Below are 55,754 nucleotides of genomic sequence, written 5' to 3' on the forward strand. Positions count from 1 at the left end.
CCAAAAACCAAGCTGCACCCATCATGATGAAGATGGGCCCTGTGAATCCGATCGCGGTCATGTCGGCCAAGGGAATTTTGGGCAATGCGGTGAACCACAAAACAAGGCCCAGCGTGTGCACTGCGCCGCGCCAAAACTGCCCACTCATGTTGACCGGCATATAAGACCGCCAGCCGTCTTTGTAAACCCAAGGCAAGATCACCAACAGGCCAAACAGGTAGCGTAAAAACTGCGACTGGTACACGTCCAGGTGCAAGGTCAATTCGCGGGCAATGGTGTTGAGCATCGAGAACAGCAGGCCGCCCAACACCATCCAAACCATGCCGCGCACGGCGACAGGCCAAGCCGCAAATGTGCGCTTGCCAAGGTGTTGGGTCAGCAAGTACCGACGCCACACAGAAATGGGTTTGCGCGGTGTCATGCAGCCGCGCAACAAAAGTTGCTGATCACCCGCGGATCTTAGGGGCCAACGCGCCGACAACTGGTCGCTTGCGTTACGGGGGTGCGCAAGCTTGCGTCAGCCTGCTGTCTGCATCACTGCGCTGCAGTTGGCGACGCTGCTGCAGCGGGTGCAACGGGTGCAGCCGGTGCAACTGCAGGCGCTGCCGGTGCAGCGGGTGCAGCAGGTACAACTGCAGGCGCTGCAGGCGCTGCAGGCGCTGCGGGTGCAGCGGGTGCAGCGGGTGCAGCGGGTGCAGCAGGTGCAACTGCAGGCGCTGCCGGTGCCGCCGGTGGTGCCGCAGGTGCCGCAGGTGCCGCAGGTGGTGCCGCAGGCGCTGCAGGTGCCGCAGCAGGTGGCGCTGCAGGTGGTGCCGCAGGTGCAGCCGCGTTGGCTGGAGGTGCCTCGGCGGGTGCTTTGCCGGTGACTTTGTCCATTTGCTGCAAGAGCCAGTTGCGTTCTTGGGCTTCGCGGGCTTTGTCTTCGGCAATTTTGGCCCGCAGCGCGCTGATCTTTTCTTGCAAGGCCCGTTGTTCGGCCACTTTGGCGTCTATCACTTGTTGCTCGGCCTGAAGGCGGGCATCTTCTATCGCTTGCAGTTTGGCGGCCTCTTGCGCGGCCACCTGTGCAAGGCGGTTTTTCTCTTGTTGAACACGCCCCGCTCTGGCGGTAGCGATCTCACGCACCCCCGTGTCCCACGGCAAATTGTGCAACTGGCGGAGCATGGCCTCGGTCTTTGAGATGGTTTGCACTTTGCCCTGAATCCGGGCCGTGTAAATGCCCTCACAACGGGTGGCAACGCCGCCTGGTGTGCAGGCGTGGCCAGTGGGGTTTTGCTTGCCCCAAGCTTTGGCTTGCGCCAAAAATGCTTGGCATTGCACAAAAGCGCGGTCGATCTTGGCGTCTTCTGCGCTGACTTGGGGGTCTGTGAAATCGAACCATTCGGGCCGAATCCTGTCGTGCTCAAACACAGTGCGCACGCACTCGGCCTTGGCCGGGGCCAGTTGGGTCAACATGCCCGCCCAAACAGCGCGGGTCAGTGCGTTGTCGGTCTCTACCTTGAAGTGGGCCTCTCCCTGCGTGGGACACGGGTTGACGATTTGGCCATTGACGCGTTTGAATTGGCCATGCCAGCGCACGGTCAAACTGTCCACGTCAAGCGGGGTCAGCGTGATGCGTGTCTCAAAAAAAGGGGCCCGCACCTCGCGTTCAAAGGGCGCTTGGCCTGGTACTTGAATTTGCAAATTGCACACTTGCTCGCCATTGAGCACGCGAGCGGCCACAGGCACGGTATGGGCCTGGCCCGCTTGCAAGACGTACTGACCCGCCCACGCCCAAGGCGTGCTCAACATGCACAACAGCAAGCCCCAGCATTTGGCTTTCATCACAAACAGATCTTTCCACAACAACTTGTTCAAGGGTGTATCGGCAGCAAGGCGGCAAACTTGACCGCGTGCGCGCGCCGCAAAGCCGGATCAACGCCCAGTGAACACGGGGGCACGGCGCTGGGCAAAGGCCATTCTGCCTTCGGCAAAGTCGGCACTTTGGCTGCTTTGCTGCTCGCGCTGGCGCAGCTGCGCCATGTCGGCCCGCCCTGCCTCGATGTCGTTGAGTGATTTTTTGGTGTCTTGCAGGGCCTGCGGGGCCAGTGCCAAGATGTCTTGCACCAAAGCTTGCAGCGCAGCAGCCCAGTCATCCAAGCCCACCAAAGCCTCGAACAAACCCATGGCATCGAGTTGCTGGGCCGTGAAGGGTCGGGCCGTCAAAAAAGCGCGCTTGGCACCCGCCAAACCAAAACGGCTGACATAGCGCTGCAGACCGCTGGGGTAGTAATGCAGGCCCAGCGCCGTGGCCGGCATGCGCCACTCGGTGCCCTGCAAGCCCAAGCGCAGGTCGCAGGCCAAGGCCAAATCGGTCGCGCCGCCGTAGACGCTGCCATTCAGAGCGCAAATGCTCACCGGGCGCACAGTGGCCAGGGCATCCGGTATGTCTTCAAAAAAACGGGCCCCATGTCCGGGTTCGTCAAAGCCGCCGATGTCGTAGCCCGCACAAAACACCGGTTGTACATGGCCGCTGGTGTTGGCGGTCAGCACCAGCACACGCACCGAGGCATCGCGGTTGACGCTGTCAAAGTGCGCCAACAAGGCCTTGAGGTCGGCGTTTTCCAGCCGATTGCGCTGCGCCGGTCGGTTCAAAGTGAGGGTGGCCACGCCGCCGTCGATGTGCAAGATGGGCAAAGAAGCCAACGGAAGGGAGGGTGACATGGCGTGCGTCCAAACGAAAAAAGGGTGTCCGAAGACACCCTGATTGTAGGAACTGGGCCCTTAGCCCAGATCAGCTCGAAAGCGCAAGGCTCAAGCCTTGGCTTTGGACTTGCTCAAAGCCGCTTTGACCGAAGCTTCGGCTTGGGCAGTGGCCGCCTTCATGCTGGTCTCAGCGCTGTCAGCGGCTTGCTTGACCACTTTTTTCAAGGTTTCAGCCGCGTTTTGGCTGGCTTCGATGGCGGTTTTGAGCACGGCCACAGCGGCTTCAGAACCGGCAGGTGCGTTTTTCAAGCTGCTCTCGAGCAAACTTTTGACAGCCTGCTCGGACTCGGTCATTTTGCTTTCAACGGCCTTGCTGAACTCAGTGCCGGTGTTTTTGGCGATGTCGGTCAGGTGACGGCCATAAGACAGTGACTTTTCAATCGCAGGCTGGACCAAAGCGGCTTGCACAGCCATGAAGTCTTGTGGGGTCTTGGCACCCATGATGGCCTGCATGTTGGAAAAGGACTCGCTCACAGCGGCTTTGCCAGCGGCCATGTTCAGTTCGATCACGCGCTCGAAGCTGGCGAAGACGGACTGCGACAGGCCTGCAGCAGCAGTCATGTTGGCTTTTTGGGTGGCTGCAAATTGTTCAGCATTGAAGTTCATGGTTTTTCCTTTAAGAGAGGTTTTGTTGCAATGCAGCAATTTGAACAGCACAGGACAAGCCTGACAAGGCAAATCGAGCACTTTAGAGTCGGCTCTCCAATTGGGCTGGCTTACGCAAATACCCTGGCGCTTTTCGAGCTCGGCCCCAATTTGCCAACAAGGCCATTCAAAGCGCGCCAGCCTGCAGCACTGAGGCATTGCAAAGCCTGGGGTGGCCACACAACGCGCTTTGCTGCGCCCCGATGCTCAGCGCATGGGGCTCGCCTCTCAAGGCCCGGTCAGAGGTTTGGCTTTTTTGCTTTTTATGCAGGTAATCCGCCTGTTCATCGGCCCGGCAAATGGGTTAGTCTTTGTTGGATTTTGTTTCCCAACCCCCAGCCGAGACACCCATGAGCAAGCCACTTTCTCCTGCCGAAGAAGCCCTGCGCGAAGCGGCCCGCGATTACCACCGCTTTCCGACGCGCGGCAAGGTTTCGGTCAACCCGACCAAGCCCCTGTCCAACCAACGCGATCTGTCTTTGGCCTACTCGCCCGGTGTGGCTTACCCGTGCTTGGACATTGAGGCAGACCCCTCCAAAGCGCATGAATACACCTCACGCGGCAACTTGGTGGCGGTGATCACCAACGGCACCGCCGTGCTGGGCTTGGGCGACATTGGCCCGTTGGCGGCCAAGCCTGTGATGGAGGGCAAGGGTTGCCTGTTCAAGAAGTTCGCGGGCATCGACGTGTTTGACATCGAGCTGGCCGAGCGCGACCCCGACAAGCTGGTCGAGATCATCGCCGCCATGGAGCCTACGCTGGGCGGCATCAACCTCGAAGACATCAAGGCGCCCGAATGCTTCTACATCGAAAAGAAGCTGCGCGAGCGCATGAACATCCCGGTCTTTCACGACGACCAGCACGGCACCGCCATCATCGGCTCGGCCGCCATGCTCAACGGCCTGGAGCTGGTGGGCAAGGACATTGGCAGCATCAAGCTGGCCGTCTCTGGCGCAGGCGCTGCGGCCATCGCCTGCCTGGATGTGATGGTGGGCTTGGGCGTGAAGTCCGACAACATTTTTGTCTGCGACTCCAAGGGCGTGATCTACCAGGGCCGCCCCGGTGGCTACGACGAGTCCAAAACGCGCTATGCGCAACACACGGACGCCCGCACGCTGGCCGACGCGGTCAACGGGGCAGACGTGTTTTTGGGCTGCTCGGCCCCCGGCGTGATGACGGTGGACATGCTCAAGACCATGGCCCGTGACCCGGTCATCTTGGCCTTGGCCAACCCTGAGCCCGAAATTCGCCCCGAACTGGCCAAAGCCGCCCGCCCGGACTGCATCATCGCCACCGGCCGCTCGGACTACCCGAACCAAGTCAACAACGTGCTGTGCTTTCCCTACATTTTTCGGGGGGCCCTGGACTGCGGTGCCACCAAAATCACCGAGGCCATGAAGCTGGCCTGCGTGCGCCAAATTGCCGATCTGGCCAAGGCCGACATCAGCGAAGAAGTGGCCAGCGCCTATGCGGGCAAAGAGCTGTCTTTTGGCCGCGACTACCTGATCCCCACACCCTTTGACTCGCGTTTGATCTTGCGCATCGCACCCGCCGTGGCGCAAGCCGCTGCCGAGTCGGGTGTGGCCACGCGCCCCATCACCGACATGGACGCCTACCGCCAGCAGCTGCAAAGCTTTGTGTCGCAAACCGGCCTGCTGATGCGCCCCATTTTCAATGCCGCCAAAGCCTTGCCGCCAAGCGCCAAACGCGTGGCTTATGCTGACGGCGAAGACGAGCGCGCCCTGCGCGCCGCGCAAATGGCGATCGACGACAAACTGGCCCACCCGGTGTTGATCGGCCGCCCCGGCGTGATCACCGCCCGCATCGAAAAAGCCGGGCTGCGCATGCGCTTGGGGGTCGACGTGGACAACGTCAACCCTGAGGACGATGGCCGCTTTCGTCAGTATTGGGAGCATTACCACCAACTCATGAAACGCAACGGTGCCACCCCCGCCGTGGCCAAGGCGGCGGTGCGCCGCTCCAACACCATCATTGGCGCGCTGATGCTGTCGCTGGGCGATGCCGATGGCCTGATTTGCGGCCTCACAGGCAACTACATGACCCACCTGGAGCGCATCGACAGCATTCTGGGCAAACGCACGGGCGTGACCCATTACGCCGCCTTGAACGCGCTCATGAGCGACTTGGGGCCGCTGTTCATCACCGACACCTATGCCAACGAAGACCCGAGCGCCGAGCAACTGGCCGAGATCGCGGCCATGGCGGTCAAAGAAATCCAGCGCTTTGGCATCGTGCCCAAGGTGGCCTTCCTCTCGCATTCGAGCTACGGCTCGTCCAAACGCGCATCGGCCCGCAAAATGCGCTTGGCGCGTGACCTGTTTGTGGCGCAGCACCCCGACATCGAGTGCGACGGCGAGCTGCATGGCGACGCGGCCTTGCAGCCTGAAATCCGCAACGTGTACCTGGAAGACAGCACACTCAGTGGCTCGGCCAATTTGCTGGTCTGCCCCAACCTGGACGCGGCCAATATTTTGTACAACGTCATGAAAACCACCAGCAGCGGTGGCGTGACGGTGGGGCCGATCTTGATGGGTGCCGCGGGCACAGCCCACATCTTGACCCCAGCGGCCACCGTGCGCCGGGTGCTCAACATGACCGCACTGGCCGCTGCAGGGCTGCGCGCTTGAAAAAGCACAGCCCCACAGCGCAGCCAAACCCGTGCAGCAAAGCCGGTGTGCAGGACCTGGCCAAGCTTGACGCCCCATTTTGGAGCCTTTAGCTTGCCGATCGTGCACCAAAACAGACGGTTTCTAGGGGAAGAACCTGACAAGCCCCCGTCAGAGCTTGCTGGATAATGGCACCGAATTTGCTTAGCAAGATTCACCCTTTACCAGTCATTGGAGCCCCTCATGAACAAGCGTTTTTTACTCAAGGCCACGGCCGCATTGGCGGCTGTCGCCTCTTTTGGCCTGGCTCAAGCCCAAACCACGGCCATCAAATTCCAACTCGACTGGCGCTTTGAGGGCCCCTCGGCTTTCTTTTTGCTGCCTGCGGCCAAAGGCTACTTTAAAGACGCCAAGCTCGACGTGACTGTGGACTCGGGCAACGGCTCGGGTGGTGCGGTGACCCGCGTGGCCTCAGGCACTTACGACCTGGGCTTTGCCGATCTGGCCGCCTTGATGGAATTTCACGCCAACAACCCCGACGCGCCCAACAAGCCCGTGGCCATCATGATGGTCTACAACAACACCCCCGCCTCGGTCATGGCGCTGAAAAAGTCGGGCATCAAAACCCCTGCCGATTTGGCAGGCAAAAAAATGGGCGCACCCGTATTTGACGCCGGTCGCCGTGCATTTCCCATCTTCCAAAAAGTCAACAACATCGGCACTGTCAACTGGACCGCGATGGACCCACCCCTGCGTGAAACCATGCTGGTGCGCGGCGACGTGGATGCCATCACTGGCTTCACCTTCACCTCGCTGCTCAACATCGAAGCGCGTGGCGTGAAGGCCGAAGATGTGGTGGTCATGCAGTACCCCGACTTTGGCGTCAAGCTGTATGGCAACGTGATCATTGCCTCGCCCAAAATCTTGAAAGAAAACCCCGCTGCCGTGAAAGCCTTCCTGAGCGCCTTTGCCAAAGGGGCCAAAGACGTGATCGCCGACCCGGCCAAAGCCATTGACTCGGTCAAGGCGCGCGACGGCATCATCAACACCGCACTCGAAACCCGCCGCCTGCAGCTGGCCATTGACACCGTGATCAACAGCCCCTCGGCCCGCGCCGAAGGCTTTGGCCAAATCAATGCACCTCGCCTGTCCCTGATGGCCTCTGAAGTGTCCGACGCCTTCAACACCAAAACCCGCGTCAAATCTGAAGACATCTGGAACGGCTCTTTCTTGCCCACCGCCAAAGAGTTGGACATCTTGCCCAAAGGCAAAATGTAATGGCGCACCTGCCCCTGGGCTTGTGCCCTGGGGCTTGAGGCCCACCGCAACCCGTTTTGGGTCGGTGGGCTTTTATCGGGCGTAGCGTGTATACACTTATGAACACCATTTGCGAGCTTTCACCATGACCTCCGAATCATTCGTTGATTTTCAAAACGTCTGGCTGGCCTACAACGATGAGTTGTTGGCGCAAAACCATTTCGCTGTCGAAGACATCAACCTGCAAGTCAAGCAAGGCGAGTTCATCGCCATCGTTGGGCCGACTGGCTGCGGCAAGTCGACCTTCATGAAGCTGACCACGGGCCTGAAGATGCCCAGCAAAGGCCGCATCCTGGTCGATGGTCAGCCGGTCACAGGGCCCCTCAAAATCAGCGGCATGGCGTTTCAGGCGTCTTCGCTCTTGCCTTGGCGCACCACGCTGGACAACGTGCTGCTGCCGCTTGAAATCGTGGAACCCTACCGCTCCAACTTCAAGCAAAAAAAGGCCGAGTACGCCGAACGCGCCCGCAAACTGCTGAACACCGTGGGCTTAGGGGGTTACGAAGACAAATTCCCTTGGCAACTGTCGGGCGGCATGCAGCAACGCGCCAGCATCTGCCGCGCCTTGATCCACGAGCCCAAAATGCTGCTGCTCGACGAGCCCTTTGGCGCGCTCGATGCCTTCACGCGTGAAGAGCTGTGGTGCATCTTGCGCGACCTGTGGACCGAGCAAAAGTTCAACGTGATTTTGGTCACACACGACCTGCGCGAATCGGTATTTTTGGCCGACACGGTGTACGTGATGAGCAAGAGCCCGGGCCGCTTTGTGGTCAAGCGCGAGATCGACCTGCCGCGCCCGCGTGACCTGGAGATCACCTACACCCCTGAATTCACCAACATCGTGCACGAGCTGCGCGGCCACATCGGTGCCATGCGCAAGACCGGTGCAGCCATCAACCAATGAGCGGGAGCACCTTATGAACAAAAAAACCCTCGAAAGCTGGTCACCCTGGATCTTGCTGGTGCTGAGCATCCTGATTTGGGAAGGGCTGTGCCGCGCCTTCAACGTGTCGGAATTCGTCTTCCCCAGCCCCTCGCGCATCGCACAACAAACCATCGAATACCGCGACGTGATCGCCGGTCACGCGTGGCGCACTTATTGGGTGACCATGGTGGGCTTTGGCATTGCCATTGTGGTGGGCGTGCTGCTGGGTTTTGTGATTGGCAGCTCACGCCTGGCCTATGCCGCCGTGTACCCGCTCATGACCGCTTTCAACGCGCTGCCCAAAGCGGCCTTTGTGCCCATCTTGGTGGTGTGGTTTGGCATCGGCATCGGCCCGGCCATCCTCACGGCTTTCCTCATCAGCTTCTTCCCCATCATGGTGAACATCGCCACCGGTCTGGCCACACTGGAGCCCGAGCTCGAAGACGTGCTGCGCGTGCTGGGCGCCAAGCGCTGGGATGTGTTGGTCAAAGTCGGTCTGCCGCGCTCCATGCCTTACTTTTACGGCTCGCTCAAAGTGGCCATCACCTTGGCCTTTGTGGGCACCACGGTGTCCGAGATGACGGCCTCGAACGAGGGCATTGGCTACCTGCTGATCTCGGCGGGCTCGGCCATGCAAATGGGCTTGGCGTTTTCTGGCTTGGTGGTGGTGGGTGCCATGGCCATGGCCATGTACGAGCTGTTCAGCGCCATCGAAAAGCGCACCACCGGCTGGGCCCACCGCAGCTCGCAAGGCGAGTAAAGCGCATGCTGTTTGGCGTGTGATGCAGTCGGTCCATCCAAGCAAGTGACTGCAATGACTTGGCTGGCCCGCCTCGATTTGAACTACACGCGCGAAGCCGAACGCAGCGTGGCGCGCTACCTGCACAGCGGCCCGCTGCGCATTTTGCAAAGCCTCTACCCCGAAGGCGATGCGGTCTGCCACAACGTGCTGGTGCACCCGCCCAGCGGCTTGGTGGGAGGCGACACGCTGGACATGCACATCACCGTGGGCGAAGGGGCGCATGGCCTGGTGACCACCCCCGGGGCCACGCGCTTTTACCGGTCTGAAGCAGGTCTGGCCACACAACAGGTACAGGCGCGGGTTGAATCTGGCGCTCGCCTGGAATGGCTGCCTTTGGAAGCCATTGCCTACAACCAATGCGATGCCCTCAACCGCGCCGTGTTTGAGCTGGCCCCCGGCGCAGAAATGATGGCCTGGGACATCACGGCATTTGGACTGCCTGCGGCCGATTTGCCTTATGTGCAAGGCAGGTTTCGCCAACACCTGGAAATCCCCGGCGTGTGGCTGGAGCGCGGCAGCCTGAACGCTGAGGACACCCGATTGATGGACAGCCCCTTGGGCCTGGCAGGTCAGCGCTGCATGGCCACGCTGGTGTTTGCCGCAGGCAGCGCCATGGCCGATGAGCGCATCGAACGGGCTTTGGCTTGCGCCCGCGAACTGCTCGAAGCCTCTGAACTGCGCCTGAGCGCAGGCGCCACCTCACCGCATAAACAAGTCATCGTGCTGCGCGCGCTGGCACCGGTGACCGAACCCGCCATGCAGTTGCTGCGGCAAGTGTGGGCGGCTTGGCGGCAAGAGATGTGGGGATTGCTGGGCACTTACCCACGGCTGTGGCGCATCTGATGTCTTGATCGCCGCGCTTGGCTCGCGATGGCGGGTTTGCTCGCGATGGCGGGTTTGTGGCGTGGTGATGGCGGGCGTGCACCAAGGCATGGATCGCCGCGCTTCGCTCGCGATGACGGGTTTGTGGTGTGGCGATGGCGGGTTTGGCTCGCGATGGCGGGTTTGGCTCGCGGTGACGGGTTTGTGGCACTCGGACGGCTTGCGGCGCGTCTGCTCGCTCAAGCGTCGACCCGCCCAGGATGCACAAAGGCGGCAGACCCTCCGCTGGAGAACGTTTAAATCCCCGCATGTCACGGTTGATGTGCAAATTAAAATGTCACATGTAATTGACACTGGTTTAGCATGTCGTCTTGGAGCCCGGAAAACCGCCCATACAGGCGGCCCGGATGGCTCTGATGAGGAGAGGGTCTTGAACATCTACATCTGTCTGTTCCTTTTGTTGGGCTTGGTATTTGGCCTCTCGACTTTTTCTTACCGGCACCTCTTCAGCGAAGGCCCCCACCAGGTCGATGCGGCTGAGGCGGGTGCGGCTTGGGGTGCTCGCGTGTTGTGGGCCATGGTCTGCACTTTCTTGTGGCCCATCATGGTCCTCACCGGTCTGAACTCAGCCCGGATACTGGCCAAGCGCAAGCGCCAGGCTGTGTCGCCCCAGCACTGAGCCTGCATGCTGGTCTGCCGCCGTGATGCAGCTGCATGGGTTTGATGCCGGATGCCGGATGCCTGTTGCCAGATGGTCAGTGTTCGGTCGGCGGCAACAGCTGCGGACCTCAGCGTTTGGCCGCTTCCAGCGTGTTGCGCGTTTGCATCGCCACTCGGCGGGCGGCTTGCTCAAAATCGTCTCCGCTGGAGGCGTAGAGCACGGCGCGAGAAGAGTTCACGATGACCGGGCCTGCGCTGCTGCCGTCGCTGTGGGCGCGCCAACCGGCTTGGATGGTGGCCACCGCGTCGCCGCCTTGTGCGCCCACACCAGGAATCAGCAAGGGCAGTGTGGGCGCGATTTCGCGCACACGCTCGATCTCTGCAGGGTAGGTTGCGCCCACCACCAAACCCAGTTGGCCGTTCAGGTTCCAGGGGCCTTGGGCCAGTTGGGCGATGTGTTCGTAGAGCAAAGGCTGGCCTGCAACAGAGGCCAGGCGTTGGTTTTGCAAGTCGTCGCCGCCGGGGTTGGAGGTGCGGCACAACAAGAACGCGCCTTTGCCGTGGAACTTCAAGTAAGGGGCCACCGAGTCCCAGCCCATGAAGGGCGAGAGGGTCACGGCGTCCGCGCCGTAGCGCTCAAAGGCTTCGATGGCGTATTGCTCGGCCGTGCTGCCGATGTCGCCGCGCTTGGCATCCAGGATGATGGGCACTTGGGGCGCGACGCGGCGCATGTGTTCCATCAGGCGTTCGAGTTGGCCTTCGGCACGGTGCGCGGCAAAGTAGGCGATTTGGGGCTTGAAGCTGCTGACCAAGTCGGCCGTGGCGTCCACGATGCGGGCACAAAAGTCGTAAATTTTGTTGGCATTGCCTTTGTAGGCGGCAGGAAACTTGCTGGGTTCAGGGTCCAGGCCCACACAAAGCAGGGAGCCGTTTTGGCGCTCAGCGGCGCGCAGCATGTCAAGAAATGTCATGGGGGACATTTTACGGCCCTATAAGATACGGCCCATGCACAAACTCTCCCCGCTTCAATGGACCTTGCTGGTCTTGCTCACCGTGGTCTGGGGCTTCAATTGGCCGGTCATGAAAATGGGGGTCACAGACTTTGCGCCGATCACGTTTCGGTCTTTGAGCCTGTGGCTGGGCGCACCGATTTTGGGGCTGGCTTTGGTGGTCATGAAGGTGCCGTTTCGCATTCCCCGTGCGCATTGGCGCGAGTTGCTGGTGTTGGCGGTGTTCAACATGTTCATTTGGCAAACGATGATCATCATCGCGGTGCAGTCGCTGTCCAGCGGGCGGGCGGCGATTTTGGGCTACACCATGCCGATTTTTTCGGCCCTGCTGGGCGCTTGGCTGTTTGGCAACCAATTGGCCAAACGCTCGTGGCTGGGGGTGGCAGCGGCCAGTCTGGGGGTGGTGCTGCTGTTGTGGCACGAGTTGTCGAACTTGAGCGGTCGACCCCATGCCGTCTTGTTGGCCTTGGGCGCAGCCAGCACTTGGGCCTTGGGCACGCACATGCTGCGCCGCACGCAGATGCCCGTGCCCACTTTGGCCATTTCTTTTTGGATGACCGTGATGACCACGGGGGTCATGGGTTTGTTGGCGCTCGTGTTCGAACGCACGCTTTGGGTGGCCCCATCGCCGTCCAACTGGTTTGCGATTGTTTACAACGGGGTGCTGGTCTTTGGTTTTGCCCACGCCGCCTGGTTTTTCTTGGCACGCAGCTTGCCGCCTGTGGCCTCAACCTTGAGTGTGATGCTGATCCCGGTGTTGGGCGTGTTCAGTGGTGCGGTGTGGTTGAACGAGGTGTTGCATTGGCAAGATTGGGCCGCTGTGGGTTTGATGGTGCTGTCGATCGCCGCCGTGCTGTGGCCCAGCAAAAACGCCAGCGCTTGACTTGTGGCCCCCAAGCCCTTTGAGCACACTGCAAGCGCCCCGCCATCTGTCACTCAGCCCCTGTCAGCCGTTTTTTGCTGCCCCGCTCACCAAGCCGGTTGCAATGCCATAAAGCCTTTGGGTGCTTGGCTGGCATGCTCAAAGGTCACAACCTCGTAGGCATCGGTTTGGGCCAGCAGTGCACGCAGCAATTGGTTGTTCATGGCATGGCCCGAGCGAAAGGCGCTGTAGGCGGCCAACAAAGGTTTGCCCAGAATGTACAGGTCGCCCATGGCGTCCAGGATCTTGTGTTTGACGAACTCATCGTCGTAACGCAAGCCCTCGGCATTGAGTACTTTGTAGTCGTCCATGACGATGGCGTTGTCCAAACCGCCGCCCAAGGCCAAACCGTTGGCCCTCATCATTTCGACATCTTTGGTAAAGCCAAAGGTACGGGCTCGGGCGATGTCGCGCGCATACACGCCTTCGGACATGTCAAACACCACTTGCTGCCCGGTTGAGTCAACGGCGGGGTGGCGAAAGTCGATTTCGAAACTGAGTTTGTAGCCATGGAAAGGCTCGAGCTTGGCCCATTTGATGTTTTTGCCCTCCCCTTCGCTGACCTGCACCGTTTTGAGCACCCGCAAAAAACGCTTGGGTGCGTTTTGTTCGACGATGCCCGCGCTTTGCAACAAAAACACAAACGAGGAGGCCGAGCCATCCAAGATGGGCACCTCTTCAGCGGTGATGTCCACGTAGAGGTTGTCGACGCCCAAACCGGCGCAGGCTGACATCAGGTGCTCGACGGTGAACACCTTGGCTTGGCCGATCGAGATGGTCGAGGCCAAGCGCGTGTCGGTGACGGATTCGGCGCGCACGGGGATGTCCACTGGCTCGGGCAAGTCCACACGGCGAAAGACGATGCCGGTGTCGGGCGCGGCCGGGCGCAAGGTCAACTCGACGCGTTGGCCGCTGTGCAAACCAACGCCTACGGCTTTGGTCAATGTTTTGAGGGTGCGTTGTGCAAGCATGGCGCTATTTTATGGCTCAGTCCCCCGACATGTTGCCAAGCCGCAAGCAAATCATGCGCTCAGCCCGCCCATCTGCGCCCAATCGGCTTGGCATCTGCAACAAAGCCAGACGCCCTGGCGTCTGGCTTTGTCTTGGACTGGGGTTTCTTGGCCCGGCTCAGTCTGCTTGCTTGCGCAAGAAAGCCGGGATTTCGATGTCGTCCATGCCTGCATTGGCCATGCCATCCACACGGGCAGCTGCATGGGTGCGGCTGCTGCGCCACACGGCTGGGGTGTTCATGGCACTGCCAGCCGTGGGCATGCCGCCCATCGGGGACGTGACAGCGTCTTGGCCGCCCATCATAAAAGGCACGTTGTCGGTACCGGTGCGCAACACCTTGAGTTCAGGACGCGCAGCACCGGCTTTGGACAAGCCCGTTGCCACCACGGTCACGCGGATTTGGTCGCCCAAGCTTTCGTCGTAGGCGGTGCCATAAATCACGTGAGCCTCTTCCGAAGCGCTGTCACGGATGGTGTTCATGGCTTGCTTGGACTCCGAAAGTTTCAAAGAGCCTTTGGCAGCGCTGATGAGCACCAGCACGCCGCGCGCGCCTTTGAGGTCAACGCCCTCGAGCAGTGGGCAGGCCACGGCTTGCTCGGCGGCGATGCGGGCGCGGTCGGGCCCGTTGGCGACCGCCGTGCCCATCATGGCCTTGCCAGGCTCTCCCATCACGGTGCGCACGTCTTCAAAGTCGACGTTCACATGGCCGGGCACATTGATGATTTCGGCGATGCCGCCCACGGCGTTTTTCAGCACGTCGTTGGCGTGCGAGAAGGCCTCGTCTTGGGTCATGTCTTCACCACCCGGCAATTCGAGCAGCTTTTCATTCAGCACCACGATCAAGGAGTCCACATTGGCCTCCAGCTCGCGCATGCCTTCGTCGGCATTGGACATGCGGCGTTTGCCTTCAAAGTCAAATGGCTTGGTGACCACCCCGACGGTGAGGATGCCCATGTCTTTGGCGATTTTCGCAATCACGGGCGCAGCACCTGTGCCGGTGCCGCCGCCCATGCCAGCGGTAATGAACAACATGTGCGCACCCTCAATGGCTGCGCGTATGTCGGCCTCTGCGGCCAGTGCCGCCTCTCGGCCCTTGTCGGGCTTGCTGCCAGCGCCCAAGCCGGTCTGCCCCAGTTGCACAAAGCGGTGGGCCGCACTGCGGGCCAAGGCTTGCGCGTCGGTGTTGGCGCAAATGAACTCAACGCCTTGAACTTGGCGCTCGATCATGTGCTCTACAGCGTTGCCGCCGCCGCCGCCCACACCGATCACTTTGATCTGGGTGCCTTGGTTGAATTCTTCGGTTTGGATCATTTCGATGGTCATGCTGAGCTCCTCAATGGATGAAAAAATGGGGTGTTTGAAAACGTGAAATCCGGGGCTGCGCGAGCCGTCAACATCGCAGCGGTACGGTCAAGGGCGGGCTGCCACGGGCCAGCAATCTGTGTTTCCAGCGCATCAGAAGTTACCCACAATGAAGTCTTTGAAGCGGCCGAATGCGTTGTTCATGGCGCTCTTTTTTTGCGTCACCTTGTAGCCCCTGAGGCGCGCCATGCGGGCCTCTTCGAGCAAGCCCATCACGGTGGCGGCACGCGGTTGGCTGACCATGTCGGCCAAGGCGCCCGAATACTTGGGCAAACCTCGGCGCACGGGTTTGAGGAAGATGTCTTCGCCCAACTCGACCATGCCTGGCATGACCGCACTGCCACCCGTGAGCACGATGCCCGAGGACAGCACCTCTTCGTAGCCCGACTCGCGGATGACTTGGTGCACCAGCGAAAAAATCTCTTCAATGCGAGGCTCGATGACACCCGCCAGCGCTTGGCGGCTGAGCATGCGGGGACCCCGGTCGCCCAGCCCTGGCACCTCCACTTGGGCATTGGGGTCGGCCAGCAGCTGCTTGGCAAAACCGCTTTCGACTTTGATGTCCTCGGCGTCTTTGGTCGGCGTGCGCAAGGCCATGGCGATGTCGCTGGTGATCAGGTCACCGGCAATGGGAATCACCGCCGTGTGGCGAATCGAACCGTTGGCAAAAATCGCCACATCGGTGGTGCCAGCGCCAATGTCCACACACACCACGCCCAGCTCGCGTTCATCTTCAGACAGCACAGCCAAGCTGGACGACTGCGGGTTGAGCAGCAGTTGGTCCACCTCCAGACCGCAGCGGCGCACGCACTTGATGATGTTTTCAGCTGCACTTTGCGCACCGGTCACGATGTGCACCTTGGCCTCTAAGCGCATGCCGCTCATGCCAATGGGCTCTTTGACCTCTTGCCCGTCGATCACAAACTCTTGCGGTGCCACCAGCAGCAGACGCTGGTCGCTGGAGATGTTGATGGCCCGTGCCGTCTCCATCACCCGGGCCAAATCGGCTTGACTGACCTCTTTGTCTTTGATGGCCACCATGCCACTGGAGTTGATGCCCCGAATGTGGCTGCCGGTGATGCCGCAGTTGACGCGGGTGATTTTGCAATCGGCCATCAGCTCCGCCTCTTTCAAAGCTTGCTGAATGCTTTGCACCGTGGCGTCGATGTTGACCACCACACCCCGCTTGAGTCCATGGCCCGGTGCAATGCCCAGCCCAGCGATCTTGAGCTGACCGTCAGGCATGACCTCGGCCACCACCGCCATCACCTTGGAGGTGCCGATGTCCAAGCCAATGACCAGGTCTTTGTATTCTTTAGCCATGTCTTTCACCGTGTCCGTTTGATGTGTTCATCTTGCTCAATCCAAAGTTTTTTTCAGGGGGTCAGTCTCCAAGGTCGTCACACCTTGCAAACGCAAGGCGTAGCCGTCTTTGTGCCGTAAATCTGCGCTGATCAAAGACACAGGGCTTCGCCCATAACTGGCGGTCACCTGTGCCAATGTGGCGATGAAGACATCGACCCTTTGCTGCAGCTGCTCTTTGCTTCCGCGTCCCAACTCGATCACTGCGGCTTGCTTGGTTTCGAGACGCCAACTGCCGCGCGGTGTCCATTCGAGCAACTCAATGTCCATCTCCAGGGCTTGAAATCGTGGCAACAAAGTCGCGTACATGTTGGCCACGGTCAAGGACTCGCCCTCGGGCCCCATCAAGCGAGGCAAGCGCTCGGCATCTGCGTCTTCCAAATTCGCCTCAAACACCTGGCCTTGCAGGTTGACCATGGTGTTGGCCCCAGCTTCGCCCCACACGGCCAAGGGGTGGTGTTCTGACAAAACCGTGCGCAAACGGTTGGGAAATTCACGGTGCACCACAGCCGCCCTGACCCAGGGCACCGCCTCAAAGGCTTGGCGTGTTTGGGTCAAGTCGAGAGTGAAAAAGTTGCCTTCTAATTTCGGCACCACTTGCGTGCGAAAAACAAAGGCATTGTTGCGCGCAACCTCGCCTTGGACGGTGATGGCTTGCAGCGAGAACGCGGGGTGGCGCAACAACCACCACGCCAAGCCCACCAGGCCGAGCAACACGAACACCAGCAGCAAAGCTGCAGCGGCCATGTTCATCAAGCGAAGGTCGGCTGGCAAAGGCATGCTTTGGGGGTGGGTCATGCTTGGACCTCAGGGTAGTCAAGGCCCGCACCAGCCAGCAAATGGCAGCACAAGGCCTGGTACGTCAGGCCCTCGGCCGCTGCCGACATGGGCACCAGCGAGTGCCCCGTCATGCCAGGTGAGGTGTTGATTTCAAGCAAATAAGGCTGACGTGTGCGGCCATCGATCATCACATCGATGCGGCCCCAACCCCGGCAACCGAGCACTTGGTAGGCCTTGCGCACCAGGCTCTGGATGGCAGCCTCTTCGCCTTTGGGCAAAGCGCAGGGCACCAGGTACTGGGTCACGTCGGTGAAGTATTTGTTTTGGTAGTCGTAATGGCCATCGGGGGCCACGATGCGGATCACCGGCAGTGCGCGGGCCGCGTCGCCTGCGCCCAAGACAGGGCAGGTCACCTCGTCACCCACGATGCATTGCTCGCACAAGATGTCGTGGTCGCAAGCGGCAGCTGCCCGCAAAGCGGCGTGCACATCCTCGACCCGCTGCACTTTGTTCACACCGATCGAAGAGCCTTCGCGCGCGGGCTTCACGATCAGAGGCAAGCCCAGGCTTGCAACCAATTCGTCGGCCGACAAATGCTCAATCTGGTCTGGGTGCACCAGCACATGGCGCGGCACCGGCAAACCCTCGGCCTGCCAAACGCGCTTGGTCATGACCTTGTCCATGGCGATGCTCGAAGCCATGACGCCTGAGCCTGTGTAAGGAATGCCCATCAATTCCAGCGCGCCTTGTACCGTGCCGTCTTCGCCAAAGCGACCATGCAGCGCAATAAAGCAGCACTTGAAGCCTGCCGTTTTCAGCTCGCTCAGATCGCGCTGGGCAGGGTCAAAAGCATGCGCGTCCACGCCGCTTGCCTGCAAAGCCTTGAGCACGCCTTGGCCTGACATGAGGGAGATCTCGCGCTCGGCAGAACGCCCCCCCATGAGCACGGCCACTTTGCCGATGTGCTCAAGCACCGTGGTCGGGGTCATGCGTTCACCTCTTTGACTTGCCCTGCCAAAGCCACCACCTGCGCCGGTGTGGCACCGATCGAGCCTGCCCCCATGCAAATGAGCACATCACCGTCTTGGGCGTTGCCCATGACGGCCTGCGGCATGTCCACCATTTGGTCGACAAAAATCGGCTCCAACTTGCCCGCCACGCGCAGTGCCCGCGCCAGCGAGCGGCCATCGGCTGCCACGATGGGGGCTTCGCCAGCGGCGTACACCTCGGCCAGCAAGACGCTGTCGCAGCCTTGTCCGATGACCTTGACGAAGTCTTCGAAACAATCGCGGGTGCGGCTGTAGCGGTGCGGCTGAAAGGCCAGCACCAAGCGCCGACCTGGAAAGGCCCCCCGGGCCGCAGCCAAGGTGGCGGCCATCTCCACCGGGTGGTGGCCATAGTCGTCAATCACCGTGAAGCGGCCATGGCCATCGGCAGTGGCCACATCGCCATAGCGCTGAAAGCGCCGCCCCACGCCTTTGAAGCCCGCCAGCGCGCGCTGCACAGCGGCATCGTCGACACCCAACTCAACCGCCACCGAAATCGCGGCCAAGGCATTGAGCACGTTGTGCTCGCCGGGCAGGTTGAGCACGATGGGCAAGTCGGGCAGGGTCACACCATTGCGCCTTTGCACCGTGAAATGCATCTGACCGTTGTGCGCTTGCACAGCCACTGCCCGCAGCTGCGCCCCTGGGTTCAAACCATAGGTGGTCACCGGGCGGGCGATGTCGTCAAGGATGGACTGGACCCCCGGGTCATCACTGCAAACAATCGCCGTGCCATAAAAGGGCATGCGGTGTAAAAACTCCACAAAGGCGGCTTTCAGCTTGGCCAGATCGTGGCCATAGGTCTCCATGTGGTCGGCATCGATGTTGGTGACCACCGCCATGACGGGCAAGAGGTTCAAAAAGGAGGCATCTGACTCGTCAGCCTCGACCACGATGTAATCGCCTGTGCCCAGCTTGGCGTTGGCACCGGCGCTGTTCAAACGGCCACCAATCACAAAAGTGGGGTCCAGCCCCGCCTCGGCCAACACGCTGGCCACCAAACTGGTGGTGGTCGTTTTGCCGTGTGTGCCCGCAATCGCCACACCTTGTTTCATGCGCATGAGTTCGGCCAGCATGACGGCTCGCGGCACGATTGGGATGTGGCGCGCACGCGCCGCCAGCACCTCGGGGTTGTCGGCTTTCACGGCGGTCGATGTGACCACCGCGTCGGCGTCTTTCACGTGCGCAGCGCTGTGCCCCACATGCGTGGTGATGCCCAAACCGGCCAAGCGCCTGAGCGTGGCGCTGTCCGACAGGTCTGAGCCTGAAATTTGGTAGCCCAAATTGCACAAGACCTCCGCGATGCCGCTCATGCCAGAGCCGCCCACACCGATGAAGTGAATTTTTCGGATGGCGTGTTTCATGCTGCCAACTCCTCACAAGCCATCACCATCTCCCGGGTCGCATTGGTTTTTTTCTGAGCGTGGGCTTTTTGCGCCACTTCCAGCAAGCTGTCGCGGTCCAAAGCCATCAGGCGCTCGGCCAGGCTTTGCGGCGAAAACTCGGCCTGAGGCACCAGCCAAGCGCCACCAGCGGCCACCAAAAATTGGGCATTGCTGGTTTGGTGGTCGTCCACCGCAAACGGAAACGGCACCAGCACTGCGGCCACGCCCACTGCCGACAACTCGGTCACCGTGCTGGCCCCGGCGCGGCAGATCACCACATCGGCTTGCGCAAATGCGCTGGCGGTGTCTTCGATGAACGGCGTCATCTCGGCCTGCACGCCTGCGGCCGCGTAGTTGGCGCGCACGGCATCGATCTGCTTGGCCCCACTTTGGTGGATCACGCTCGGGCGCAAGGCCTCGGGCATCAAAGCCAAGGCTTGCGGCACGATATCGTTCAGCGCTTTGGCCCCCAAACTGCCGCCCACCACCAGCACGTGCAGCGGGCCCGATCGTCCCGCAAAGCGTTCTGCGGGCGCAGCCTTCTCGGTGAAGGCCCGGCGCAGCGGATTGCCCACCCAGTGGCCGGTTTTGAAGACCCCCGGGAAAGCGGTGAACACGCGGTCGGCCAACCCCGCCAATACCCGGTTGCTCAAACCAGCCACCGAATTTTGTTCGTGCAAAACCAATGGCTTGCCCCACAGGCTGGCCATCATGCCGCCGGGGAAGGTGATGTAGCCACCCATGCCCAACACCACATCAGGCCGCACGCGGCGCAGCACCTGCAGGCTTTGCCAAAATGCGCGCAACAAGCGCAGCGGCAACAGCACCAAGGTCTGCAGGCCTTTGCCCCGCACCCCACCAAACGACACCGACTCAAAAGCCAAACCGCGCGCAGGCACCAAGTCGGCCTCCATGCTGCCTGGCGCACCCAACCAATGCACTTGCCAGCCCGCTTCGCGCAGCGCCTCGGCCACAGCCAAACCCGGAAAAATATGCCCGCCTGTGCCACCCGCCATGATCAACGCCGTCTTTGCTTTGTGGCTCATGGCCTGCCTCCACGCATCATTCGTTTGTTTTCTGCGTCAATGCGCAGCACGATGGCGATGGCAATCAGGTTCATCATGATGGCCGAGCCGCCATAGCTCATCAGTGGCAAAGTCAGCCCCTTGGTGGGCAAAGCCCCCAGGTTGACGCCCATGTTGATGAAGGACTGAAAACCAATCCAGATGCCCACACCTTGCGCGACCAAGCCCGAAAACACTTTTTCCAAAGCGATGGCCTGACGACCAATCACCATGATGCGGCGACTGAGCCACAGGAACAAACAGATCACCAAGCTCACGCCCACCAAGCCAAATTCTTCGCCGATCACGGCCAACAAAAAGTCGGTGTGGGCCTCCGGTAACCAGTGCAGTTTTTCAACGCTGCCGCCCAAGCCTACGCCCCACACCTCGCCTCGGCCGATCGCAATCAGCGAGTGTGTCAACTGGTAGCCTTTACCCAAGGCATGTTCTGCACTGAAGGGGTCGAGGTAAGCAAAAATGCGCTCCCTGCGCCAAGGTGACTCGGCGATCATGAGCACAAAGGCCAAGATCAAAACCCCCAAAATCATGAAGAGCATGCGGGCGTTGACACCGCCCAAAAACAAGATGCCCAAGGCGATCGTGGCGATCACGATGAAGGCCCCCATGTCCGGCTCGGCCAGCAACAACACACCGGCCAAACCCACTGCAACGCCCATGGGCAAGACAGCCCTGAAGAATTTTTCCTTCACATCCATCTTGCGCACCATGTAATCGGCGGCGTAAATGATGGTGGCCAACTTGGCCAATTCGGATGGCTGAAACGTCACCACGCCCAAAGAAATCCATCGGCGTGCACCATTCACGCCCTTGCCAATGAATGGGAGCAACACCACCACCAGAAAAATCAAGGCCAACACAAACAGCGGACGCGCCAGTTTTTCCCAGGTGTCCATGCGCACCTGAAATGCCAACAAGGCCACGACCAAGCCAATCGCCATGGAGATGACGTGGCGCAGCAAAAAGTGGGTCTGGGAATAACGGGCAAACCGGGGGTTGTCGGGCATGGCGATGGAGGCCGAATAGACCATGACCATGCCCCACAACAACAAGGCCGCGACCACCCACACCAGGGCTTGGTCCACGCCTTGGATGCGGGCTGCTTGGCCGCGCGCCTGTGCGCTCAGACCATAGTCACCCAAATTGACAGGCAAACGCTGGCCCGTCGCTGATGCCCGGTCTGTGTGAACGCCCAGCAGCAAGCCGCTGCAACGGGCCCAGCCCAATTGAAGGCGTTGCTGGAAATTCAGGCTGTTGCTCACAAGCCCCCCGTCATGGACACGCCAGCGGCCTGTGCCAACTCGGCCACGGCTTGACAAAACACCTCGGCACGGTGACCGTAATGCTCAAACATGTCAAAACTTGCGCAGGCAGGCGACAGCAAGACCGCATCGCCACTTTGGGCCACTGCTGCTGCTTGCTGCACGGCTGCGTGCATGTCGGCAACGTGCACCAAGGGCACACCCGTGTCGTGCAGCGCTTGGCCAATGCGCGAGGCATCGCGGCCCAGCAAGACTGCGCAGCGCGCATAGCGCGAGACCGGATCGGCCAGAGGCGCGAAATCTTGCCCTTTGCCGTCCCCTCCCAAAATCACCACCACGCGCCTTTCAGCGCCCAAACCCTGCAGCGCGGCCACCGTGGCGCCCACGTTGGTGCCCTTGCTGTCGTCAAAAAATTCCACCCCGTTGATCACAGCCACGGCCTGCATGCGGTGCGCTTCGCCTCGGTACTCGCGCAGGCCATACAACATGGGCCCCAGCGCACAACCTGCGCTGTGGGCCAATGCCAAGGCGGCCAGGGCATTGGCCGCGTTGTGCCGACCCCGAATGCGCAAGGCATCAGCCGGCATCAACCGTTGAATGTGCAAGTCTTCGACCGCCTCGTGGCGTCGGCGTCGGGTTTCATCGGCCTCTAAGGCCCGCACCAACCAGGTCATGCCGTGCGTCACTTCGATGCCAAAGTCACCCGGTCGCTGGGGCATGTCAGCGCCAAACAGCGTGCAGGCACGTTGCACAGGTTTTTGCAGTTTCACGCGCACAGGTGCAGGCCGCATGGCCATGACCTGTGGGTCGTCGCGGTTGAGCACCATCAGCGCTTGTGTGCCAAAAATTCGGGCTTTCGCTGCGGCATAGGCGGCCATGCTGCCGTGCCAGTCCAAGTGGTCTTGCGAGAGGTTGAGCAGCGCTGCCGCTGTGGGCTCAAAGCCCGCACAGCTGTCCAGCTGAAAACTCGACAACTCCAACACCCACACTTGCGGCAAGGCCTGCGCCATGGGGTGCATGGGCAGCGGCACGTCAGGCTGCCGCGCTGCTGGCGCTGGGGCGTCCTCGTGCAAGCTCAGGGGCAGCGCTTCGCAAGCGTCCATTTGCTCGCTGGTTTGTGTCGTGTGGTGGGCCACTTGGCGCGGCGCAATGGCGTCAGCGCTTGAGGGCTGATCCAATGCCTGATCGGCTGCAGCTTGTTCAGCCTGCCTTTTGAGCTGGGCCTCGGCCTCGAGCAGGGCCTGTGTCAAGGTGTCGAGCAAAGTGGGGCCAATGTTGCCAGCCACCTGCACAGTTTTGCCCGCACGCGCGACCAACTGCCCTGTGAGCGCCGTTACCGTGGTCTTGCCGTTGGTGCCGGTGATCGCCAAGACCTGCGGCGCGTAGCCAAACCGGGTTTTCAAATCGTGCAGGCCTGCGGCAAACAAACTCAGCTCGCCGCCTTGCCACAGGCCCATGGCAGAGGCCGCATCGACCACTGGGGCCACCACTGGCGGGGCCAGGCCCGGGCTGCGGAACACCGCACGCACCGATGTGCCCTCGACCAAACTGGCGACAAAAGCACCCGGCACAAATCGCACCGATGGGCACTCTTGCTGCAAGCTGGCCCATTGGGGAGGCATGTCTCGGGTGTCGGCCACGCTCACGATGGCCCCGGCACGCAGGCACCAACGGGCCATCGCAAGGCCCGATGCACCCAGGCCGAGAATCAGAACATGTTGACCCTGCAGCTGCATGGCTTACCTCAGCTTCAAGGTCGACAGGCCGACCAAGCACAGCAGCATGGTGATGATCCAGAAACGCACAACCACTTGCGTTTCCTTCCAGCCGCTCTTTTCAAAATGGTGGTGCAAAGGCGCCATTTTCAAAATGCGACGGCCTTCGCCGTATTTTCTTTTGGTGTATTTGAAATAGCCCACTTGGGCCATGACCGACAAGGCCTCGACGACAAAAATGCCGCCCATGATGGCAAGCACGATTTCTTGGCGCACGATGACCGCGATGGTGCCCAAGGCAGCGCCCAGCGCCAGCGCGCCCACATCCCCCATGAAGACTTGCGCCGGGTGTGTGTTGAACCACAAGAATGCCAAGCCTGCGCCCGCCATGGCGGCACAAAAAATCAACAACTCACCCGAGCCCGGGATGTGCGGAAAAATCAAGTACTTGGAAAATACCGAACTGCCCGTGACGTAGGCAAACACACCCAAGGCGGAACCGACCATGACCACTGGCATGATGGCCAAACCGTCCAAGCCGTCGGTCAGGTTGACGGCGTTGCTCGACCCGACGATGACCAAGTAGGTCAGCACGACAAAGCCGAGTACCCCCAAGGGATAGGTGATCTCTTTGAAGAAAGGCACTTGCAAGCCGGCCTTGAGCGGCAGCTCCACATCAAAGCCAGACATGACCCACTGCACAAACAGGTCGAGCACCCGCTTGTTGGACACTTCGGAAATGCTGAACACCAAACACAGTGCCGCCAGCAAACCAAGCACCGATTGCCAAAAATACTTTTCACGTGAACGCATGCCCTCGGGGTCTTTGTGCACCACCTTGCGCCAGTCGTCCACCCAGCCAATGGCCCCAAAGCCCAGGGTGACCACCAACACGATCCAGACAAAGCGGTTAGACAAGTCAAACCAGAGCAAAGTGGACAGGGCGATCGACAACAAAATCAGCACGCCGCCCATGGTGGGCGTTCCGCTTTTGGCCAAATGCGAGGCCATGCCGTAGCCCCGGATGGGCTGCCCGATCTTCAAAGCAGTCAGGCGGCGGATAACCCATGGCCCTGCCGCCAAGCCAATCAACAGCGCGGTCATCGCCGCCATCACCGCACGGAAGGTGAGGTATTGGAAAACACGCAGAAAGCCCCACTCAGGTGACAAACTTTGCAACCATTGGGCCAGACTAAGCAGCATGTGAATCCTCTTTTTTATGGGCAGGTGTGCTGTTGTCCTTGTCGCCCCGTGACAGCAGGGCTTGGACCACGCGCTCCATCTGCATGGCGCGTGAACCTTTGACAAGCACACTTTGGAACGTGTCCACCTGCGCCATCACCGCTTGACACAACGCGTCCATGGTGTCGAATTGCTGGGCCGCACCAAAGGCCTGCGCGCTGTGCACAGACAGGTGACCCCAAGTGAACAGCGCCTGTATGCCGCGCTCGGCCGCGTAAGCCCCCACCTCGGCATGGAACTTGGGGCCTTGCTCACCCACCTCACCCATATCGCCCAGCACCAGCAACCGCGGTGCTGGCAACTCTGCCAACACGTCGATGGCGGCGCGCACCGAGTCGGGGTTGGCGTTGTAGGTGTCGTCCACCAAGGTGATTGGGTTGCTGGCTGCGGCTGCATCGGCGCTGCTGATGCTGGGCAGCAGCCGCGCACGCGAGCGGCCTTGCACCGGCTCAAAAGCCATCAATCCCTGGACCACAGCGGCCAGGGGAACTCCTGCGGCCAGCGCACAAGCGCTGGCGGCCAAGGCGTTTTTAACGTTGTGACGCCCGGCAATGTGCAGGCGCACTGGTGCGGTGCCTTCTGTGGCTTTGAGGGTGAACTGCCAAGCCCCCGACTGCCAGACCAGCACAGCAGCGCGCACATCGGTGGGCGAGCCACCTTGGGCATCGAGCGACAAGGAAAATGTGCGATGTGCACGGCCAGCGCTCAAAGTTTGCCAAATGGGGGTGTAGACATCGTCCGCCGGAAATACCGCCACACCGTGCGCTGGCAGGGCTTGCAGCACCGCACCGTTTTCGTGTGCAACCGCCTCGACCGTGCCCATGAATTCCTGGTGCTCACGCTGCGCGTTGTTGACCAGCGCCACGCTGGGTTTTGCCAACCCAGCCAAGTAGGCGATTTCCCCAGGGTGGTTCATGCCCAACTCGACCACGGCCAGGCGGTGGTGGGCGCGCAAATTGAACAAGGTCAGGGGCAGACCAATGTCGTTGTTGAAATTGCCCTGTGTAGACAAGGCAGCCTTGCCCACATGCGCGCGCAAAATGGACGCGATCATTTGCGTCACAGTCGTTTTGCCGTTGCTGCCCGTCACCGCAATCAAGGGCAAACTGAACTGCGCGCGCCAGCTCGCCGCCAGCTCGCCCAATGCGATGCGCGCATCGGGCACCACCAAAGCAGGCAATGCGTGCGCTGCGGCTGCGGCTTCACCTGCGGCCTCGCAGACCACGGCCACTGCACCTTGTGCTTTGGCCTGAGCGATGAAGGCGTTGCCGTCAAACCGCTCGCCGCGCAGCGCCACAAACAAGTCACCCGCTTGCACGCTGCGGCTGTCGGTGTGCACCCGCTTGGCCACCAAGCCGTGCACATGCACGCCGCGTGCGTGGCCCAAACCCTTCAAGGCCCATGACAAATTCAAATTCATGCCCGAGTCGGTGCTCATGCCAGCTCCCCTGGGTGCAGCGCAGCGCGTTGCTGCAAAGCGCTGTGGGCGTGCAGCACGTCTGAGAAGGGGTGGTGCACACCCATGATTTCTTGCGTCGTCTCATGGCCTTTGCCTGCCAGCAGCACCACGTCTTGCGCTGCTGCTTGCTGCACGGTCTCGGCGATGGCCTGGGCGCGGCCCAATAAAACGCGGACCGATTGCGGGCGCAGCAGGCCCAAGCACATGGCCGCCACAATCGCATCGGGCGATTCGGTGCGCGGGTTGTCGCTGGTCAACACAAGCTGGTCTGCCGCCGCTTCGGCAGCGGCAGCCATCAAGGGGCGCTTGCTGGCATCGCGGTCACCGCCGCAACCCAGCATGCACCACAAGCGCCCGCCGCGCTGAACCGCCAAGGCACGCAGCGCCGCCAAGGCCTGCGCTACAGCATCTGGCGTGTGCGCATAGTCGACCACGACCAAAGGCAAATGTTGTGCCACCGAGGCGTCTGGCCCACTGTCTCCGTCTGCGCCTACGCGCTGCATGCGCCCGGGCACAGCCGTCAAGTGCTCGCAGGCTTGCACGGCTTGGGCCAAATCAAATCCCAAAGCCCGCAAACTGCCCAACACAGCCAACAGGTTGTCGATGTTGTAGTCGCCTATCAGCTGGGTGCGCAGGGTTTGCATTTGGCCACCTTCGAGCACCTCGATGGCCAAGCCGTGCTTGCTGGGCAAGGCACGCGCTTGCAAACGGGCGCAACCGCGCCGCGAGCAGGTCCAAATATCGAGCGTGCCGCCTTGCAGCTGCCCGGCCAGACTTGCGCCTTGCGCATCGTCGATGTTGATCACCGCTGCTTGCAAACCTGGCCAACTGAACAAGCTGGCTTTGGCCAACCAATAGCGGGCCATGTCACCGTGGTAGTCCAAATGATCTTGGGTGAAGTTGGTGAACACCGCCACACGGATGCGTGTACCCGCCAAACGCTGCTCAGCCAGCCCGATGGACGAAGCCTCTAGGGCGCAGTACGCCACGCCTGCGTCCCGCAAAGCCCGAAACTGCCGCTGCAGCAACACCGGGTCGGGGGTGGTCATGCCCGTGCTCTCGAGGTCTGGCCACTGGCCCACGCCCAAAGTGCCCACCAAACCGCACTTTTGCTGCAGCACAGGCGATGACAAGGCTTGCGCCAACCACCAAGCCGTGGAGGTTTTGCCGTTGGTGCCCGTCACGGCCAAGACCTTGAGGGCTTGGCTGGGCTGCGCGCAGTAGGCGTCCATCACCCAGCCCGTTTGGGCTTTCAGATCGCGCATGACGGCCAAGGCAGCGCGGTCCACATGCCCGTCCAAGGCGCTGACCCAAGGACCATGCCCAGCCTCTTCCATCAAACAAGCCGTTGCGCCTTGCGCCAAGGCTTGCGCCAAGTAACGGCGGCCATCGGTGGCCTGGCCCGGCCAAGCCATAAAACCATCGCCAGCGCGCACCAGCCGGCTGTCGGTGTGCACCGTGCCGGTCACGCGCGCACGCAACCAATCAGCGGCTTCTTGAGCGCTGTGCAAGCGCTGCATCAGAACGACTCCTCCACCGCTTGTGCCAAGATTTGGGGCTTGACCGCCATGTCGGGTTGCACGCCCATGACGCGCAAAGTTTGTTGCACCGTTTGGCTGAACACAGGTCCGGCCACGGCCCCACCGTAGTAAACGCCGTTGTTGGGTTCATCCACCATCACGGCCACCACGATCCGCGGCTGGTCAATGGGTGCGATGCCGACAAAGAAGCTGCGGTATTTGTCGCTGGCGTAGCCCTTGCCCTCTTGCTTGCGGGCCGTGCCTGACTTACCACCCACCGAGTAGCCCATGGTTTGTGCTTGTGGCCCGGTGCCGCCCGGCCCAGCGGCCAGTTGCAGCATGTGGCGAATGGCGCGGGCGCTGTCGGGGCTGATCACCCGGGTGCCTTGCACCTGTTGCACAGATTTGAGCAAGGTGGCCGGGACGATTTCGCCGTCCCGCGCAAACACCGTGTAGGCGCGCGCCACCTGAAACAAACTGCCCGATACGCCATAGCCGTAACTCATGGTCGCTTGCTCAACCGGACGCCATGATTTATAAGGTCGCAAACGACCACTGACCACACCGGGAAAAGGCAGGTCGGGCTTGTGCCCAAAGCCCAGTTCCGAAAACAACTCCCACATGTCGCGGGGCTGCATTTGCATGGCCATTTTCACGGTCCCCACGTTGCTGGACTTTTGAATCACCTGGTTGACCGTGAGCAGCCCATGCATCTTCACATCGCGGATGGTGGAGCCGCTGATGGTGATGCGACCGGGCGCGGTTTGAATCGAGGTCTCCGGTTTGACCAAGCCTTGCTCCAGGGCCAGTGCCACCGTGAACGGCTTCATGATCGAGCCCGGCTCGAAGCTGTCGGTCAGCGCTCGGTTGCGCAACTGCTCACCACTCAGGTTGACCCGTTTGTCTGGCACATAACTGGGGTAATTGGCCAGCGCCAAGATCTCGCCCGTTTGGACGTCAAGCACCACCACGCTGCCCGCTTTGGCTTTGTTGGCCTTGACCGCATCGCGCAAAGTTTGGTAGGCATAAAACTGCACTTTGCTGTCAATGCTCAGCTGCACATCTTGGCCATCCACGGGGTGCAAGGTCTCGCCCACCGCCTCGACCACGCGGCCCAACCGGTCTTTGATGACGCGGCGTGAACCCGCTTGGCCCGACAGCTGCTTTTGGAACACGAGCTCGACACCCTCTTGGCCTTTGTCTTCCACATTGGTAAAGCCCACAAGGTGCGCAACCGCCTCGCCCTCGGGGTAAATGCGCTTGTATTCCTTGATGTCATAAACGCCTTTGATGCCCAAGGCCAAGACTTCTTTGACCACCGGTTCGTCAAGTTGCCTGCGCAACCAAACAAAGGTCTTTTCTTCATTTTTGAGTCTTTGGCCCAACTCGGCTGGCGTCATTTTCAGCAAGCGGGCCAACTGCTGCAGCTTGACCGGATCGCGCTCCATGTCCTCCGGGTTGGCCCAAATGCTGGGCGCTGGCACGCTCGAGGCCAACAGCACGCCATGGCGGTCCACCACACGGCCACGGTTGGCAGGCAACGCCAAAGTTCGGGCAAACCGAACCTCGCCTTGTTGAATGAAAAAATCGTTGTGGATGACCTGCACATGTGCAGCCCGACCCATCAAAGTCAAAAAGCCCAAAGCCATCGCCGCCACAATCAGTTTGCTGCGCCATACCGGTGTTTTGCTGGCCAGCAAAGGGCTGGCGCTCAATTGAACGCTGCGACCGCGACTCATGGGGCATCTTTCGGAACTGGGGCTGCGGGGGCTGTTGGATGGGCACCCACAGACTCAGGGCGCTTGACATACTGGGTGATGGCGGGCGAGGCGGTGTGCATTTGCAACTGCTGCCTGGCGATTTTTTCCACCCGCAGCGGCGATGACTGTGAGCGCCGCTCCACTTCCAATCGGTCTTGTTGCACGGCCAAGCGCTGCGTTTCTTTGCGTGCGCTTTCCAATGCCATGAACAGACGCCGTGACTCGTAATGGCTGTGCACCAACCACAGGGCGCTGAGCACCGTGGCCATGAGCAAGAACAAACTGAGGCGGCTGATCATGCGGGCACCTCGGTGCGTTCGGCCATGCGCATGATGGCACTGCGCGAACGGGGGTTGGCGCGCACCTCTGCTTCACTCGGACGTCTGCGGCCATGGGTTTTCAGGCGCATCTTGACCGGCTCGGCAAAGGGCACCCGGCGGTCGACCACCTCTTTGGAGTGCTTGGCCATGAACTGCTTGACGATGCGGTCTTCCAAGGAGTGGAAGCTGATGACCACCAAACGAGCCCCCGGCCTCAAGACCCGCAAGCTGGCCTCTAGCGCTTGTTCGAGTTCTTCAAGCTCGGCGTTGATGAAAATCCGAAAAGCCTGAAATGTCCGCGTTGCAGGGTTCTGGCCCGGCTCGCGGGTTTTGACCGTGTCAGCCACGAGCTGGGCCAAATCGGTGGTGCTTGAAATTGGACCCCGTTCTTGTCGGCGAGCCACAAGCGCCTTTGCAATCTGAACAGCAAACCGTTCTTCGCCATAGTCACGTATCACCTCCGTGATTTGATCCACCTCTGCAGTGGCCAGCCAATCGGCCACACTGTGTCCGCGCGTGGTGTCCATGCGCATGTCGAGCGGGCCTTCAAAACGAAAAGAAAAACCCCTCACGGGGTTGTCGATTTGGGGGGAGCTGATGCCCAGATCCAACAGCACGCCATCCACGCTGCCAGGCGGCAGCTCACCCAAGCTCGAAAAGCCCTCATGGCGGATGCAAAACCGGGTGTCCGTCACGCGCTGCGCCTCGGCTATGGCTTCCAGGTCTTTGTCAAACGCCAACAAACGCCCTTGCGCCGACAGGCGCGACAAAATCAAGCGCGAATGGCCGCCACGGCCAAAAGTGGCGTCCACATAGGCCCCATCGGCCCCAGCCGAGGCTTGCAGCAATTCGTCCACGGCCTCGGTCAACAGCACGGTGCTGTGCGTCAAGGCGGCTGGGCTGATGGCGTGCTCGGTCATGGCATTCAAAAAGTGAAGTCTTTGAACACATCGGGCATGTCGCCCTGCATGGCCTGCGCTTCTTGGGCGTCGTAGGTGGTTTTGTCCCACAGCTCAAAGTGGTGGCCCATGCCCAGCAGCATGGTGTCTTTGGCGATGCCCGCGGCTTGGCGCAACTCGGGCGAGATCAGGACACGCCCGGTGCCGTCCATCTCCACATCCATGGCATTGCCCAAAAAGATGCGCTTCCACCACTGGGCAGACATGGGCAGTTCGGCAATGCGCTCGCGGAATTTCTCCCACTCGGGGCGGGGAAACACCATCAAACAGCCATGCGGGTGCTTGGTGAGGGTCAGTTGCCCCTGCGCGGTGGCGCTCAGGACGTCACGGTGCCGGGTCGGCACAGACAGCCGCCCCTTGGCATCCAGACTCAGCGATGAAGCCCCTTGGAACACGACGAAGACCCTTTGGTGTCAATCAGCACATCAGCGGCACAAATTCCCACTTAATTGCACTTTTTTGCACTGTAACAGGAAACCCGGACCTATTTCAAGTTCGAAGTGTTTTTTTTCAATGAAATCAAAGGCTTAGCGCATAATTTAAAGGTTAAAGAATGGACATTTTCTTTCAAAATTAAACACTTACATCGGTCATTGAAAGTAAGCTCTTAAGGATTTAAACAGTAAAATTTAACAAATTCAGCAGGCGCCAAAAGCGGCCGATTTTTGACAATTTATGGGCCCAGTCGAAAAAAAACCCCTCGAGAGGGGTTTTGTCAGGGCTTGCTCAGGCTTGCTCAGGGCGGCGTCCTCAGTCGCCAAACATTTTTTGCTTGAGCTCCCGTCGCTGCTGGGCTTCCAGAGACAAAGTGGCCGTGGGGCGGGCCAGTAATCGGCCTACACCGATGGCTTCGCCGGTTTCATCGCAAAAACCGTAATCACCCGCGTCGATGCGCTGAATGGATTGTTCGATTTTTTTCAGCAACTTGCGCTCACGGTCACGGGTGCGAAGCTCCAGCGCATGCTCTTCTTCAATCGTCGCCCTGTCGGCAGGATCGGGCACGACCACGGTGTCTTCGCGCAAGTGTTCAGTGGTCAAACCTGCACTGGCCAAAATTTCTTGCTTCAGGAGCGAGAGCTTGAGGCGGAAAAAAGCCAGCTGCGTGTCGTTCATGTAGGCATCGTCGGACATGGCGAGTATCTCTGCGTCCGACAACTCAGCGACCTTTTTGCTCTTCCAGTTGTTGGCCAACTTGGGGTCTTTTTTGAGCGGTGCAAAAACAAACGGTGCGGCTGCAGGCGCGGTATGCGGCATGAAACTCGACTTGGCAGCCGTCGAGGCCACTGCCGGCGGCAAAGAGGGGACGGTGATCTGGGCCAGACGAGCCGATGGCCGTGAGGCGCGCACCAGTTGCTCGGGCACAGGGCTGGTGCTGATGGGGCTTGGTTCAACAGGGGTTTTGACTGATTCCACTTGGGTCACGCTCATAGATTTCTCTGGGGATGCCTGGTCTGTCTTGGGGACAGGCGCTGCCTTGAAAGGTTGAGGAGCAGCTGTACGGGAAGAATGGGTGGCGGCACTGGGTTTGGGCGCGGCCACGGCTTGGGTTTTGGTCGGTTTTTTGGCCACCGGCTTGGCCGCGGGCTTGGCCACTGGCTTGGCCGCGGGCTTGGCCTTTGCAGGTGCGGCCAGGGGGGGCGATTTGGCCGCAGAGGGTTTCACCGTGCCCAATTTGGCCTTGGTTTTGCCATCGGTTTTGGCTTTTTGCCCCGATGGTGCGGCGCTGGGCTTGGGGGCCTTTGACTTTGTCTTTGTCGATGCTGTGCTGGGCATTGTCTTGGTCGCGATCTTCACGTCTTGTCTCCTGGCCGTGTCAAGGGCAGATCCATGTTAGTGGCGGGTCGGGCAGATCCGAAGGCCGGTGCGCTGGAGCCACCCGCCCTCAAACTGAACATGTGATTCACAAACCCTTGTGGTAGACCTTGCGGGCTTATCGGGCCCTCACCAAAAGGCAGGGCCGTCGGCGCGCGATTGTAGCGACTTGAAAGCTCAAAATTTGCCGGGCGTGCATTTAAGACAGATCCACCGCCCAACATCACGCCTGCCCGGTCCTGGGGCCGAGGTGTCAGACCAAACACTGATCCAGGCCTTGCAACAAAATGTCTTTGGGCAAATCGATGCCGATGAAGACCATTTTGCTCATTTTGACCTCACCTTCGGCCCAAACTGCCCCTAAGTCGCTGCCCATGAGCTGGTGCACGCCCTGGAAAATCACCTTGCGCTCGGTGCCGCGCATGTTCAGCACGCCCTTGTAGCGCAGCATGCGCGGGCCATAAATGTTGACGATGGCCCCTAAAAAATCTTCCAACTTGGCCGGATCAAAGGCTTTGTCCGACCGAAAGACAAAGCTTTTCACATCGTCGTCATGGTGATGGTGGTGGCCTGGCCCTTGGGCCGCTTCGTGCTGGTGCGAGGGGTGGTCACAGTGCTCGCCGTGTTCATGCTCATGCGCGTGCGCAGCTTGGTGCGAGGGGTGGTCGCAGTGCTCGCCGTGTTCATGCTCATGGTCATGCGCCTCTTCTTTCAGGAAGTCCGGGTCGATGTCCAGCTTGGCGTTCAGGTTGAAGCCCTTGAGGTCAAACACCTCAGACAAAGCCACTTCGCCGAAATGCACCACTTTTTGCGGCGCGCGCGGGTTCATGTGCTTGAGGCGGTGTTGCAAGGCGTCCAGCTCTGTGGGCGAGACCAAGTCGGCTTTGCTGATGAAGATTTGGTCGGCAAAGCCCACCTGACGCCGCGCTTCTTGGCGGTCGTTGAGCTGCTGCGCGGCGTGCTTGGCGTCCACCAAGGTCAAGATGGCATCGAGCAAGAAGCTCTCGGCGATCTCATCGTCCATGAAAAAAGTCTGCGCCACCGGGCCGGGGTCGGCCAGGCCGGTGGTCTCGATCACGATGCGATCAAAGTCCAGCAGGCCTTTGCGGCGCTTGGCCGCGAGCATTTGCAGCGTCACGCGCAGGTCTTCGCGGATGGTGCAGCAGATGCAGCCGTTGCTCATCTGGATGATTTGTTCCTTGGTCTCTGAGACCAAGATGTCGTTGTCGATGTTTTCCTCGCCAAACTCGTTCTCGATCACCGCGATTTTTTGGCCATGGGCCTCGGTCAGCACGCGCTTGAGCAAGGTGGTTTTGCCCGAGCCCAAAAAGCCCGTGAGGATGGTGGTGGGGATCAGGGACATGGCGCGCTTTCGTTCCAAGACTAGACAAGACATCAACAGGTGGGGAGTGTAGCCACGAATTCAAGCCTGGCAGCTGCCCCCGGCATGACCTCCAAGCGCGCTGGACCGTACAGCGAAAGCTTCATTTGCGCTTGGCACGGGGGTGCGCGGCGTCGTAGGTTTTGGCCAGGTGCTGAAAATCCAGCCGTGTGTAGACCTGCGTGCTGCGGATGTTGGCGTGGCCCAGCAGTTCTTGCACAGCGCGCAGGTCGCCACTGGACTGCAGCACATGGCTGGCAAACGAGTGGCGCAGCATGTGCGGGTGCACCGGCGTGGCCAGGCCCGCCAGCAAGCTGCGGCGCTTGAGGCGTTGCGCCACAGCGCGGGGCTTCAAGCGCGTGCCGTGCCGCCCGGGAAACAAGGCCAAGGCCACGCTGGACGCGCCAGGCACCGCCTGGCTCAGCATGCCGGTCAATTGCGGGCGCACGGCCAGCCAATGCGTCAAGGCCTCGGTGGCGGCGCGCCCCAATGGCACGGTGCGGCGCTTGCTGCCTTTGCCCTGCACCTGCACCTCGGCGTTGGCCAGGTCGATCCAGCCGCGCCCAGCGCGTGCCGCCTCGGTGCTGGCCAGCACGTCCAAGCCGGTCAATTCGGCGATGCGCAGGCCACAGCCGTACAGCAACTCGACCATGGCGGCGTCGCGCGCCTCCAGCCAGGGGTCGTCGCCCTGCTCCTCGTGTTCGGCCAGTTGCACCGCCTCGTCCACGCCCAGCGCCTTGGGCAAGGGTTTGGCCACGCGCGGCGCGCGCACATCGGCCAGCGGGTTTTGCGCGATCAGACCTTCGCGGCCCAGCCAGGTGTAAAAACCGCGCCAGCCCGACAAGATGAGGGCGATGCCACGACCGCTGCGCCCCGCACTGTGCATTTGCGCCACCCAGCGGCGCACTTGGCCACTGTGCACCTGCAGCAAGGGCACTTGGGTGGCCGCCGCCATCTCGGCCAAACGCTTCAAGTCGAGTTGGTACAGCGTGCAGGTGCGCTCGGCCAGGCGCTTTTCAAAGCGCACATGGTCCAGGTAACGGGACACCAGCGGGTCGGTTTTGAGGGCTTCAATTGGTGCGCTGTCGAGCGGGGGTTTGACTTGCGCAGGTGAGGACTTGCGCTTGGGTGGCGCTTGCTGCAGCAGGTCCTCGGGCTTTGCTGGCCATGGCAAAGACCCGTCCTCGACGCGCAATGGCAGTGGCTCTGGCTTGTCCATGCAGACCCTGGCCTAGGCGTCACGCAGCACCGACAAGGCCGCACCCGCCAACTCGGCCAAGCGCTCCAGCAAGTCGGTGCCCATCTGGCTGTTGAAGCGCTGCGCGTCGGGCGAGGCCAGCACCAACAAACCAAAGGCCGGCTGGCCCGGGGCTGCACGCAAGGCCAGCATGGCCAAAGAAGCGGCTTGCTTTGGCTCGCCCAACCACTGCACGGCTTCAAAACCCGCGTTGGGGCCCACATAAGGGCGGTCCAAAGAAGTGGCCAGCACCTGCACCGCCTCGGTCACGCCTTGCGCATACGCCGCTTGGGCGTGTGCGCTGTGCAGCGTCCACAGGCGCAGCGCAACTTGTGGCACTTGGAACAACTCGCGGATGTTGTCCACCGCCGAGTCGGCCAGTTGCGCATGGGGCGTGACCAACAACTCGCAAGACCAGCGGTGCAACTTGTCGGTCAGCACCAAGTTTTCGTTGCCATGGCGAAACATGTCCATGATGCGGTGCTCCAAGGCCTTGATTTTGTCGCGCAGCATTTGCGCCTGGCGCTCTTGCAGGCCCACCGTGCGGTGGCTTTGCGGGTGCGTCAGTTGCACCGTGGCCAACAGCGAGGCGTGGCGTTCAAAAAAATCGGGCGTGTTCACCAAATAGTCGGCAATGTCGTCTTCGGTGATCGGGCTCATGGGGTCGGGCGTGCGCATGGTTTGTTTCCAAAAAATCAAAGGGTTTCGGGCAAGTGAATCTGACCGTCAAAAACGGTGGTGGCCGGGCCGGTCATCAGCACGGGGCTGTCGGCCTCACCGGCCCACTCGATGCTCAGCACGCCGCCATGGGTGTGTACATCGACCCGGCTGTCCAGCCATGCCTGGCGAATGCCCGCGACCACGGCCGCGCAGGCGCCGGTGCCGCAGGCCAAAGTCTCGCCAGCTCCGCGCTCAAACACGCGCAGCTTGATGTGCTTGCGCGAGACGATTTGCATGAAGCCCGCGTTCACCCGATTGGGAAATGCCGGATGGTGCTCGATCAAGGGGCCTTGCGCCCGCACCGGAAAACTCTCGACATCGTCCACGCGCTGCACCGCGTGCGGGTTGCCCATGGACAGCACCGCTACCCGGGCGCTGCCCTGCTCGCCCAGCGGCAGGTCAAACACTGGCCAGCCATTGACCTGGTCACTGACCAAACCGGTGGGCACAAAAGGCACACGCACCCAGTCAAACACCGGCGGACCCATGTCCACCGTGACCCGGCCATCGGGGCGCAAGCGCAGCTCAATTTCGCCTTGCTGCACCTTCACCCGCACCGTGGTTTTGTCGGTCAGGCCTTTGTCGTGCACATAGCGCACAAAGCAGCGCGCCCCATTGCCGCAGTGCTCGACCTCGCCGCCATCGGCGTTGTGGATCACGTATTCAAAATCCAGCCCGGCAGCGGGTGAAGGGCGCACCGACAGGATTTGATCGGCCCCCACGCCAAAGTGGCGGTCGGCCAAAAAACGGTACTGCGCAGTGCTCAGGCCCAGCAGACCCTGGGTCTCGTCGAGCACGACAAAGTCGTTGCCAGCCCCTTGCATTTTGGTGAAGCGAATGTCCATGAGCGCGATTATCGCCCCAGGCCCCAACCGGCTGAACGCGTCAACCGGGTGACCGGGTCTGGCCCATCCGTCCCCCGATAATGCAGCATGGCACGCACCTCCCAACTCCTGCACCCCCAACGTGAACCCGCCCCGCTGCGCCCTGCCGCCACCGTGCTGCTGCTGCGCGATGGCCCGCAAGGCATCGAGGTGCTGATGACCCGCCGCGCCACCACGGCCAGCTTTGCACCGGGGGCTTATGTGTTTCCCGGTGGCGGCATCGATGCTGCCGATGCGCAAAGCCACGGCATGGCCACACGCAGACCCCGCCAAAGCGACTTGCACCTCACACAAGCCATTGCCGCGATCCGCGAAAGTTTTGAGGAGCTGGGGGTCTTGCTGGCACGCCACCCCGACCGGAGTTGGGCCGATGCCGACGACATCGCCGCCATCGACCGGCAAAGCCCGCCAGGCGCTTTCGCTCAGCAGTGCCAAGCCCGGGGATTGACGCTGGCAGCCGACCAGGTGTTTGTGCTGGCCCACTGGGTCACCGACCGCGACCTGCCACGCCGCTTTGATGTGCCGTTTTTGGTGGCCCGCATGCCCGAAGGGCAAACCCCGGTAGCCGACGAAACCGAGCAGTTTGAGCCGAGTTGGGTGCACCCGGCCGAGGCGCTGGCGCGGCATGCGGCCGGGCAATTTTTCATGGTCTTTCCCACCATACGCACCTTGGAGCGCCTGAAAGCCTTTGCCTCGGTGGAGGCTGTGCTGCAGGCCTGCGCCGTGAACGACGAGCCGCTGTGGACCAGCTGCCCGCGCGCGGGCTGGCTGGCGGGCCAGGAAGCCCGTTACATGGAGCACGAGCCGCCCTTTGGCGAATTGGCCCTGGTCACGCCCGACGGGCAGATCCACCACCACCTGGACTGGCAAACCGAACTGGCCGTGCCGCTGCTGCAAAACCTGCAGCGCCTGACCGCGCCCAACCCCGGCGTGATGACCGGCCCCGGCACCAACAGCTATTTGGTGGGCGACCCGAGCACCGGCTACATCGCCATCGACCCCGGCCCGGCCGACCCAGCCCACTTGCAGCGCCTGTGGCGGGCGGCGGGCGGGCAGATCAAAGCCATTGTCTGCACCCACTCGCACCCTGACCATTCCCCTGGCGCGGCCCCGCTGCAGGCCTTGTGCACGCACAAACCGCCCATTTTGGGTCTGGCCTCAGGCCCCAGCTCACGCGCCAACAGCCGTTTCACACCCGATCGGGCATTGGCCGATGGCGAAAAATTGGTGCTGCAAGGCGTGGGCAGCCAGGGCGACATCACCCACACCCTGCGCGTGCTGCACACCCCCGGCCACGCGGCCAACCACCTGTGCTTGGTGCTCGAAGAAGACGGTCTGTTGTTTTCGGGCGACCATGTGCTCAACGGCAGCACCACCGTGATCGACCCGCCCGACGGCCACATGGGCGATTACCTCGACTCGCTGGACAAACTGGCCGCTGCTTGCGTGTCGGGTGGCATTGAATTCATCTTGCCCGCGCACGGTTACGTGCTGGGCTTTGCCCACCAAGCCATCACACAGCTGAAAGCCCACCGCCTGCGGCGCGAGGCAAAAATCGCTGCCGCCATGCAGGCCTTGCCCCAAGGCAGCTTGCAAGAATGGGTGGAAAAAGCCTACGACGACGTGCCGCCCCGCCTATGGCCTGTGGCCGCGCGCTCCTTGCAAGCCCACGCAGACCACATCCGCGAACAAGGTCTGTTGAAAAACGATTGAGATGTTGAAAGATTTGATGATTTCCACCGATGAAGGCATTCGCCTGGCCAAACGCGTTGCCGCCGCGCAAAACTGCTCGCGCCGCGAAGCCGAAGCCCTGATCGTGGCCGGTGGGGTGCAAGTCGCAGGCCAGGTCGTCACCGACCCGGCCCGGCGCGTGAAAGACCTGCAAGCCGTGAGCGTCAACCGCCTGGTGTCGATGGCCGCCTTGGCCCCCATGACCTTGGTGCTGTTCAAGCCCTCCGACCGGGTGGCCAACTTGGCCTGGTTGCAAGACATGGCCGGCCTCAAAGCCGCGCAAGCCGGCCTGTGGGGACCGGAGCGCCTGGCCAAAATGAACATGCCCCTGCCCCTGGCCAAACCCGCCAGCGGTCTGTGCATTTTTTCAGACGATGTGGCCGTGCTGCGCCACCTGGAAGACCGCCGCAGCCCGATGGAACAAGAATGGATGGCCACGCTGGGCGGCGAAGTGCCAGGCAGCCTGGTCAAGGCCCTGAACGGCCCTGGCCTGCGCGCCAGCATCAACCGCCAAACCGAGCAGATGACGGTGCTGCGCATCGCGGGCAAGGACATCGACGGGCTGGATTTGGGCCGTTGGCTGGACAGCCAATGCCCCCTGCAAGACCTGCGCCGCCAGCGTGTGGGGCGTCTCAGTTTGGCACCTCTTGAGCTGGGTCAATGGCGGCAGCTGGAGGCTTACGAGCGGTTTTAATCTGTTTTTAATTCGCCAAAAGGCATAAAAAGCGAGTTTTACCCTTGAATAAGTCCGGTTTATCACCATCTGTCAAAAGAGTCTGAGAAAATGAAACCTCAGTCACACCTGCAGCATTTGCAGCCTTGACCCCACTGGATGGCCCACAAAGTCTGTCCATCAAAACGCAGAAAGGAGCCCACCATGCGTTTGAGCACCAAAAGCCGATTCGCCGTGACCGCCATGATCGACGTGGCCTTGCGCGAAGACCGTGGACCTGTCTCGTTGGCCGCCATCAGCGTGCGCCATCAAATTTCCTTGTCCTATCTTGAACAGCTGTTCAGCAAACTGCGCCAGCACGGTTTGGTTGAAAGCACACGTGGGCCCGGCGGCGGCTATTCTTTGTCGCGCAATGCTGAAAAAATCACCATGGCTGACATCGTCGGCGCCGTGGATGCCCCCAGCGAAGAAGAAGCTTCAGCCGAAGGCGGTTGGATGAACAGTGACCTGTGGGCGGGTCTCAACGAAAAAATGTTGACCCATCTGCAATCCATCACCCTGCGCCAATTGGTCGCCGAGCAGCGATCCAAGGGCGTGACCGTTGAGCCCGCTCCCCCACCAGCCGTCAAACGCGGGGTGTTTGCCAAGCCCAAAAGCCAATTGAAAATCACGGCCCCCAACTCCGTGTTTGCATTGGCTGGCAGCTTGATGCCGTCGCGCGGCTGATGGCCCTTTGAGCGTTTGCCAAAAAACCCGCTTCGGCGGGTTTTTTGTTGCCATTCCCCGGCTGTTGCTTGGCTCGCAACAACGGTGCGGGGTGATTTCGCGATGCCTTTGCGGGCTCCGCTCGCGGTGCCTGGCTGCGCTGATTTGGCGGTGACAGGCGGCGTCAAAGGCTGCGTTGGCAGGGGCGAAAAAAAGTGTGAAGCTCGCCGATAAGCCGGATTCTGTGCACAGCGGTTGCCCGCTGTGTGACCGCCATTACTCTGGGCCGGGGGTCGCCCACCCGGCTCGGTGCTACCTACCCGCCAACTCACCCCACGGAACCACAGGGAGAAGGAATGCGGCGAACCGCGCCCCTTCAGGAAGGCCTACTTGGTATTGCTGCGCGTAGAGATTGCCCGTTTCACCCGAACTCAATCGGCTCGTCTCTGTTGCTCTGATCCTCACCTCACGGTGGAGAGGCGTTGCCTCCTACGCTGTCCTGTGCAGTCCGGACGTTCCTCCAGTGCTTTCTTTCGAAAATCGCACCAGCGACGGTCTGGCGAGCTTCACAACCGGATTATCGCCTGCGCGCCCAGCACGGCAGGCAACAGATGGGCTCAAGCCCGCATTCAGCGCGCGTTCTTTGCCACACCAGACATCCATGCCGCGCAACTTGCAGCGCAATGCGGCCCAGCCACTTGCCAAGCCCTTGGAAACCACATGCAAGCGCACGCCATGCTCGACACCAGAGGCCACACGCCGCATGTGCGCACACAGCGCCTGTTGGGCAGCGACGCGCAGGTGTGGGATCACATCCGAGCGCAGCAAGCCGGGCGGCAGCATCGAGGACCGGCACGGGATCCCGGGTCTTCGCCATCGCCTGCGAAGGCTTGAGCCTGCGTCACAAAGGCGCATTGGCCGGGGCTTTGGCGTCCCAGATGTGGGCGCGCCAATGCCAGGCCATGGCCCCGGTCAAGAGCAGGCCCAAGGCCGAATACAGACCGGCTGTGGCGGCATAACCCCAGCGGTCAATCAGTGGCCCCGACAACATCAAACCCAGTGGCAAGCCCCAAATGGCCAACATGCGCATGCCCATGACACGGCCCCGGTAAGCGGGCCCTGTGGCGCGCAGCATCACGGCTGCCAAGGGCGTCATGCACAGGCTTTGCGCCAGGCCCGCCAGCCACAGCAAGGCCATGCCCACGCCCAACTGCGTGCTGAAGGCGAACAGCACATCCACCGCAAACCACACCGCTGCCGCCAGCACCATGGTTTGTGCAGCGCGAAACTCAAAGCGGTGAGAACTCAGCACCACCGAGCCCACCAAGCCCCCAAAGGCAAAGCTGGCACCCAGCCAGCCCAAGCCCGTCTGGTCGGTCAGGTAAATGTTTTTGGCCACATAGGGCAGCAAGCCCAAAGAAAATGGAAAAGCCAGCAGGTTGACCAAAACGCCAAGGCCATGGCGGCCATCAGCACCGGGCGCGTCCAGACATAGCCAAATGCCAGTTGCAAATCGCGCACGGGCGATACGCGCACCGCGTCATGGGCTGGGGCAGGCACACCCGAGACCCCGCACGACAACACAAAGCTGAGCGTGTAAAGCGCGGTGATCAGCGCGTAAGCCCAGCTCATGCCCAGCCACGCGACCACCGCCGCACCAGCCAAGGCACCGGCGATGCGGGCCGAGTCCGAGGTGATGCGCGAGATGCCTAAAGCACCCAACAAATGCCGAGGTGGCAAGGTCTGGGCGATCAAGGCGTTGCGCATCATCATGTCCGAGGGACGCACCAGGCCTGCCAAAGCGGCCATCAACAGCACCAGCGTCGGCGTGAGGGCTTGCAGCCAGGCCAGCAGCATGAAGCTGGCAGCCAGCGCCGCATAGAGAGCACGCGACAGGACCAGCATGCGACGGTAGCCCAGGCGGTCGCCGACCACGCCAAACAGGGGCGAGACCAAAGCGCCCAGGTACTGCAAGGCGCCAAAGACCACCAGCATCATGACCGAGCCCGACTCGACCAAGATGAACCAGCCCAGCACGATGGCCTCCATCTCGAAAGCCCAAGACGTGGCCAGATCGGCCGGCCACTGGAAACGAAAACTCCGCACCCGGAACGGGTCACGCCAGTGCATGGCGGGCGGGGATGGGGCGGCTGAGGCGCTCACTGTGGCGGCCACGCGCCCAAATTCAAGCTCTGCATGACCTCAAGCGGGTGAGGGTGTGGGGGTGGGTCATGCCTGGGCTGCGCTCAGTCTTGCCCAGCGCGTGAAGGCTGCTTGGAGGGCTCGGCGTTTTGCAGTTCCGCTGTTGGCTTGGCAGACTCGGGCATGAAGCACATTTTTTCGCCATCCCAACGCTGGCCGCACCAGCACAGGCCTTCGGCGTTGATGATGCAAGTGCCGGTGCCGCAGCACCGTGGATCGTCTGACATGGCTGTGCTCCTGAAAATGGGGCCCTCACAGGCCCGCTGAGGCCTTGGCTTTTTCGCAGGCCATCAAGATGCGCTCGGGTGTGGCCGGCGCGTCCATGTAGACCACCGCTTGGTGCTTGGCACTGGCCGCCACCGCGTCGCGCAAGGCGAAGAAGGCCGACAAGCCCAGCATCAAAGGCGGCTCGCCCGTGGCCTTGCTGTTGAAAGGCGTGGGTTTGAGGTTGGCGTTGTCGAACAAGCTCACTTTGAAGTGCTCGGGGATGTCGCCCGCTACCGGGATTTTGTAGGTGCTGGGGCCGTGGGTCAGCAGTTTGCCCCGTCCTTTCCCGTTCGCGTTTCCACGAAGGTCCCAAATGCACTCTTCCATGGTGAGCCAGCCCATGCCCTGCACATACGCCCCTTCGATCTGGCCTTTGTCGATGGCGGGGTTGATGCTGCGGCCCACATCGTGCACGATGTCCACGGCTTTGAGCCACCACTCGCCGGTGCGGGTGTCGATTTCGACTTCGCTCACGGCAGCGCCGTAGCAGTAGTAATAAAAGGCCCGGCCCGTCAAGGTGGTGAAGTCGTATTTGATTTCGGGTGTCATGTAAAAGCCCGTGACCGACAAACCCACACGTTCCATGTACGCTTGCTTGGTCACATCGGCCCACTTGACAGATTTGCCCTGAGGGTTCGAGCCATCGTGCACTTCGTTGTTAGAAAAACCCACGTCTTCGGCGGCGCAGCCCAGCAGGCGGGCCGCCACCGGCTTCAAGCGCTCGCGCATTTGCGCGGTGGCGTTCATGATGGCCGCGCCGTTGATGTCGGCACCGCTCGAAGCCGAGGTGGCCGAGGCGTTGGGCACTTTTTGTGAATCGGTGGCGGTGATGCGCACCTTGTCCACGCTGATGCCCAGACCATCGGCACACACCTGCGCCATTTTGGTGTTCAGGCCCTGGCCCATTTCGGTGCCGCCGTGGTTGCAACTGACCGAGCCGTCCATGTACACCACCAGCAGCGCGCCGCCTTGGTTCAGGTGGGTGGCGGTGAAGCTGATGCCGAACTTGAGAGGCACCAAGGCCAGGCCGCGCTTGCGGGTTTTGCTTTGGGCGTTGAAGGCTTGAATCTGAACGCGGCGCTCGGCGTAATTTGATTCCTGCTCCACCTGGTCGATCACCTGGTCGCCCACCCAGTCTTCAATCAACTGCTGGTACTGGGTGGTCATGGTGTCGGGCGTGCCGCTGATGGCCGGGTCTTTGTACAGGTTGAGCTTGCGCACCTGCAGTGGGTCTTTGCCCAATGTCATGGCAATCTCGTCCATCACCGTCTCGATGCCGAACATGCCCTGCGGGCCGCCAAAGCCGCGGAAAGCGGTGGCGCTTTGGGTGTTGGTTTTGCAGCGGTGGCTGACCAGTTTGAGCGCGGGCAGGTGGTAGGTGTTGTCGATGTGCAGGCAGGCGCGATCGTTCACCGGGCCGGAGTAGTCGGTGCTGTATCCGCAGCGCGACATGAGCGTGATGTCCGCGCCCAAGACGCGGCCGTTGCCGTCAAAACCCACTTCGTAGTCGATGCGGAAATCGTGGCGTTTGCCGGTGATGGTCATGTCGTCGTCGCGGTTCACGCGCAGCTTGACCGGCTTTTGCAGTTTGAACGCGGCCAAGGCGGCGCTTTGGCTGAAGATGCTGGCGTTGCCCTCTTTGCCACCAAAGCCGCCGCCCATGCGGCGGCAAATCACCTCCACATCGTTGGTGTGCAGGTTCAGGGCGTGCGCGGCTTCGCGCTGGTTGCCATCGGGGTGCTGGGTCGAGACATACAGCGTGAGCTGGCCGTCTTCTTTGGGCACGGCGTAAGTGATCTGGCCTTCCAGGTAAAACTGTTCTTGCTGGCCGGTGCGGGTGCTGCCTTTGATCTTGTGCGGGGCGCTGGCAATGGCCGCCGCAGCGTCACCGCGCGTGATGCCCTTGGGCGGCATGATGAAGCTGCTGGCCGCCATGGCCTCTTCGATGGTCAAGATGGGCGGGAGTTCTTTCACCAGCACCTGGGCTTTGTGGGCGGCTTCGCGGGCGTAGAGCATCTCGCGGGCCACCACCACCGCCACCGCCTGGCCGACAAACTCGACCTTGCCAGCGGCGAGGAAGGGGTCGTCGTGGATGATGGGGCCGCAGTTGTTTTCGCCGGGGATGTCTTTGGCGGTGTAGACGGCGACGACGCCGTGCTCTTTCAAAATGGCTGCGCGGTCAATGCCGTCGCCAATCAACTCACCATGCGCCACCGGCGACAAGATGAGTGCGGCATACAAGGTGCCTGCGTGTTCGGGGATGTCGTCGATGTAGGTGGCCGAGCCGGTCACGTGCAGATGGGCGGACTCGTGAACGATGTCGCTGCCTTGCTGTACGCCCGATGCAGGCAACAGGTTTTTGATGAGGGTCGGAGCGTTCATTCAAGCCACCTCTTTCGTTTGTTCTTCAATGAATTCAAGCACCAGGTTGCGCGCCACCAGGGCGCGATAGCCCCAGGTGGCGCGCAAACCGTCGCGTGCGGTAAAACTCGCGGCAATCGCGGCGTCCAGATCGGCGGCTTTCACATCGCCCGGGGCACGGCCTTCCAGCACGGCTTCGAGCTTAGGTGCGCGGCAAGGCGATGGCGCCAAACCGTTGTAGGCCAGTCTCACACCGCTCAGTTTGCCGGCTTGCAGCGTGTAGCTGATGGCGGCGCAGGTGGCCGAAATGTCTTGCTCAAAGCGCTTGCTCACCTTGTGGGCGCGGAACACTTGGCCCGCCACCGGCTTGGGCAATTCGACGGCTTCGATGAACTCGCCGGGCACCATCACGTTTTTCTTCATGCCGGTGTAGAACTTGTCCAGCAGCAGCTTGCGGGTCTTGTCGCCCCGGCTCAGCACCAGGCTGGCGCCCAGCGCCATCAGGCAGGGCATGGTGTCGCCAATCGGTGAGCCGTTGGCGATGTTGCCCGCCAAGGTGGCGGTGGAGCGGATAGGGGGTGAGCCAAAGCGGCGCAGCACCTCGGTGAAGTCGGGGTAAGCCTGGGCCAGCAGCGCTTCGACTTGGGTCAGCGACACCGCCGCGCCAATGCGCCAGGCGCTGGCGGTCTCAGACACCTGGCGCAACTCGGCCACATTGCCCAGGTACAGGATGTGATCAGGGCGCGAGAACTGCTTGTTCACCTGCAAACCGATTTCGGTGCTGCCGGCCAAGAGCGTGGTGCTGGGGTGCTTGAGCATGTAGTCGGCCACTTCAGCGAGGGTGGCGGGCGAGACGAATTCGTTGCCTTTGCGGGTGCGCACCACAGGCTGCACGATGATCTCACCGTCCAAGCTCAAGGTGGGCACGCTGGCGCGTTGGATTTCTTTGAGCAAAGGCAGATCGGCGCTGTCGTCGATCTTGAGCGCTTCGGGCTTGGCGCAAGCCTGTGTGGCCGCATCGATGATGGGCTTGTAACCGGTGCAGCGGCACAGGTTGCCGCTGAGCGCATCGGTGATCTGCTGGCGGTTTGGGGCTGGCAAGACCTGCACCAGGTTCACCAAGCTCATCACGATCCCGGGCGTGCAAAAGCCGCACTGAGAACCGTGGCACTTGACCATTTCGGCCTGCACCGGGTGCAGCGTGCCGTCGGCTTTTTTCAGGCTCTCCACCGTCTTGACCGATTTGCCATCCAAAAAGGGCAGCAACTGAATGCAGGCGTTGGTGGCCACGTAGTCCACGCCCGTGCCCGCGGCATTGAGCTCCCCCACCATGACCACACAAGCACCGCAATCGCCTTCAGCGCAGCCCTCTTTGGTGCCAGTGCGGTGCAGCTCTTCGCGCAGGTAGTCGAGAACGGTGGTGGTGCGGCGCTCGCCTTGGGCTTCGACGATGCGGCCGTCGAGCACAAAGCGCACGGTGTTGGTGACTTGGGTCATGGTTCGGGAGGTATCGGTCCAAAACCTCATTCTAAAGAGGCAGCGCCCGACTTGGCGCAGCTTTTGTCGAAGCTGAGGACACCGAGCCGCCTGTCTTTTGACCGAGGGCGGCAAAAAGCATGCTTTTGAAACACCGTCCTTGGCAGCCCACGCGGTACACGCCACCGATTGAGCAAGGCATGCCTTTTCGGGGGGCCTGCTTGGGTGGTGGCAACTGATATTGGGGCGCGTTCATTTCAGTAGTCTTTTTTTTCTTGGGGTTTTTAAAAATAAAGCCCTTGTCCCTGTTTTTATGCTGCATAATTCAACCTACCAACTGATAGGTAAACAACCAAAGCACACACCGCCATGAACACCGACACTGAACTTTCACCCTCTGCCTTGCGCATCGCCGATGTGGCGCAAGCCTTGGTGCAGCAAGTCGGTTACAACGGCTTTTCTTTTGAACACATTTCTCAAGCGGTGGGCATGCGCAAGGCCAGTATCCACCACCATTTTCCGACCAAAGTGGTCTTGGGTGTGGCGGTGGTCAAGCGCTACACCCAGCAGTTTGAAGACGCTTTGGGGCAGATTGACCGCCAGTTCAGTGCGCCACACCAGCGCTTACTGGCCTATGCCGATTTGTTTGAGACGACCTTTGGCCATGACCACCGCTTGTGCGTGTGCGGCATGCTGGGCGCTGAGTCCAGCTCTTTGGACGAAGCCGTCAACACCGAAGTGCGTCGTTTTTTTGAGTTGAACTTGAGCTGGTTGCAAAGGGCTTTTCAAGACGGGCAGAGGTCCGGCGTATGGCATCAGCGGCACAGTGCGCAAGATTTGGCCGAGACGCTCTTGTCTTTGCTGGAAGGTGCCATGCTGGTGGGCCGCAGCGTCAGCCAGCCCATGGGTCCACGCCGCACCTGTGATGTGTTTCTTTCGGGGGTGACGGCTTAAGTCATTTTTTTATTCGCATAACCTACCTATTGATAGGTTGTTTATGCAAAAAGAGCAACACCTTGGGGCCAAGGCCAGGGGGTGAAGCAAGTGAGGGATGGGGGAAATGGTTCTCGCATCTGAGTGAAATCAAACGATCCGCACTGCGGACAGAAGGAGTTTTTCATGTCGACAGGTAACAAACAAAAGCGCGTTTTATTGGTCATGTCCTCGGTGGACGAAATGGGCATCAGCGGCAAACACACGGGCACTTGGTTCACCGAGTTGGCTGCGCCCTATTACATCTTGACCGAGGCCGGTTACGAGGTGGTGTTGGCCTCGCCCGACGGCGGCGAGGCCCCCATCGACTGGCTGAGCATGAAAGCGCCCTTCACCACCGAGTACACCCGCCGCTTCTTGAGCGACGAGGTGGCCTTGCACGCGGCCAAAGAAACACGCAAGTTGCGCAACATCAACTACAACACTTTTGACGCGGTGTTCATCCCGGGTGGTTACGGCTTGTTGTGGGACTTGGCCCACGACTCGCACTTGATCAAGCTGATCCAGGACTTCTACACCAGCAACCGCCCCATCGCCATGGTGTGTCATGCACCGGCCATCCTGCGCGACGTGAAGCTGCCCAATGGCGAGTACTTGGTCAAGGGGGTCAGCCTGACGGGCTTCAAGAACGACGAAGACACAGAGATTGAGCTGCTGCAACACCTGCTGTTCTCGTTGGAAGACGAGCTCAAAGGCCGTGGTGCCAAGTACCAAAGCAAAGCCAACTGGGAAGCCAATGTGGTCATTGATGGACCTTTGATGACGGGTCAAAGCCCAGCTTCTGCCCCTCCGCTGGCAGAAGCCTTGGCGGAACGCCTGAAGGCTTGATCCATCGGGCTTGGCGAATTGGGCGCAGGATTTTTGTTCAAAGACCAAGGCGCCAAGCTCATTTATTCGATTTAAACAGCATTAACATACCAAACGGAGGTCATTTATGAAACAAAATAAAGCAAACATTCGCTGGCAGGGTTTCATTGCACAAGGCATTTTGGCTTTTGCCATGGTGTTGGGGTGGGCGGTTCATGCCCACGCCCAAGAGGCCACGATGAAAGTGGTGCCCTATGAAAGCTTGAACTTCTCGAAAAAAGAACCTGGCAATCCTCAAATCGCCCCGGTGCGTGGCAATCCAGAAAAAGAAGGGTCCTCCATCATCATGAAAATGGGCCGCGGGGCCTTTCCCATGCACACGCACAGTTCGGACTACGAATTGGTCGTGATCAAAGGCACGATGAAGCATTGGGGTGCCAACCAAACCCAGGCTCAAGCGGTAGAAATGAAACCAGGCAGTTACTGGTACCAACCGGCCAAAGAAGCCCATGGCGACTCCTGTGAATCGGAGCAATGTGTTTGGTTCATCACATTCAAAGGGCCACGCGACTTTGAAGCGGCAGAACAAAAGAAAAAATGAGCATCGAACTTCATGGGCCCGTCAGCGTTTTGTTGGGCGGGTTCATGATTTCCACACCCCAGAAAGAGTGACACACCATGCCAGAAAAAACAGTTTTGATTGCCGGCAGCAGTGACGGCTTGGGACAAGCTTTGCAAACGCGTTTCAGTGCGGGTGGCTACCACGTGGTGCCGGTCTCACGCCGGGGCGTGGGCCATGTGCATGCCGATTTGAGCGATGCCCGTGCCACAGCCGCTTTGTTTGACGGTCTCGACCCTGCCAAACCCTTGGCGGGGGTGATCCACAATGCCATGCAGTTTCACCGTCAGGCATTCATGGACACCACGCCGCAGGTGTTTGAACAGGTGTGGCGGTCGATGACGCTGACGGCGGTGAACGTGGCGCAGCAAGCCATCCCCAGGCTGCGTGCGCAAGGAGGCGGCTGTTTGATCTTCAGCGGCGCCTCGGGCAGCTTGCGCGCTGGGCCGCTGTTTTCGGCCTTCAGCAGCGCCAAATTTGCCTTGCGCGGTTTGGCACAAAGCTTGGCGCGAGAGCACACCAGCGACGGCATCCATGTGGCCCACACGATTTTGGATGGCCTGATTTGGTCAGACAAAACCCAGCAAAGATTTGATGCTGCACAAGAGGCGAGCAGCATGGCCGCCAAGGATTTGGCCGAAGTGTACTGGCAACTTTTTCACCAAGCGCCCAGCGCTTGGACCCATGAACTCGATCTTCGGCCGATGTCGGCCAAAAGCTGAAAGGAGCATCACGATGTCTTACCCTGTTGTTGTCATTGGCGCTGGCCTGAGTGGCCTGTACGCCACCCGTTTGCTGCAGCAAGCCGGTCACAAAGTGTGCTTGATCGAAGCCCGCGAGCGCATGGGCGGGCGTGTATGGAGCGTGTCACCCACGGCCTCGGAACACCGTCTGGATTTGGGCCCCGCTTGGTTTTGGCCTGGCATGAACCCGCGCATGAGCAGCTTGCTGCAAAAAATGGGTTTGGCCTCTTTCCCACAGCACAGCAAAGGCGCTGCCGTGATGGAAGGCCAAGACGGAAAAATATACAAACACCAAAGTTCATGGGAGCAGTCCCCCTCGTCTTACCGCATTGTCGGTGGCACACAAGCATTGACCGATGCATTGCGTGCCCAGTTTGACGACACGGTGCAACTGAAAACCAACACGCGTGTGCTGGGCTTGAAACTGCGCCCGCATGCGGTTGAACTCGAGCTGGAAGACACCAGCGGTCGCTGGAGCCAACTCGCGTCTCAGGTCGTGGTCACCATCCCACCGCGCTTGTGGGCACAAGATATGGCGCTGGAACCTGCGTGGCCCACAGCCATGCTCCAAGCCATGCAAGCCACCCCCACGTGGATGGCGGGACAAGCCAAGTTTGTCGCGGCCTACCCCAGCGCTTTTTGGCGTGAGGCGGGCCTGTCGGGTGACGGCATGAGCCAGCGCGGCCCCATGTCTGAAATCCATGACGCCTCGGACGCCACTGGAAAACAAGCCGCCTTGTTTGGTTTTGTGGGTGCCTCGCCGGCTTACCGAGCAGGCATTGGCCTGGAAGAATTGAAGCGCCAATCCTTGGCGCAACTGGTGCGCCTGTTTGGCCCTCAGGCGGCCACACCACTGTGGCATGAGGCGCAAGACTGGGCGCAAGAACCCCTGACCGCAGCCAAGGAAGACATGCGTCCCTTGTCTTACCATCCGATGTACCAAGAAGGCCTGGTGCCGCCCGAATGGCGCGAGCGGGTGTTTTTGGCGGGCACCGAACGCGCGCCCGACCATGGCGGCTATTTGGAAGGTGCGCTGGAGTCAGCGGAGTTGGCGGTGGCCGATTTGCTCAAAAGCATGGCCTTGCTCACACCCCAGACCCTGGTGCCAAACACTTGAAGGAGCACACCATGCAACTGCACGCCGACCTGAAACAAAGAGCCGTGATCCACGCCGCCCAACACGACTGGCAAGCCTCGCCCATGCCGGGCGTGGCGCGCCGCATGCTGCACCGCGTGGGGGACGAAGTGGCGCAAGCCACCAGCTTGGTGCGCTACGCACCGGGCAGCCACTTCAGCGCCCACACCCACACGGGCGGTGAAGAATTTTTGGTGCTGCAGGGCGTCTTCCAAGACGAGCACGGCGACTACCCCGCAGGCACCTACATCCGCAACCCACCCACCACCCGGCACACCCCGGGTTCGGCGCAGGGCTGCACGATTTTTGTCAAGCTGTGGCAGTTTGACCCGCAAGACCGCACCCGGGTCATTGTGCAGACCGACAAAATGGCGCGCATCCACGATGCGCAGCGCCCCGGCGTGCAGGTCTCGCCCCTGTACCGCGATGACCTGGAAGACGTGCGCCTGGAAGCGTGGGCACCGCAGCACAGCATTGATCTGGATTTGCCGCATGGCGGCGAGTTTTTGGTGCTGCAAGGGGGCTTTAGCGAAGGCGGTGAAAACTTCGCGCCCGATTCTTGGTTGCGCCTGCCCAGCGGCAGCCGCTTGCACGCCCAAACCGGCGCGCAAGGGGCCAAGCTGTGGGTCAAGCTGCACCATTTGGACAGCATGCAGCAGCCCCCCGTGTCGGCTTGAAGAAGGCGCAAACCATGTTGCTCAAGCACTTTTCAGGGTCCAACTCGATGCCTGCGTCCCAACCCTCTGCATTGCCGGATCAGGCCCCCAAGCCCATGCCCGTGGCCTTTTTTGGCATGGCCGTGGGCACCTTGGCCTGGGGACACAGCTGGCAAGCCGCAGCGCAGGTCTGGCCCTTGCCCACTGTGCTGGTGCACCTGGCCATGGCGCTGGGCCTGGGCCTGTGGGCCTTGCTCTTGCTGGCCTACGCCCGCACCTGGTGGCGCATGCCCAGCGCAGCGCGTGCAGAACTGAAGCTGCCCGTGCCCTCGGCCATGGCGGCTTTGGTGACGGTCTCCACCCTGCTGGCCGCCATCAGCTTGAAAACTCTCGCTCCTGCTGTGGCTTGGGTGCTTTTGGGTCTGGGTTTGGTGGCGCAATTGGGCATGAGCCTGTGGCTGTCAGGGCGTTTTTGGCAAGGTGGACGCGCCCCAGAATCGATCAACGCCTCGGTCTACCTGCCCACCGTGGCACAAAACTTTGTCGCCGCCACCGCCTTGGCCAGCTTTGGCTGGACCACGTTGGCCAGCTTGTTTTTCGGGGCGGGGCTGTTTTCTTGGCTCGCCCTGGAGTCGATGGTGATGGGCCGGGCCGCCACGCTCAGCGCCCTGGACGCTGCGCAGCGCCCGCTGCAGGGCATCCAACTGGCCCCAGCGGTGGTGGGCGGACTCAGTTACATGGCGCTGACCTCGGGCCCGCCCGATTTGATGGCGCACATGCTCTTGGGCTACGGTCTGTACCAAGCTTTGCTGGCGGCGCGTTTGTTGCCTTGGACCTTGCAGTCGGGCTTTGCCCCCAGTTATTGGGCCTTCAGTTTCGGCATCATGGCGCTGACCACCATGGCGCTGCGCATGCAGGTGCGCGCACCCGAAGAAGCGCTGTGGCCACTGTTGACCCCGGTCTTGTTTGGCGTGGCCAACCTGGTCATGGCCACATTGCTGTGGCGCACGCTGGGCCTGGCCCGGCAAGGTCGCTTGTGGCCCCCTGCGGTGCCCGCGCCGCCAACGCCTGCGATGGCCCCCCCGGCCGCAACTTCAGCTGAGCGATGAGCCCATCTGCTTGGCCAATGGACAGACGGATTACTTGGTGCGCTGGTGAATGGGTGAATGGGTGAATGGGTGAATATGCATGCAGGGCTGCGCACGGTCATGGCAGTGCGGGGGGCCAAGCGCAGCGTTTTTTTAACTTGGAGTTGATCATGGGTTCCTCAATGTGTTTATCTCTCAGCCCGCTGACCGCTGAGTTGCAAGCCTGTTCGGCCGAAGGGGTCGCCAGCGGCACCGTGCTTGGGCGCATGGACATCGGTCACGCGGCCATGGAGGCCTTGTTTTTCAAAAACGGCAGGCTCAATGCTGCGCAACTGGAACGCGCCATCGAATGGACCGAAGACCGCATCCAGGCCGCCCGCATCCTCGTGCCCGAAGGCGCGCAATTGTTCAGCCGCGATGCCGATGTGCTCGCCTTGGCCCAAGCCAGCGGCACGACGGCCGGTTCGCCCGTCTTGCACGTGGACGCGGTCGAGCAAACCTTCAGCCGCCTGGTGATGCAGTCCATGGGCCAAGCCGCCCCGCAGGACAGCTTGCCAGCCACCGCCCGATTTTTTGCGACGGTGGTGTTTGTGCGCGAACTGATGCACCACCTGCACTTCCCGCAAATCCAGTTACTCCAAGGGCTTGACAACGCCTTGGCGGCAGATCCCCGTTAGCCATTTGCCGCGTCGCCATTGGGGCAGGGGAAATTGGGGTCAGGAAATTGGGGTCAGATCCCATTTAAGGGGGAAATTGGGGTCAGATCCCATTTAAGGGAAATTGGGGTCAGATCCCATTTAATTGCTTGCCGGGAAAGAAATTGGGGTCGAAATTGAAAAATTGGGGTCAGAAAAATTGGGGTCAGATCCCATTTAATCGCTTGCCGCATCGCCGTTGGGGCAGGTCTCGGGCACTTGGGGGTCCACACCGTTGCGGTAAAACCAGGGGGCCACAGCGGGTGTGGCCCACAGGCCCAGCGCTGCGGCCTTGGCCGAAGCTTGAGCCGTCGCCAATGCGGTGCGTTGATGGCTGTCGATTTCACACCGGTAGGCCTCGTAGTACCAAGCGGCCCCAGAAGCGACTTGCCTCAGGTTGGTGTTACGGCAATCCAAAGTGAACACCGTGCCCACCACCCGGTTGTAGCGGTCCTTTCCCGCGTAGGTGACGGTGACCGTCTGACCCAACACCATGGCGGCCAATTGCGCCCGCGATTGTTGGCCATAGGCTTGGTCCAGCTCGGGGGCGTCGATGCTGGCCAGTCGGATCGACTCTTCGGCCACGGTGATGGTGTCGCCGTCATGCACCGACATGACAAGCCCCGCGAGGCGCTCGGCACCCACATGAACACCGCAATGCCTTGCCGCCGTTGCAGGCGCAAAACTGACGCCATCACCCCCACCACAAGCGGACAAGCTCAATGGAAAAATGACGGCCCAAAGCTTCACCATGGCGGGAGCTTAGCCAAGTGGCCGTGGTCTGCCAAGCAAGTCCCAAGCAGCGCCCCAAAAACTCAAACAATCGGGATCTGACCCCAATTGATTTCAGGAGCCGCGATACGTCGAATAACTCCAGGGGCTGGCGAGCAGGGGCACGTGGTAGTGCTGGTCTTCGTGCGCCACGCCAAAGTCCAGCGACACGCGGTTCAAAAAATTAGGCTCGGGCAGTTCTACACCTTTGGCTTTGAAGTAGTCGCTCACATTGAACACCAGGCGGTAGGTGCCTTGGCGCAGGCTGTCGTGCGCGTACAGCAGGCCGTCGGGGTTGCGGCCGTCGTGGTTGAGGGTGAAGCTTTTGACCAAAGTGGCCTGCTCGCCCTGTGTGGTGTACAGGGCCACTTGCATGCCCGCTGCGGGGCAGCCGTGCATGGTGTCCAGAACGTGTGTGCTCAATCCCATGGTGTGGCTCGCTTTCGTCGGGGAGGATGGAAAAGGGGATTTACAGGGCTTGAAATGGGTGTGCGGCCCGCTTTCGAAATGGCCTTCAAAATAGCCTTCAAACCAGTCGACCGAAGTGTATACAATTTTAACCTCCAAGGCTATGATGGCGACCAACAAGACCAAAACACCTGGGCACAGCCCCTCAAAGGGACCGCGAGACATGGACATATCCACCACGCACCACATCGTCGAATCGCTCACCCGCGCCATCGTGGAGCACCGGCTTTTGCCCGGCTCCAAGTTGGCCGAGCAAAAACTGGCCGACCACTTTGGCGTGTCGCGCACTTTGGTGCGTCAAGCCCTGTTTCAACTGTCGCAAAACCGCTTGATTCGGCTGGAGCCTGCACGCGGCGCGTTTGTGGCCGCGCCCTCGGTGCAAGAGGCGCAGCAGGTGTTTGCCGTGCGCCGCATGCTCGAGGCCGAGATGACCCGCGCCTTTGTGCAGCAGGTCACACCGGCACAAATTGCCTCGCTGAAAGATCACATCCGGCAAGAGCGTGAGGCGGTGACACAAGGCGACATCACCGGCCGCACCGAGTTGCTGGGCGACTTCCATGTGCGCATGGCCGAGTTGATGCACAACGATGTGCTGGCGCAAGTGCTGGGCGACTTGATCTCGCGCTGCGCCTTGATCACGCTGATGTACCAGTCGCGCAACGAGGCCGAACACTCCACCGACGAGCACGTGGGCATCGTGGCCGCGCTCGAAGCCAAGAACTCGGAGCTGGCCGTTCGCCTGATGCACGAACACCTGCTGCACGTTGAGGCCTGCCTGACCTTCGACCGCAAAGTGCCCACCCACGACATCTCTTTGGCCTTGGCCTGAACTTTTCCATTGCCCGCCATGCGCACCTACGACAGCACCTTGCCCTACCCCCGCGACTTGAAGGGCTACGGCCGCCATGTGCCCCACGCGCAGTGGCCTGGCGGCGCGCGCATCGCGGTGCAGTTTGTCTTGAACTACGAAGAAGGCGGCGAAAACTCGGTGCTGCACGGCGATGCGGGCTCCGAGCAGTTTTTGTCCGAGATGTTCAACCCCGCGTCCTTCCCCGAGCGGCACATCAGCATGGAAGGCATCTACGAATACGGCTCGCGTGCGGGCGTGTGGCGCATCCTGCGCGAATTCGAAAAACGCCAACTGCCGCTGACCGTGTTTGGCGTGGCCACCGCGCTGCAAAAGCACCCTGAACTGACGGCGGCTTTCCAAGCCTTGGGCTACGACATCGCCTGCCATGGCCTGAAATGGATTCATTACCAACACATCGACGAAGCCACAGAACGCGCCCACATGGCCGAGGCGATGCACATCATTCAAGAGCTCACCGGCGAAAGGCCCTTGGGCTGGTACACCGGGCGCGACAGCCCGAACACCCGCCGCTTGGTGGCCGACTTTGGCGGCTTTGAGTACGACAGCGATTACTACGGCGACGACCTGCCGTTTTGGATGAAGGTGCGCAAAAGCGACGGCAGTGTGGTGCCGCAACTCATCGTGCCCTACACGCTGGACTGCAACGACATGCGCTTTGCGCTGCCCCAAGGCTATTCGCACGCCGACCCGTTTTTTCAGTACATGAAGGACACGTTTGA

Annotated in this window: 54 protein-coding genes, 1 other RNA gene and 1 pseudogene (1 of these 56 running past the window's edge); 22 read left to right on the top strand and 34 right to left on the bottom strand. The window is 61.0% G+C overall.

The genetic code is table 11. From position 1 onward, the window contains the following. From ACIQ39_RS01170 to phaP, 4 genes and pseudogenes are all read right to left on the bottom strand, one after another. Positions 1 to 421, bottom strand: a pseudogene (locus ACIQ39_RS01170) (EamA/RhaT family transporter); the annotation flags it as partial. A gap of 113 nt (positions 422 to 534) precedes the next feature. Further along, positions 535 to 1,857, bottom strand: a complete 1,323-nt coding sequence (locus ACIQ39_RS01175; RefSeq protein WP_396432773.1) for a hypothetical protein — start codon at positions 1,855 to 1,857, stop codon at positions 535 to 537. 57 nt (positions 1,858 to 1,914) lie between these two features. Continuing rightward, positions 1,915 to 2,703, bottom strand: a complete 789-nt coding sequence (locus ACIQ39_RS01180; protein WP_396432774.1) for an enoyl-CoA hydratase/isomerase family protein — start codon at positions 2,701 to 2,703, stop codon at positions 1,915 to 1,917. A 90-nt stretch (positions 2,704 to 2,793) separates the two neighbouring features. Next, positions 2,794 to 3,351 carry a TIGR01841 family phasin gene (gene phaP, locus ACIQ39_RS01185; RefSeq protein WP_396432775.1) on the bottom strand — a complete coding sequence of 186 codons (558 nt, stop codon included), beginning with the start codon at positions 3,349 to 3,351 and terminating at the stop codon, positions 2,794 to 2,796. A 389-nt stretch (positions 3,352 to 3,740) separates the two neighbouring features. Between phaP and ACIQ39_RS01190 the strand changes: the two genes are divergently transcribed. The 6 genes from ACIQ39_RS01190 (at position 3,741) to ACIQ39_RS01215 (ending at position 10,562) form a co-directional block, all read left to right on the top strand. Then, the gene (locus ACIQ39_RS01190; protein ID WP_396432776.1) at positions 3,741 to 6,038 is read left to right on the top strand and encodes an NADP-dependent malic enzyme; all 2,298 of its coding nucleotides are present in this window, start codon (positions 3,741 to 3,743) and stop codon (positions 6,036 to 6,038) included. Positions 6,039 to 6,260: 222 nt separating this feature from the next. Further along, the gene (locus ACIQ39_RS01195; protein WP_396432777.1) at positions 6,261 to 7,295 is read left to right on the top strand and encodes an ABC transporter substrate-binding protein; all 1,035 of its coding nucleotides are present in this window, start codon (positions 6,261 to 6,263) and stop codon (positions 7,293 to 7,295) included. A 124-nt stretch (positions 7,296 to 7,419) separates the two neighbouring features. Beyond that, entirely contained in the window at positions 7,420 to 8,238 is an 819-nt protein-coding gene (locus ACIQ39_RS01200; RefSeq protein WP_396432778.1) for an ABC transporter ATP-binding protein, read from the top strand. Between the two features lie 13 nt (positions 8,239 to 8,251). Continuing rightward, positions 8,252 to 9,019, top strand: coding sequence for an ABC transporter permease (locus tag ACIQ39_RS01205; RefSeq protein ID WP_396432779.1), 768 nt, complete (start codon positions 8,252 to 8,254; stop codon positions 9,017 to 9,019). 54 nt (positions 9,020 to 9,073) lie between these two features. Next, entirely contained in the window at positions 9,074 to 9,904 is an 831-nt protein-coding gene (locus ACIQ39_RS01210; RefSeq protein ID WP_396432780.1) for an urease accessory protein UreD, read from the top strand. 409 nt (positions 9,905 to 10,313) lie between these two features. Further along, positions 10,314 to 10,562: a hypothetical protein gene (locus ACIQ39_RS01215; RefSeq protein WP_396432781.1), complete on the top strand. Its 249-nt coding sequence runs from the start codon at positions 10,314 to 10,316 to the stop codon at positions 10,560 to 10,562. Positions 10,563 to 10,671: 109 nt separating this feature from the next. Here ACIQ39_RS01215 and pyrF read toward each other — a convergent pair whose 3' ends face one another. Continuing rightward, positions 10,672 to 11,514 (bottom strand): orotidine-5'-phosphate decarboxylase, encoded by an 843-nt coding sequence (gene pyrF / locus ACIQ39_RS01220; RefSeq protein WP_396432782.1) that lies wholly within the window; start codon positions 11,512 to 11,514, stop codon positions 10,672 to 10,674. Between the two features lie 34 nt (positions 11,515 to 11,548). On the opposite strand from pyrF, the gene ACIQ39_RS01225 reads away from it, so the two are divergent. After that, complete coding sequence (locus ACIQ39_RS01225; RefSeq protein ID WP_396432783.1) at positions 11,549 to 12,436, top strand: DMT family transporter; 888 nt, start codon at positions 11,549 to 11,551, stop codon at positions 12,434 to 12,436. Positions 12,437 to 12,522: 86 nt separating this feature from the next. On the opposite strand, the gene lpxC is transcribed toward ACIQ39_RS01225, so the two are convergent. The 17 genes from lpxC to dksA form a co-directional block, all read right to left on the bottom strand. Then, the gene (lpxC, locus tag ACIQ39_RS01230; protein ID WP_396432784.1) at positions 12,523 to 13,446 is read right to left on the bottom strand and encodes a UDP-3-O-acyl-N-acetylglucosamine deacetylase; all 924 of its coding nucleotides are present in this window, start codon (positions 13,444 to 13,446) and stop codon (positions 12,523 to 12,525) included. Positions 13,447 to 13,603: 157 nt separating this feature from the next. Next, positions 13,604 to 14,809 (bottom strand): cell division protein FtsZ, encoded by a 1,206-nt coding sequence (gene ftsZ, locus ACIQ39_RS01235; RefSeq protein ID WP_396432785.1) that lies wholly within the window; start codon positions 14,807 to 14,809, stop codon positions 13,604 to 13,606. A 132-nt stretch (positions 14,810 to 14,941) separates the two neighbouring features. Next, positions 14,942 to 16,171, bottom strand: a complete 1,230-nt coding sequence (ftsA, locus tag ACIQ39_RS01240; RefSeq protein WP_396432786.1) for a cell division protein FtsA — start codon at positions 16,169 to 16,171, stop codon at positions 14,942 to 14,944. A gap of 36 nt (positions 16,172 to 16,207) precedes the next feature. Beyond that, positions 16,208 to 17,008: a cell division protein FtsQ/DivIB gene (locus tag ACIQ39_RS01245; protein WP_396432787.1), complete on the bottom strand. Its 801-nt coding sequence runs from the start codon at positions 17,006 to 17,008 to the stop codon at positions 16,208 to 16,210. Next, the gene (locus tag ACIQ39_RS01250; protein ID WP_396432788.1) at positions 17,005 to 17,979 is read right to left on the bottom strand and encodes a D-alanine--D-alanine ligase; all 975 of its coding nucleotides are present in this window, start codon (positions 17,977 to 17,979) and stop codon (positions 17,005 to 17,007) included. Before ACIQ39_RS01250 ends, ACIQ39_RS01245 begins: the two co-directional genes overlap by 4 nt. Further along, positions 17,976 to 19,400, bottom strand: a complete 1,425-nt coding sequence (murC, locus tag ACIQ39_RS01255) for a UDP-N-acetylmuramate--L-alanine ligase (RefSeq protein ID WP_396432789.1) — start codon at positions 19,398 to 19,400, stop codon at positions 17,976 to 17,978. Before murC ends, ACIQ39_RS01250 begins: the two co-directional genes overlap by 4 nt. Beyond that, complete coding sequence (gene murG / locus ACIQ39_RS01260; RefSeq protein ID WP_396432790.1) at positions 19,397 to 20,467, bottom strand: undecaprenyldiphospho-muramoylpentapeptide beta-N-acetylglucosaminyltransferase; 1,071 nt, start codon at positions 20,465 to 20,467, stop codon at positions 19,397 to 19,399. The genes murC and murG overlap by 4 nt, the downstream gene beginning before the upstream one ends. Then, the gene (gene ftsW, locus ACIQ39_RS01265) at positions 20,464 to 21,729 is read right to left on the bottom strand and encodes a putative lipid II flippase FtsW (protein ID WP_396432836.1); all 1,266 of its coding nucleotides are present in this window, start codon (positions 21,727 to 21,729) and stop codon (positions 20,464 to 20,466) included. The genes murG and ftsW overlap by 4 nt, the downstream gene beginning before the upstream one ends. 32 nt (positions 21,730 to 21,761) lie before the next feature. Further along, complete coding sequence (murD, locus tag ACIQ39_RS01270; RefSeq protein ID WP_396432791.1) at positions 21,762 to 23,501, bottom strand: UDP-N-acetylmuramoyl-L-alanine--D-glutamate ligase; 1,740 nt, start codon at positions 23,499 to 23,501, stop codon at positions 21,762 to 21,764. Positions 23,502 to 23,504: 3 nt separating this feature from the next. Further along, positions 23,505 to 24,683 (bottom strand): phospho-N-acetylmuramoyl-pentapeptide-transferase, encoded by a 1,179-nt coding sequence (gene mraY, locus ACIQ39_RS01275; RefSeq protein ID WP_396432792.1) that lies wholly within the window; start codon positions 24,681 to 24,683, stop codon positions 23,505 to 23,507. Next, positions 24,673 to 26,160, bottom strand: a complete 1,488-nt coding sequence (gene murF / locus ACIQ39_RS01280; protein ID WP_396432793.1) for a UDP-N-acetylmuramoyl-tripeptide--D-alanyl-D-alanine ligase — start codon at positions 26,158 to 26,160, stop codon at positions 24,673 to 24,675. Before murF ends, mraY begins: the two co-directional genes overlap by 11 nt. Continuing rightward, positions 26,157 to 27,701 carry a UDP-N-acetylmuramoyl-L-alanyl-D-glutamate--2,6-diaminopimelate ligase gene (locus tag ACIQ39_RS01285; protein ID WP_396432794.1) on the bottom strand — a complete coding sequence of 515 codons (1,545 nt, stop codon included), beginning with the start codon at positions 27,699 to 27,701 and terminating at the stop codon, positions 26,157 to 26,159. The genes murF and ACIQ39_RS01285 overlap by 4 nt, the downstream gene beginning before the upstream one ends. Beyond that, positions 27,701 to 29,440 (bottom strand): peptidoglycan D,D-transpeptidase FtsI family protein, encoded by a 1,740-nt coding sequence (locus ACIQ39_RS01290; protein ID WP_396432795.1) that lies wholly within the window; start codon positions 29,438 to 29,440, stop codon positions 27,701 to 27,703. The genes ACIQ39_RS01285 and ACIQ39_RS01290 overlap by 1 nt, the downstream gene beginning before the upstream one ends. Further along, the gene (gene ftsL / locus ACIQ39_RS01295; protein ID WP_396432796.1) at positions 29,437 to 29,760 is read right to left on the bottom strand and encodes a cell division protein FtsL; all 324 of its coding nucleotides are present in this window, start codon (positions 29,758 to 29,760) and stop codon (positions 29,437 to 29,439) included. The genes ACIQ39_RS01290 and ftsL overlap by 4 nt, the downstream gene beginning before the upstream one ends. Then, positions 29,757 to 30,701: a 16S rRNA (cytosine(1402)-N(4))-methyltransferase RsmH gene (gene rsmH, locus ACIQ39_RS01300; protein ID WP_396432797.1), complete on the bottom strand. Its 945-nt coding sequence runs from the start codon at positions 30,699 to 30,701 to the stop codon at positions 29,757 to 29,759. Before rsmH ends, ftsL begins: the two co-directional genes overlap by 4 nt. 5 nt (positions 30,702 to 30,706) lie before the next feature. Beyond that, the gene (gene mraZ, locus ACIQ39_RS01305) at positions 30,707 to 31,135 is read right to left on the bottom strand and encodes a division/cell wall cluster transcriptional repressor MraZ (RefSeq protein ID WP_396432798.1); all 429 of its coding nucleotides are present in this window, start codon (positions 31,133 to 31,135) and stop codon (positions 30,707 to 30,709) included. Between the two features lie 355 nt (positions 31,136 to 31,490). Continuing rightward, positions 31,491 to 32,168 (bottom strand): RNA polymerase-binding protein DksA, encoded by a 678-nt coding sequence (dksA, locus tag ACIQ39_RS01310; RefSeq protein WP_396432799.1) that lies wholly within the window; start codon positions 32,166 to 32,168, stop codon positions 31,491 to 31,493. Between the two features lie 82 nt (positions 32,169 to 32,250). On the opposite strand from dksA, the gene ACIQ39_RS01315 reads away from it, so the two are divergent. After that, positions 32,251 to 32,574, top strand: a complete 324-nt coding sequence (locus tag ACIQ39_RS01315; protein ID WP_396432800.1) for a hypothetical protein — start codon at positions 32,251 to 32,253, stop codon at positions 32,572 to 32,574. Positions 32,575 to 32,805: 231 nt separating this feature from the next. Here the strand turns inward: ACIQ39_RS01315 and ACIQ39_RS01320 are convergent, their stop codons facing one another. The 4 genes from ACIQ39_RS01320 to dapF form a co-directional block, all read right to left on the bottom strand. After that, entirely contained in the window at positions 32,806 to 33,915 is a 1,110-nt protein-coding gene (locus ACIQ39_RS01320) for a CobW family GTP-binding protein (protein ID WP_396432801.1), read from the bottom strand. Positions 33,916 to 34,036: 121 nt separating this feature from the next. Then, the gene (gene xerC / locus ACIQ39_RS01325) at positions 34,037 to 35,152 is read right to left on the bottom strand and encodes a tyrosine recombinase XerC (RefSeq protein ID WP_396432802.1); all 1,116 of its coding nucleotides are present in this window, start codon (positions 35,150 to 35,152) and stop codon (positions 34,037 to 34,039) included. Between the two features lie 12 nt (positions 35,153 to 35,164). Then, positions 35,165 to 35,848, bottom strand: coding sequence for a DUF484 family protein (locus ACIQ39_RS01330; RefSeq protein WP_396432803.1), 684 nt, complete (start codon positions 35,846 to 35,848; stop codon positions 35,165 to 35,167). 17 nt (positions 35,849 to 35,865) lie between these two features. Then, entirely contained in the window at positions 35,866 to 36,735 is an 870-nt protein-coding gene (dapF, locus tag ACIQ39_RS01335; RefSeq protein ID WP_396432804.1) for a diaminopimelate epimerase, read from the bottom strand. An 87-nt stretch (positions 36,736 to 36,822) separates the two neighbouring features. Here dapF and ACIQ39_RS01340 point away from each other — a divergent pair, with 87 nt between their 5' ends. The 3 genes from ACIQ39_RS01340 (at position 36,823) to ACIQ39_RS01350 (ending at position 39,904) form a co-directional block, all read left to right on the top strand. Then, positions 36,823 to 38,487 carry an MBL fold metallo-hydrolase gene (locus ACIQ39_RS01340; protein WP_396432805.1) on the top strand — a complete coding sequence of 555 codons (1,665 nt, stop codon included), beginning with the start codon at positions 36,823 to 36,825 and terminating at the stop codon, positions 38,485 to 38,487. Position 38,488: 1 nt separating this feature from the next. Beyond that, a complete protein-coding gene (locus ACIQ39_RS01345) occupies positions 38,489 to 39,199 on the top strand; it encodes a S4 domain-containing protein (RefSeq protein WP_396432806.1) in 711 nt (236 codons plus the stop codon). Between the two features lie 183 nt (positions 39,200 to 39,382). After that, positions 39,383 to 39,904 (top strand): Rrf2 family transcriptional regulator, encoded by a 522-nt coding sequence (locus ACIQ39_RS01350; RefSeq protein WP_396432807.1) that lies wholly within the window; start codon positions 39,383 to 39,385, stop codon positions 39,902 to 39,904. Between the two features lie 194 nt (positions 39,905 to 40,098). Here the strand turns inward: ACIQ39_RS01350 and rnpB are convergent. Then, positions 40,099 to 40,451: RNase P RNA component class A (gene rnpB, locus ACIQ39_RS01355), an RNA gene on the bottom strand. Between the two features lie 167 nt (positions 40,452 to 40,618). On the opposite strand from rnpB, the gene ACIQ39_RS01360 reads away from it, so the two are divergent. After that, positions 40,619 to 40,777, top strand: a complete 159-nt coding sequence (locus ACIQ39_RS01360) for a hypothetical protein (RefSeq protein WP_396432808.1) — start codon at positions 40,619 to 40,621, stop codon at positions 40,775 to 40,777. A 7-nt stretch (positions 40,778 to 40,784) separates the two neighbouring features. Here ACIQ39_RS01360 and ACIQ39_RS01365 read toward each other — a convergent pair whose 3' ends face one another. From ACIQ39_RS01365 to xdhA, 5 genes are all read right to left on the bottom strand, one after another. Next, positions 40,785 to 41,282 (bottom strand): hypothetical protein, encoded by a 498-nt coding sequence (locus ACIQ39_RS01365; RefSeq protein ID WP_396432809.1) that lies wholly within the window; start codon positions 41,280 to 41,282, stop codon positions 40,785 to 40,787. Continuing rightward, on the bottom strand, positions 41,261 to 42,013 hold the full coding sequence (locus tag ACIQ39_RS01370) for an MFS transporter (RefSeq protein WP_396432810.1): 753 nt from the start codon (positions 42,011 to 42,013) through the stop codon (positions 41,261 to 41,263). The genes ACIQ39_RS01365 and ACIQ39_RS01370 overlap by 22 nt, the downstream gene beginning before the upstream one ends. Positions 42,014 to 42,129: 116 nt before the next feature. Then, entirely contained in the window at positions 42,130 to 42,312 is a 183-nt protein-coding gene (locus ACIQ39_RS01375; RefSeq protein WP_396432811.1) for a hypothetical protein, read from the bottom strand. A gap of 25 nt (positions 42,313 to 42,337) precedes the next feature. After that, positions 42,338 to 44,734 carry a xanthine dehydrogenase molybdopterin binding subunit gene (xdhB, locus tag ACIQ39_RS01380; protein ID WP_396432812.1) on the bottom strand — a complete coding sequence of 799 codons (2,397 nt, stop codon included), beginning with the start codon at positions 44,732 to 44,734 and terminating at the stop codon, positions 42,338 to 42,340. Then, entirely contained in the window at positions 44,735 to 46,210 is a 1,476-nt protein-coding gene (xdhA, locus tag ACIQ39_RS01385; RefSeq protein ID WP_396432813.1) for a xanthine dehydrogenase small subunit, read from the bottom strand. 348 nt (positions 46,211 to 46,558) lie between these two features. Here xdhA and ACIQ39_RS01390 point away from each other — a divergent pair, with 348 nt between their 5' ends. The 8 genes from ACIQ39_RS01390 to ACIQ39_RS01425 all read left to right on the top strand — a co-directional run bounded on the left by ACIQ39_RS01390 (position 46,559) and on the right by ACIQ39_RS01425 (position 52,907). Further along, complete coding sequence (locus ACIQ39_RS01390) at positions 46,559 to 47,143, top strand: TetR/AcrR family transcriptional regulator (RefSeq protein ID WP_396432814.1); 585 nt, start codon at positions 46,559 to 46,561, stop codon at positions 47,141 to 47,143. Between the two features lie 165 nt (positions 47,144 to 47,308). Beyond that, a complete protein-coding gene (locus ACIQ39_RS01395; protein ID WP_396432815.1) occupies positions 47,309 to 48,010 on the top strand; it encodes a type 1 glutamine amidotransferase domain-containing protein in 702 nt (233 codons plus the stop codon). 106 nt (positions 48,011 to 48,116) lie between these two features. Next, complete coding sequence (locus ACIQ39_RS01400) at positions 48,117 to 48,590, top strand: cupin domain-containing protein (RefSeq protein WP_396432816.1); 474 nt, start codon at positions 48,117 to 48,119, stop codon at positions 48,588 to 48,590. Positions 48,591 to 48,667: 77 nt separating this feature from the next. Next, positions 48,668 to 49,330, top strand: a complete 663-nt coding sequence (locus tag ACIQ39_RS01405; protein WP_396432817.1) for an SDR family NAD(P)-dependent oxidoreductase — start codon at positions 48,668 to 48,670, stop codon at positions 49,328 to 49,330. Positions 49,331 to 49,343: 13 nt separating this feature from the next. Continuing rightward, positions 49,344 to 50,468: a flavin monoamine oxidase family protein gene (locus tag ACIQ39_RS01410; protein WP_396432818.1), complete on the top strand. Its 1,125-nt coding sequence runs from the start codon at positions 49,344 to 49,346 to the stop codon at positions 50,466 to 50,468. Between the two features lie 11 nt (positions 50,469 to 50,479). Beyond that, positions 50,480 to 51,163: a cupin domain-containing protein gene (locus tag ACIQ39_RS01415; protein ID WP_396432819.1), complete on the top strand. Its 684-nt coding sequence runs from the start codon at positions 50,480 to 50,482 to the stop codon at positions 51,161 to 51,163. 14 nt (positions 51,164 to 51,177) lie between these two features. Continuing rightward, the gene (locus ACIQ39_RS01420; RefSeq protein ID WP_396432820.1) at positions 51,178 to 52,251 is read left to right on the top strand and encodes a dicarboxylate transporter/tellurite-resistance protein TehA; all 1,074 of its coding nucleotides are present in this window, start codon (positions 51,178 to 51,180) and stop codon (positions 52,249 to 52,251) included. 149 nt (positions 52,252 to 52,400) lie between these two features. Then, positions 52,401 to 52,907 carry a hypothetical protein gene (locus tag ACIQ39_RS01425; protein WP_396432821.1) on the top strand — a complete coding sequence of 169 codons (507 nt, stop codon included), beginning with the start codon at positions 52,401 to 52,403 and terminating at the stop codon, positions 52,905 to 52,907. A gap of 195 nt (positions 52,908 to 53,102) precedes the next feature. Here the strand turns inward: ACIQ39_RS01425 and ACIQ39_RS01430 are convergent, their stop codons facing one another. Together ACIQ39_RS01430 and uraH are read right to left on the bottom strand one after the other, a co-directional pair. Next, positions 53,103 to 53,678 (bottom strand): thermonuclease family protein, encoded by a 576-nt coding sequence (locus tag ACIQ39_RS01430; RefSeq protein ID WP_396432822.1) that lies wholly within the window; start codon positions 53,676 to 53,678, stop codon positions 53,103 to 53,105. Positions 53,679 to 53,771: 93 nt separating this feature from the next. Beyond that, a complete protein-coding gene (uraH, locus tag ACIQ39_RS01435) occupies positions 53,772 to 54,125 on the bottom strand; it encodes a hydroxyisourate hydrolase (RefSeq protein WP_396432823.1) in 354 nt (117 codons plus the stop codon). Positions 54,126 to 54,327: 202 nt separating this feature from the next. Between uraH and ACIQ39_RS01440 the strand changes: the two genes are divergently transcribed. Both ACIQ39_RS01440 and puuE read left to right on the top strand, forming a co-directional pair. Further along, positions 54,328 to 54,993, top strand: coding sequence for a GntR family transcriptional regulator (locus tag ACIQ39_RS01440; protein ID WP_396432824.1), 666 nt, complete (start codon positions 54,328 to 54,330; stop codon positions 54,991 to 54,993). Between the two features lie 18 nt (positions 54,994 to 55,011). Continuing rightward, positions 55,012 to 55,754, top strand: the 5' portion of a protein-coding gene (puuE, locus tag ACIQ39_RS01445) for an allantoinase PuuE (protein WP_396432825.1). The gene runs 220 nt beyond the window's last position; only the first 743 of its 963 coding nucleotides appear in the window; it begins with the start codon at positions 55,012 to 55,014; its stop codon lies beyond the right edge, outside the window.

It is taken from the genome of Limnohabitans sp. (assembly GCF_044361645.1).
In the GTDB taxonomy this organism is placed as follows: Bacteria; Pseudomonadota; Gammaproteobacteria; order Burkholderiales; family Burkholderiaceae_C; genus Limnohabitans_A.

Excerpts from the sequence above, each read along its gene's own strand:
- ACIQ39_RS01180 (WP_396432774.1), bottom strand. The coding sequence starts at position 2,703 with ATGTCACCCTCCCTTCCGTTGGCTTCTTTGCCCATCTTGCACATCGAC.
- phaP (WP_396432775.1), bottom strand. The coding sequence starts at position 3,351 with ATGAACTTCAATGCTGAACAATTTGCAGCCACCCAAAAAGCCAACATG.
- ACIQ39_RS01190 (WP_396432776.1), top strand. The coding sequence starts at position 3,741 with ATGAGCAAGCCACTTTCTCCTGCCGAAGAAGCCCTGCGCGAAGCGGCC.
- ACIQ39_RS01195 (WP_396432777.1), top strand. The coding sequence starts at position 6,261 with ATGAACAAGCGTTTTTTACTCAAGGCCACGGCCGCATTGGCGGCTGTC.
- ACIQ39_RS01200 (WP_396432778.1), top strand. The coding sequence starts at position 7,420 with ATGACCTCCGAATCATTCGTTGATTTTCAAAACGTCTGGCTGGCCTAC.
- ACIQ39_RS01205 (WP_396432779.1), top strand. The coding sequence starts at position 8,252 with ATGAACAAAAAAACCCTCGAAAGCTGGTCACCCTGGATCTTGCTGGTG.
- ACIQ39_RS01210 (WP_396432780.1), top strand. The coding sequence starts at position 9,074 with ATGACTTGGCTGGCCCGCCTCGATTTGAACTACACGCGCGAAGCCGAA.
- pyrF (WP_396432782.1), bottom strand. The coding sequence starts at position 11,514 with ATGACATTTCTTGACATGCTGCGCGCCGCTGAGCGCCAAAACGGCTCC.
- ACIQ39_RS01225 (WP_396432783.1), top strand. The coding sequence starts at position 11,549 with ATGCACAAACTCTCCCCGCTTCAATGGACCTTGCTGGTCTTGCTCACC.
- lpxC (WP_396432784.1), bottom strand. The coding sequence starts at position 13,446 with ATGCTTGCACAACGCACCCTCAAAACATTGACCAAAGCCGTAGGCGTT.
- ftsZ (WP_396432785.1), bottom strand. The coding sequence starts at position 14,809 with ATGACCATCGAAATGATCCAAACCGAAGAATTCAACCAAGGCACCCAG.
- ftsA (WP_396432786.1), bottom strand. The coding sequence starts at position 16,171 with ATGGCTAAAGAATACAAAGACCTGGTCATTGGCTTGGACATCGGCACC.
- ACIQ39_RS01245 (WP_396432787.1), bottom strand. The coding sequence starts at position 17,008 with ATGACCCACCCCCAAAGCATGCCTTTGCCAGCCGACCTTCGCTTGATG.
- ACIQ39_RS01250 (WP_396432788.1), bottom strand. The coding sequence starts at position 17,979 with ATGACCCCGACCACGGTGCTTGAGCACATCGGCAAAGTGGCCGTGCTC.
- murC (WP_396432789.1), bottom strand. The coding sequence starts at position 19,400 with ATGAAACACGCCATCCGAAAAATTCACTTCATCGGTGTGGGCGGCTCT.
- murG (WP_396432790.1), bottom strand. The coding sequence starts at position 20,467 with ATGAGCCACAAAGCAAAGACGGCGTTGATCATGGCGGGTGGCACAGGC.
- murD (WP_396432791.1), bottom strand. The coding sequence starts at position 23,501 with ATGCAGCTGCAGGGTCAACATGTTCTGATTCTCGGCCTGGGTGCATCG.
- mraY (WP_396432792.1), bottom strand. The coding sequence starts at position 24,683 with ATGCTGCTTAGTCTGGCCCAATGGTTGCAAAGTTTGTCACCTGAGTGG.
- murF (WP_396432793.1), bottom strand. The coding sequence starts at position 26,160 with ATGAGCACCGACTCGGGCATGAATTTGAATTTGTCATGGGCCTTGAAG.
- ACIQ39_RS01285 (WP_396432794.1), bottom strand. The coding sequence starts at position 27,701 with ATGCAGCGCTTGCACAGCGCTCAAGAAGCCGCTGATTGGTTGCGTGCG.
- ACIQ39_RS01290 (WP_396432795.1), bottom strand. The coding sequence starts at position 29,440 with ATGAGTCGCGGTCGCAGCGTTCAATTGAGCGCCAGCCCTTTGCTGGCC.
- ftsL (WP_396432796.1), bottom strand. The coding sequence starts at position 29,760 with ATGATCAGCCGCCTCAGTTTGTTCTTGCTCATGGCCACGGTGCTCAGC.
- rsmH (WP_396432797.1), bottom strand. The coding sequence starts at position 30,701 with ATGACCGAGCACGCCATCAGCCCAGCCGCCTTGACGCACAGCACCGTG.
- dksA (WP_396432799.1), bottom strand. The coding sequence starts at position 32,168 with ATGAGCGTGACCCAAGTGGAATCAGTCAAAACCCCTGTTGAACCAAGC.
- ACIQ39_RS01320 (WP_396432801.1), bottom strand. The coding sequence starts at position 33,915 with ATGTCCCTGATCCCCACCACCATCCTCACGGGCTTTTTGGGCTCGGGC.
- xerC (WP_396432802.1), bottom strand. The coding sequence starts at position 35,152 with ATGGACAAGCCAGAGCCACTGCCATTGCGCGTCGAGGACGGGTCTTTG.
- ACIQ39_RS01330 (WP_396432803.1), bottom strand. The coding sequence starts at position 35,848 with ATGCGCACGCCCGACCCCATGAGCCCGATCACCGAAGACGACATTGCC.
- dapF (WP_396432804.1), bottom strand. The coding sequence starts at position 36,735 with ATGGACATTCGCTTCACCAAAATGCAAGGGGCTGGCAACGACTTTGTC.
- ACIQ39_RS01340 (WP_396432805.1), top strand. The coding sequence starts at position 36,823 with ATGGCACGCACCTCCCAACTCCTGCACCCCCAACGTGAACCCGCCCCG.
- ACIQ39_RS01345 (WP_396432806.1), top strand. The coding sequence starts at position 38,489 with ATGTTGAAAGATTTGATGATTTCCACCGATGAAGGCATTCGCCTGGCC.
- ACIQ39_RS01350 (WP_396432807.1), top strand. The coding sequence starts at position 39,383 with ATGCGTTTGAGCACCAAAAGCCGATTCGCCGTGACCGCCATGATCGAC.
- ACIQ39_RS01360 (WP_396432808.1), top strand. The coding sequence starts at position 40,619 with ATGCTCGACACCAGAGGCCACACGCCGCATGTGCGCACACAGCGCCTG.
- ACIQ39_RS01370 (WP_396432810.1), bottom strand. The coding sequence starts at position 42,013 with ATGCACTGGCGTGACCCGTTCCGGGTGCGGAGTTTTCGTTTCCAGTGG.
- ACIQ39_RS01375 (WP_396432811.1), bottom strand. The coding sequence starts at position 42,312 with ATGTCAGACGATCCACGGTGCTGCGGCACCGGCACTTGCATCATCAAC.
- xdhB (WP_396432812.1), bottom strand. The coding sequence starts at position 44,734 with ATGAACGCTCCGACCCTCATCAAAAACCTGTTGCCTGCATCGGGCGTA.
- xdhA (WP_396432813.1), bottom strand. The coding sequence starts at position 46,210 with ATGACCCAAGTCACCAACACCGTGCGCTTTGTGCTCGACGGCCGCATC.
- ACIQ39_RS01390 (WP_396432814.1), top strand. The coding sequence starts at position 46,559 with ATGAACACCGACACTGAACTTTCACCCTCTGCCTTGCGCATCGCCGAT.
- ACIQ39_RS01395 (WP_396432815.1), top strand. The coding sequence starts at position 47,309 with ATGTCGACAGGTAACAAACAAAAGCGCGTTTTATTGGTCATGTCCTCG.
- ACIQ39_RS01400 (WP_396432816.1), top strand. The coding sequence starts at position 48,117 with ATGAAACAAAATAAAGCAAACATTCGCTGGCAGGGTTTCATTGCACAA.
- ACIQ39_RS01405 (WP_396432817.1), top strand. The coding sequence starts at position 48,668 with ATGCCAGAAAAAACAGTTTTGATTGCCGGCAGCAGTGACGGCTTGGGA.
- ACIQ39_RS01410 (WP_396432818.1), top strand. The coding sequence starts at position 49,344 with ATGTCTTACCCTGTTGTTGTCATTGGCGCTGGCCTGAGTGGCCTGTAC.
- ACIQ39_RS01415 (WP_396432819.1), top strand. The coding sequence starts at position 50,480 with ATGCAACTGCACGCCGACCTGAAACAAAGAGCCGTGATCCACGCCGCC.
- ACIQ39_RS01420 (WP_396432820.1), top strand. The coding sequence starts at position 51,178 with ATGTTGCTCAAGCACTTTTCAGGGTCCAACTCGATGCCTGCGTCCCAA.
- ACIQ39_RS01425 (WP_396432821.1), top strand. The coding sequence starts at position 52,401 with ATGGGTTCCTCAATGTGTTTATCTCTCAGCCCGCTGACCGCTGAGTTG.
- ACIQ39_RS01430 (WP_396432822.1), bottom strand. The coding sequence starts at position 53,678 with ATGGTGAAGCTTTGGGCCGTCATTTTTCCATTGAGCTTGTCCGCTTGT.
- uraH (WP_396432823.1), bottom strand. The coding sequence starts at position 54,125 with ATGGGATTGAGCACACACGTTCTGGACACCATGCACGGCTGCCCCGCA.
- ACIQ39_RS01440 (WP_396432824.1), top strand. The coding sequence starts at position 54,328 with ATGGACATATCCACCACGCACCACATCGTCGAATCGCTCACCCGCGCC.